This window comes from Pseudomonas sp. SDI (assembly GCF_003105155.1).
Taxonomy (GTDB): domain Bacteria; phylum Pseudomonadota; class Gammaproteobacteria; order Pseudomonadales; family Pseudomonadaceae; genus Aquipseudomonas.
This window is the reverse complement of sequence record NZ_QETK01000033.1, coordinates 1-50,548: the sequence shown is the minus strand read 5'-3', so window position 1 is coordinate 50,548 and position 50,548 is coordinate 1. Positions and strand designations below refer to the sequence as shown.

Here is a 50,548-nt window from a genome sequence, read left to right as displayed (position 1 = left end):
ACAGGGTTAGTAGAGCCCCTTGTGGGAGCGGGCTCGTCCCGCGATGCTTTTCAGGCAGGCAAAAAAAGGGGCGCCGACCAAGCGCCCCGAAAAGCCGTGTAGCACACAACGAATTCGAATCAGTCGAGCAGCGCCAGCGCCTCCGCGCTGCATTGCTGGATGCGCGCCCAGTCGCGGTTTTTCACCCAGGCACTTTCGAACATCCAGGTCCCGCCCACGCACATTACGTTCGGCTGCGCCATATAGCTGTTCAGGTTGCCCGGGTTGACCCCGCCGGTCGGGCAGAAGCGCACTTCACCGAACGGTCCGCCAAAGGCCTTGATGGCCGCCACGCCACCGCTGATCTCCGCCGGGAACAACTTGAAGCGGCGATAGCCCAGGGCATAGCCCATCATGATTTCCGAGGCACTACTGATCCCCGGCAGCAACGGCAAGGCGCTTTCCACACCGGCCTCAAGAATGTCCTGGGTGCAGCCCGGGGTGACGATGAACTGCGCCCCGGCCGCCTCCACCGCCTTGAGCATACCGCGGTCGAGCACGGTGCCAGCACCGATGGTCAGTTCCGGACGCTGCTCGCGCAGCACACGAATCGCCGTCAGGCCGTGCGCCGAGCGCAAGGTGATTTCCAGCGTCTTCAGGCCACCGGCCGCCAGCGCATCGGCCAGCGGCAGAATGTCTTCCTCGCAGGCAATGGTGATCACCGGCAGGATCCGCGCTTCGCTGCAGATCTGGTCGATGCGGGCAATCTTCTCGGCCATGGACAAGCCCGGCTGTGTAGGTTCAAGCGTGGTCATGACGGCGGGTCCTTGGTTCATGGGCACCAGTAGATATCCAGGGAAGCGTGAAGAAAGGCACGGATCGGCATGGCCTGCGGGTCATCCCCGGCCAGCGCGGCGCGCAGCGTAGCGAGTTTGCCCGGGCCCTGCACGGACAACGCGGTGAACGCAGCCTGGCCCAGCACACTGCGGGTCAGGCTCAGGCGCTGGTGTGGCACCGTCGGCGCCAGCATCGGCAGGCAGCGCCGGGCACCGTCGGCTTGCAGGCCTTCGGCAAGGTTCGGGCTGCCAGGGAACAGCGACGCGGTATGCCCATCGTCCCCCATGCCCAGCACCAGTACATCGATCGGGCCCAGCTCGGCCACGGCCTGATCGGCAGCCAGCGCCGCCGTCTCCAGGTTGGCCGCCGGGCGATACAGGCCAACGAAGCGCGCCTTGGCCGCTGCGCCGACCAGCAAGTAACGCTTGAGCAGGCCAGCGTTGCTGTCGCTGTGCTCCACCGGCACCCAGCGCTCGTCGGCCAGGCTCACGGTGACCTTCGACCAGTCCAGCGGCTGCTTGGCCAGGCTCTGGAAAAACGCCACCGGGCTACGCCCGCCGGACACCACCAGGGTGGCCGCGCCGCGCGCAGCAAGCGCATTGCGCAGGCGCTCGGCAACGTCGCCGGCCAGCGCGTCGGCAAGCTTCGCCGCGGTGCTGAAGTCGTGTGCAGTGACCGTTGCCGGCAATTGCAGTTCAGATATCGCCATACCATGCCCTCCCGTCGCGGGTAATCAGTGCAATCGAGCTCATCGGCCCCCAGCTGCCCGCCGCATACGGCTTGGGCGCCTCGCCGGACTGTTTCCAGCCAGCGATCAGCTGGTCGCACCATTTCCACGCATATTCGATTTCGTCCTTGCGCACAAACAGGTTCTGGTTGCCACGCATCACTTCCAGCAACAACCGCTCGTAGGCGTCGGGGATCCGCGCGCTGCGCCAGGTGTCGGAAAAGTTAAGTTGCAGAGGGCCGCTGCGTAGTTGCATGCCCTTGTCCAGCCCTTGCTCCTTGGTCATCACCCGCAGCGAAATACCCTCGTCGGGCTGCAGGCGAATGATCAGCTTGTTGCCGATCTGCAAACGCTGTTCCGCCGCAAAGATGTAGTGCTGCGGTTCCTTGAAATGAATGACGATCTGCGACAGCTTTTGCGGCATGCGCTTGCCGGTACGCAGGTAGAACGGCACGCCGGCCCAGCGCCAGTTGCGAATGTCGGCGCGCAAGGCGACGAAGGTTTCGGTGTCGCTCTGGGTGTTGGAGTTTTCCTCCTCCAGGTAACCCGGCACCGGGCGTCCTTCGCTGTAGCCGGCGATGTACTGGCCACGCACCACCTGGCTGCTCAGGCCCTCGCCACTGATCGGCGCCAGGGCCTTGAGCACCTTGACCTTCTCGTCGCGAATGCTGTCGGCGGAAAGGTCGCTGGGCGGGTCCATGGCAATCAGGCAGAGCAACTGCAGCAGGTGGTTCTGGATCATGTCGCGCAACTGCCCGGCCTTGTCGAAGTAGCCCCAGCGGCCTTCGATGCCGACCTTCTCGGCCACGGTGATTTCCACGTGGGAGATCGAGTTCTGGTTCCACTGGGTTTCGAACAGGCTGTTGGCAAAGCGCAGGGCAATGAGGTTTTGCACGGTCTCCTTGCCCAGGTAATGGTCGATGCGATAAACGCGGTTCTCCGGGAAGTACTGCGCCACGGCATCGTTGACCCGGCGCGACGACTCCAGGTCGTGGCCGATCGGCTTTTCCAGTACCACGCGGGTGCGGGCACTGAGCCCGGCCTTGTCGAGGTTCTCGCAGATGGCGCCGTACACGGCTGCCGGGGTGGCGAAGTAGGCAATCAGTTGGCTGGCCGGGTCGACGTGCGCGGCGAGGGCCTGGTAATCCTCGGCATTGAGAAAATCGACGTGCAGGTAGCGCAGGCGATTCAGGAAACGCTGCAGGGCGTCGGCCTCGATCTCGCTGGCGCCCACGAACTCGCGCAGGTGCGCTTCGATCGCGGCCAGGTGTTCCTCGGCCGTGCCCGCCTCGCGGGCCAGCGCCAGCAGCCGGGTCTGCTCGTGCAGCAGACCGGCGCGGTCGAGCTGATAGAGCGCCGGAAACAGCTTGCGCAACGCCAGGTCGCCGAGGGCGCCGAATAGGGCAAAAGTGCAAGGTTCTACGGAGATCGGAGCCATGATGTTGGTTCTTTTATCAAGTTGACGTAGAAATACCGTTTTCAATCGCAGTTTTCAAGGAATAATGTAGTAAAAACCACAACATTTACCCACTGACATAGATACAAGTGGTGTGCCAACCATGCCATCAGTACGATAGGCCACCGTGACAAAAAGCCGCTTGTCGACGACAACCGGCTGCATCCCCGACCCAAGGAACCCCCATGGACCGCGTGCGAAACCTCCTGGAGCAGATCCAGGGCCGCCTCGACGAGCTGAACAAGGCTGAGCGCAAAGTCGCCGAAGTCATCCTGCTCAACCCACAGCAGGCTACCCGCTTCAGCATTGCTGCCCTGGCCCAGGCGGCCAAGGTCAGCGAACCGACCGTCAACCGCTTCTGCCGCTCGTTCGGTGTCAGCGGCTACCCGGAACTCAAACTGCAACTGGCGCAGAGCCTGGCCAGTGGCGCGGCCTATGTCAGCCGTGCGGTGGAAGCCGACGACGATCCGGCGTCCTACACCCAGAAAATCTTCGGCAGCGCCATCGCCTCGCTGGACAGCGCCTGCCAGCAGCTCGACCCGCAGTTGGTCAGCCGGGCCGTCGACATGCTGATCCAGGCCCGGCAGATCCACTTCTTCGGCCTCGGCGCCTCGGCCCCGGTAGCGCTCGATGCGCAGCACAAGTTCTTTCGCTTCAACCTGGCGGTGTCGGCCCATGCCGACGTGCTGATGCAGCGCATGCTGGCCTCGGTGGCACACACCGGCGAGCTGTTCGTGATCATCTCCTACACCGGGCGCACCCGCGAGCTGGTCGAGGTGGCACGCCTGGCCCGCGAAAACGGTGCCTCGGTACTCGGCCTGACCGCCGCCGACTCGCCGCTGGCCAAGGCCAGCAGCCTGAGCCTGAACATCCCGCTGCCGGAAGACACCGACATCTACATGCCGATGACCTCGCGGATCATCCAGCTGACCGTGCTCGACGTGCTCGCCACCGGCATGACCCTGCGCCGGGGCGTCGACTTCCAGCCACACCTGCGCAAGATCAAGGAAAGCCTCAACGCCAGCCGCTACCCACTCGACGACGAGCTCAATTGAGCTGGTGCGCCTGCAAGCGCAGGTGAGCCTGTTCGCCGGGCGCCAGGCTCAGGCTGTCGTTGCTGCCACTGGCCGCTTCGACACAGACGAAACCCTGGGTTTCGCTGCCGCTCACGCCCATTAGCGGCCGGTTGCCCGGATGCCAGACCACCGTGTCTTCGCTGTCGCCGGTATCGATGCACAACTGGCGCTCCCAGGCCGGGTCGTGCAGCTGAAGCGTGGCAGCATTGCGGAACACCCGCTGGCAGCCACCATGAACTTTCAGGGCGCCTTTCTGCTGGCACACCTGACGGCTCAAATGGTCGTACCCCCTCGCATTCTCTAGCCCAGATAGCGCTATCTCGGAAACGTCAGAAATACGCCAGTAGGCCAACAGAGCATGGCTCAACTGGCAGGGCAGGCTGTCCTGATGCTCGGTGCGCAGCTCCAGCTCCATACCTTCGCCCAGCCTGGCAAGCAGATCGACCTGCCAATCGCATAGTTGCAGACGCCATTTCAGGGTAACGCCGTGCGCGTCTTCCTGGCTGTCGAGCAGTTTCCAGTCGAGCAGGCGCGCCCAGCCATGGGCCGGCCACATGTCTTCGCTGGGATGGCGGCCGTACCACGGCCAGCACACCGGAACGCCGCCACGGATGGCGCCGACTTGCGGCCACTGCGCCGCGCACCACAGCCAGGGCTTGGCGCCACGCGGCTGGAAGTGCAGCAGTTGCGCGCCCTGGCGGCTGAATACCGCCTGGCACTGCGGGTGATCGATGATCAGCACATCGCGCTGCTGGTAACGCTCCCACTCGAAGGTCGGCCGCGGCCGCTGCGAGGTGAAGAAGCGCTGAAGCGGGTGCTCGGGCATGGGTTTGGACTCTGTCTGATTGTTATGGCCCTGTCGCGGGCAAGGCCAGCCCCCACCCTGTGGGAGCCGGCCTTGCCGGCGATCGACCGCTTAGGCGGTCGCAACTTTGGCGTAAATTTACAACAAAACCCCTCAGAACTTCGACTGAATCTTCAACCCGGCGACGATCGCGTTATCCACTTCGTCCACCCCACCCGGGCGCTTGATGTATTGCAGGTTGGGCCGCACGGTCAGCCAGTTAGTTAGATGGACGCCGTAGTACAGCTCGGCGTTGTATTCGCTACGTTGCAGCGGCACGAAGCCCATGTCGTCGTAATCCGAAATTCCACTGCCGGCGTTGAGCTGCTGCGCACGCTTCTTCACGTCGTCGTTGACGTGAATTCGCGCCACGCCGAAGCCGATGTCGTCCTTGGGCCGCGAATCGAACGCGCCCTTATAGACCATCCCCACCTGCTGGTAGTTGTCGACCACGTTGGTGGCCTTGTCGTGCACGGTGAAGTTGGCGAACAGGCTCAGGCCACGGTTGGCATCGCCGTTGTGCGCGGTGACCTGCTGCTGCGCCACCACCCACCAGCCGTGCTTGCTGGAATGCGACTTGAAGTCGCCGCCGGCCACGCCCTGCGGCTGGCCATCGATGTTTTCGTAAATGTCGTCGGCCTTGGCTGTGCTGTAGTAGTAACCCAGGCGGTATTCGCCGGGCAGGTCGTTGACCTTGGGCGACCAGACCAACTCCACCGGCAGGATCATGCCCTTGGTGCCACTGCCGCTGAGCTTGAAGCCATTGCCGGTTTCCAGGTTCGACGGGTTCTGTTCGTAGACGCCGACCTGGGCGAAGAATTCCGGGGTGATGTTGTACTTGACCCGCATCGCCCACTGGCTGACTGGCCAGTTGTACCAGATGCCGCCGACCCAGTTACCGACCTGCGAGCCGCAGAACGCCAGGTTCTGGAAGTCGCAGGGGAAGCTGTTGAAGTCCTCGCCCTCGCCGAAACGGCCGACCTTCACATCCAGCGCGCCGTCGAAGTACTTCTGCTTGACCCACAGCTGGGTCAGCCGCCAGGTCTGGCCACGCCCCCAGACTTCCTGCACCGAGCTGAACTGCCCGGCGCGCGGGTCGCTGATGCGGTCGTTGGACAGGTTCCTGCCGCTACGCTCGGTGATCGCCAGCTTGAACTCGGCGTCGTGCAGGCCGAGGATCTTTTCCAGGTCCAGTTGCACCCCCAGGGCAAACTGGTCGCTGTAGCGCGCGGTCTTGTCGTCGTTGTAACCGCCCTTGAGATTGCCGGCCACTTCGCCGACGTATTCCAGCGAGAAGTCGTAGCCCTGCTCCAGCAACTCGGTGCGGGTTCCGCCCCAGTCGCCGCTCATCCATTTCGACGCCGGGTCGAAGGCGCCCGCAGCCTGCGCCCCACAACTGACCCCGAGGGCTGCCAGCAGGGTCAGCGTACCCAGCGGCCTGATGTGCTTGTAATGGTCCATACCGTGTTTCCTCGTTTTATTGTTCTTTATTGGTTTTCACGATCTACAGCGCATTCAGCGCCCCTTGAATTGCGCCACGTTGTCGCGGCCCGGCGCGGCAGCCAGCGGCGCCGCGACGCCGAGGCGCTCGCCCGTGGCCGCGTCGAACAGCAGCACGCGGGCCGGGTCGAACTGCAGGGTCAGGCTGTCGCCGACCTGCGCCGGCACATCCGGCGCCAACCGGCAGCAGACCTTGGTCTGGTTGAGGGTGACGAACACCAGCAGGTCCGGCCCGGTGGGCTCGGTGATCTGCACTTCGGCGCGGATGCTCGGCAAGCCGTTGGCATCGGCCGGGGCCAGGCTGATCTGCTCGGGGCGAATGCCGAGGATCACCTCGCGGTCCTCCAGCCCGGCCTCGCTTGCCCCGAGCGGCAATTCGCAGCGCGCCTGGCCACTGTCGAGCAGCGCCAGCAGGCGGCCGTCCTGGCGTTGCAGGCGCAGCGGGATGAAATTCATCGGCGGCGAACCGATGAAACTGGCCACAAACAGGTTGGCCGGGTCGTTATAGATCTGCTGCGGCGTGCCGAACTGCTGGATCAACCCGTCCTTCATCACCGCGACCTTGTCGCCGAGGGTCATCGCCTCGATCTGGTCGTGGGTGACATAGACCGTGGTGGTTTTCAGGCGCTGGTGCATCAGCTTGATTTCGGTACGCATCTCGACCCGCAGCTTGGCGTCGAGGTTCGACAGCGGTTCGTCGAACAGGTAGATCTTCGGTCGCCGCGCCAATGCCCGGCCCATCGCCACACGCTGTTGCTGGCCACCAGACAGCTGGCCGGGCTTGCGTCCGAGCAGGTGCTCGATCTGCAGCAGCCTGGCCACTCGGGCGACTTCTTCGTCGATGGCCGCCGGCGCCATCTTGCGGATCTTCAGACCGAAGGCGATGTTCTCGCGCACGCTCATCGTCGGGTACAGCGCGTAAGACTGGAACACCATGGCGATGTCGCGATCCTTCGGGCTCATGCCGCTGATGTCGGCGTCGTCGATCAGGATCGCCCCGCCGCTGATCTGCTCAAGGCCGGCGATGCAGTTCATCAGGGTCGACTTGCCGCAGCCAGACGGCCCGACCAGGATCAGGAACTCGCCAGAGTCGATCTTCAGTTCAATGTTCTTCAAGGTGTCCGGCAAGCCGCTGCCGTAGGTCTTGTTGACGTTGCGCAATTCAAGCGTTGCCATGTTTCACCCCTTGACCGCGCCGGCAGTGAGCCCACGCAGGAAATACTTGCCAGCCAGCACATAGACCAACAGGGTCGGTAACCCGGCGATCATCGCCGCCGCCATGTCGACGTTGTATTCCTTGACCCCGGTGCTGGTATTGACCAGGTTGTTCAGGGCCACGGTGATCGGTTGGGCGTCGCCGCTGGCGAACACCACACCGAAAAGAAAGTCGTTCCAGATCTGGGTGAACTGCCAGATCAGGCAGACCATGATGATCGGCACCGACATCGGCAGCAGGATCCTCCCGAAGATAGTGAAGAACCCCGCGCCATCCAGCCGCGCCGCCCGCACCAGGGCTTCCGGTACGCTGCAGTAGTAGTTGCGGAAGAACAACGTGGTGAACGCCAGGCCGTAGACGATGTGCATCAGCACCAGTCCGGTGGTGGTGCTGGCCAGGCCGAGTTTGCCGAGGGTAAAGGAGGCCGGCAGCAACACGGTCTGGAACGGCAGGAAGCAGCCGAACAGCAGCAGCCCGAAAAACAGCTGCGAACCACGGAAGCGCCACATCGACAGTACGTAGCCGTTGAGGGCCCCGAGCAGGGTCGAGATCAGCACCGCCGGCACAGTGATTTTCACCGAGTTCCAGAAGTAGCCGCCGACGCTGTCCCAGGCCTTGATCCAACCAATACCGGTCATCACCTCGGGCCAGCTCAGCAGGTTGCCAGTGCGAATGTCTTCCGGGCTCTTGAAGCTGGTGAGCAGCATCACCACCAGTGGAATCAGGTACACCGCGCAGGCACCGATCAGCGTGGCATAGATCGCCAGGCGACTTACGCTCAGGCGGCGACGGACGGGCAGGTCAGTCATGGCGTTTGCTCCGCAGTTCCGAATACAGATACGGCACCAGGATCGACAGGATCGCGCCGAGCATCAGAATCGCGCTGGCCGAGCCCATGCCCATCTGCCCGCGGCTGAAGGTAAAGGAATACATGAACATCGCCGGCAGGTCGGAGGAATAGCCCGGCCCGCCGGCAGTCATCGCCGCCACCAGGTCGAAGCTCTTGATCGCGATATGCGCCAGGATCATCAGCGCGCTGAAGAACACCGGGCGCAGGCTCGGCAGGACGATGCGCAGGTAGATGCTCGGCAGGCTGGCGCCGTCCACCTGGGCGGCGCGGATGATCGACTGGTCGACCCCGCGCAGGCCGGCAAGAAACAGTGCCATGACGAACCCCGAGGCTTGCCAGACGGCCGCGATCACCAGGCAGTAGACGACCCGGTCCGGGTCCACCAGCCAGTCGAGGCGAAAGCCTTCCCAGCCCCAGTCGCGCAGCATCTTGTCCAGACCCAGGCCTGGGTTGAGCAGCCACTTCCAGGCGGTGCCGGTGACGATCATCGACAGCGCCATCGGGTACAGGTAGACCGTGCGAATGAAGCCTTCGCGGCGGATGCGCTGATCGAGCAGCACCGCCAGCAGTACGCCGACCACCAGGCTGATGCCAATGAACAGGCCGCCGAATACCAGCAGGTTTTTGCTCGCGACCCACCAGCGGTCGTTTTCCATCAGCCGCGCGTATTGCGCCAGGCCCACCCATTTGTAGCTGGGCATGAAGCTGGAGTTGGTGAACGACAGCAGGAAGGTCCAGAGGATGTAGCCATAGAAGCCGACCAGGACGATCAGCATGCTCGGCGCCAACACCAGTTTGGGTAGCCAGCGTTGCAGGGCGTCGAGCGGTGAGGCCTTGTTGAGGGTGGCAACAGTGCTCATGTCGATATCTCGATGTGAAGGGCGGCGCGCTACGCCGCATCGCCTGTAGGCGCTGGCTTGCCTGCGATCGCCCGGTCCGCGCTCGGGCAACACGGCAGCAATCCCTGCAAATGCGCGGAGCCAGGAAAACCGAATGTTCAGGGCTTGCGAGCGCTGCGCAAGCGGTCGCAGGCAAGCCAGCGCCCACAGGACAGGAAGTACCGTCGAATTACTTCGCCGACTTGATCGCCGAATTCAGCTGGGTGACCGCCTTGGCCGGGTCGGCCTTGGGGTCGTTGAGGAAGTTGCTGACCACGTCGAAGATCGCCCCCTGCACCGCCAGCGAGGTGGCCATGTTGTGCGCCATGCTCGGTTGCAGGCCATCGCCCTTCTCGGCGTCCTTGAAGTCCACTGCCGACTGCTGGGTGCAGGCATCGAACTGTTTCAGGTCCAGATCCTGGCGCACCGGCAGCGAGCCCTTGTTCTGGTTGAAGACGATCTGGAACGTGGGCTCCAGCGCCACCTTGGCCAGGTCGTTCTGCGCCTTGATGTCGTTTTCGTCCTTGAGCTTGAACATCGCCAGCGAATCGATGTTGTAGGCAAAGCTGCCTTGGGTCCCGGGGAACGGCACGCACTGGTAATCCTTACCGGCGACCTTGCCCGCCGCCGTCCACTCGCTCTTGGCCCAGTCGCCCATGATCTGCATGCCGGCCTTGCCGTTGATCACGTCGCCGGCCGCCAGGTTCCAGTCACGCCCGGCACGGTTCGGGTCCATGTAGGTGGCCAGCTTCTGCAGTTTGGCGAACACGGTTTTCATCGGCTCGCCGGTCAGCGCCTGCTCATCCAGCGCGACGAACGCGGCGTGATAGCCCTTGGGCCCGAGCACGCTCAGGGCGACGTCCTCGAATACCGTGGCGTCCTGCCACGGCTGGCCGCCATGGGCCAGCGGCTGGAACCCGGCCGCCTTGAGTTTGTCGGCGGCCGCGAACAACTCGTCGAGGGTGGTCGGCACCTGGGCGCCGGCCTTCTTGAACACTTCGGGGTTGATCCACAACCAGTTGACCCGGTGAATGTTCACCGGCACCGCGACATAGTGGTCGTCGTATTTCATGATTTTGGCGATCTTCGGCGGCAACAGCGCGTCCCAGTTGTTGGCCTTGGACACGTCGTCCAGCTCGGTGAGCAGGCCCAGGGCTGCCCAGTCCTGAATGTCCGGGCCTTTCACCTGCGCGGCAGCCGGCGGGTTGCCGGCGACGGCACGGCTTTTCAGGACGGTCATGGCTGCGGCCCCGCCGCCGCCGGCGATGGCGTTGTCCTTCCAGATGAAGCCGTCGGCCTCGACCTGTTTTTTCAGGGTTTCGACCGCCGCTTTTTCACCGCCGGAGGTCCACCAGTGCGTCACTTCGACGGTACCGGGGCCAGCAGCCAGGGCGCTCAGGGGCAACAGGGAGGCAAGGGAAACAACAGCGGCGAGGCGATTGATCGCGTTCATGAACAAACCTTTCTTGTTGTTATGCAGGTGCAAGTCTGGTGCTTGCGCTGCATAGGAGTCTAACCAGTCGCTCGCCCGCGCAAGTAACGAAGGGATGCGCGAATGTCACCGAGCCGTGACATTCGCCAAACGTTCAAGGCGCGCTGCGCGGCAGGCTGAGGGTGACGCGCAAACCGCCGTCACGCAGGTTACGCAGGCTCAGTTCGCCGCCGTGACTGTGGGCGATATTGCGCGCGATGCCCAAGCCGAGCCCGTAGCCCTGCTGCTGGCCAGCCAGGCGGAAGTGCGGCTCGAACACCTGCTCAAGCTGGCGCTCGGGCACGCCTGGGCCTTCGTCGTCGACCTGCAGCACGAAGCCCTCGGCGCTGTCGATAATGCGCAGGTGCGCGCGCTCGCCGTACTTCAGGGCGTTGTCGATCAGGTTGCCCATGCAGCGCCGCAGCGCCAGCGGCTTGCCCGGATACGTTGCCAGCGCCCGCCCCTGCACGGTCACCCGGCCGCTGGCCAGGTACGGCTCGATCAGGCAATCGAGCGCGTGGTTGAGGTCGACCGGCTCGATGTTCTCGTGAATGTCGGTGTCTTTCACGCATTGCAGGGCGCCTTTGACCAGCATTTCCAGCTCGTCGAGGTCGCGACCGAACTTGGCCTGCAACGGCTCGTCTTCGAGCAGTTCGACGCGCAGGCGCAGGCGCGTGATCGGCGTGCGCAGGTCGTGGGAAATCGCGCTGAACAGTTGGCTGCGCTCGGTCAGGTAGCGGCTGATGCGCTCGCGCATGGCATTGAACGCCCGGCCGACCTCGACCACTTCGCTGCCACCGCCTTCAGGCACCGGTTCGACGTCGGCCCCCAGCGACATTTCCCGCGCGACCCGAGCCAGGCGCTTGAGCGGACGGCTCTGCCAGTGCACCAGCAAGCCGATGAACAACAGCAGGAAGAAACTGGTCAGGCCGATAAACCAGACCTGCTGACGTGGCAGCCCTTCGCCCTCAAGGCTGGTGTAGGGCTCGGGCAGCAGCGAGGCGATGTACAGCCATTCGCCTTCGCCGAGACGAATCTGCGTCACCAGCACCGGCGGGTTGACTGGCTCCAGGGTCAGCGCGTAATGCGCCCAGGAGCGCGGCAGTTCATCGAGCTTCAGGCCGCTGTTGAAAATGCGCAGGTCCTGCGGGCTGACGAACTCGACGGAGATGTCCATCTGCGCGCCGAGGCGCTGATGCAGTACGTCGCCCACTGCCTCGATCACCGCCTGCTTGCGCGGGGTGACCGGCAGCACCGTCATCTCCAGTGGCCTGTCATTGAGCGACACCACGAAGCGCGTGCCGCCCATGCTGCGCAGTTGGTCGAGGACCATCGGCCGGTAGGCCAGCGGCAGCGAGCGGAAGTAGCTGACGCTGGCGCTCATCGAATGGGCCAAGCTGCGCGCACTGGCCACCAGCCCTTCCAACTGGCTGGCGCGCAGTTGCGAAACCCAGATGAAACTCGACAACGCCTGCGCCAGCAGCACCACCAGCAGGGTCAGCAGCAACATCCGCCCGAGCAGCGAACGTGGCAGCGGCAAGCGCCAGCGGCGCTCAGTTGGCGGGCGCAACGTTGGCCGCCAACAGGTAGCCGCTGCCGCGCACGGTGCGAATCAGCCGGGGTGGTTTTTCCGTGTCGCGCAGGCGCTGGCGCAGGCGGCTGACCGCCATGTCGACAATGCGGTCCAGCGGCATCGGCTCGCGGCCGCGGGTAGCGTTGCCGATGGTATCGCGGTCGAGGATCTGCTGCGGATGGTCGAGGAACAGTTTGAGCAGCGCGAAGTCGGCGCCGGAAAGCATCACTTCCTCGCCGTCACGGTGGAACAGCCGATGGCTGACCGTGTCCAGACGCCACTCGTCGAACACCAGCACATCGCCACCCGGACGCTCCTGGCCGAACCCGGCACGGCGCAGCAGGGCCTTGATCCGCGCCTGCAATTCACGCGGGCTGAACGGCTTGCCCAGGTAGTCGTCGGCGCCCAGCTCAAGGCCGATGACCCGGTCGGTTTCGTCGGAGCTGGCAGTCAGCATGATGATCGGCACCTGGGCCTGGCGCGGATGCTGGCGGACCCAGCGGCACAAGCTGAAGCCGTCTTCGTCGGGCAGCATCACATCAAGGATCACCAGGTCGCAGCCGTTGGCATCGAGGGCCTGGCGAAAGCCCTGGCCATCGGCCACGGCGTGCACCTCGAAGCCGCAGCGGCTGAGGTAGGTTTGCAGCAGCTCGCGAATTTCCTGGTCGTCGTCGACCAACAGTATCGACTTGCTCACAGCTGATTCCTTGTCTGGAACTGCTTCTACAGAATCTGTTGCAAGGCCACCCCGGCACCGAGCAGACCAGAAAATTCGGCGGTCACCAGCCACACCGGAATACCCTGGAAATAACCGCTCATGCAACCCTTGTCGGCAAAGCTACTGGCAAAGCCGCTGCGCAGGAACAGCTCGGCAAAGCGTGGAATCACTCCGCCGACAATGTACACGCCGCCGCGCCCGCCGAGGGTCAGTACATTGTTGCCCGCGACCCGGCCGAGGAAGCAACAGAACTGCTCGATCACCGCGAGTGCCACGGCATCGCCGGCCAGCGCGGCATCGGTGATTTCGGCCGGGGCCTTGAACACTGGCGCATGGCCATCGAGGACGCAGATGGCCTGGTACAGGCGCACCAGCCCGCCACCGCTGAGCACGGTTTCGGCGCTGACGTGGCCAATGTCCTGTTCGATCAGCAGGCGCAAGGCCGCTTCACGCTCGCTGCCCACCGGCAGGTCGACATGCCCGCCCTCGCCCGGCAGCGCCAGCCAGCGCTGCCCGTCCAGTTGCAACAGGCTGCCGACCCCCAGGCCGGTGCCCGGCCCGATGACCAGCGCCGGGCGCGACCAGTCCGCCTCGCCGGCACACACCACACGGTACTCGCCGGGTTGCAGGCGGGTCATGCCCAACGCCATGGCCGAGAAATCGTTGATCAGCAACAACTGCTCGACCTGCAAGGTGCTACAGAATGCCTGGCGGCTCAGCCGCCAGTGGTTGTTGGTGAAGCGGAACGCGTCGCCGTCCACCGGCCCGGCCACTGCCAGGCACACCGCTGCCAGTTCGCCGCGGGCGATGCCCTGCTCGGCGAGGTAGGCAGCGATGGCCTGTTCGGGGCTGCTGTAGTCGGCCGTGGCCAGCACCCGCACAGCCTGCAGCTGGTTGTCGCGCCAGAGTGCAAAACGGGCATTGGTGCCACCGATGTCGCCGACCAGCGCTGCTTTCATTTCAGCGTCTCCAGGGCCGAGGTGAAGGCGCTGGCGCCTTTCTCCGCCGAGCTCAGGGCCATCCGCAGGAAGCCGAACAGTTCGCGGCCCGTACCCAGGTCGTTGCCCAGGGGCGCGGCCGGCAGCTCGCGGGCCGCCAGCTCGGCCGGTTCGACCAGCACCAACAGGGTGCCCTTGGCACCGTCGACGCGCACGATATCACCATCGCGCACACGCGCCAGCGGCCCGCCGTCGAAGGCTTCCGGGCAAACGTGAATGGCCGCGGGAATTTTCCCCGAGGCGCCGGACATGCGCCCGTCGGTGACCAGCGCCACCTTGAAGCCGCGATCCTGCAATACGCCAAGGAACGGGGTCATTTTGTGCAGCTCGGGCATGCCATTGCAGCGCGGCCCCTGGAAGCGCACCACGGCCACAAAGTCACGCTCCAGCTCGCCGGCCTTGAAGACATCGGCCAATTCCTGCTGATCGTGGAACACCCGCGCCGGCGCCTCGACTACCTGGTGCTCGGGGGCCACGGCGGAGACTTTCATCACGCCACGGCCAAGGTTGCCTTCCATCACCCGCAAGCCGCCTTCCGCCGAGAACGGGTTGGCCACCGGGCGCAGGATGGTTTCGTCGAGACTGGCTGTCGGGCCTTCGCGCCACACCAGTCGACCGTCGTCGAGGAACGGTTCCTGGGTATAGCGACGCAGGCCGTGGCCGGCGACGGTGTTGACGTCTTCATGGAGCAGGCCGGCGTCGAGCAGTTGGCGAATCAGGAAGGCCATGCCACCGGCCGCCTGGAAGTGGTTGATGTCGGCCTTGCCGTTTGGATAGACATGGGACAGGGTCGGCACCACCTCGGACAGGTCGGCCATGTCCTGCCAGGTGAGCTGGATGCCGGCGGCCTGGGCGATGGCCGGCATGTGCAGGGTATGGTTGGTCGAGCCACCCGTGGCGTGCAGGGCGACAATCGAGTTGACCAGCGACTTCTCGTCGACGATCTCGCCAATCGGCATGAACGCGCCGCTGGCCTTGGTCATCCGCGTGACCTGTTGCGCGGCTTCCACGGTAAGGGCGTCGCGCAGCGGTGTGTACGGGTTGACGAACGACGCGCCGGGCAGGTGCAGGCCCATCACCTCCATCAGCAACTGGTTGGTGTTGGCGGTGCCATAGAAGGTGCAGGTGCCAGGGCTGTGGTAGGACTTCATCTCCGACTCCAGCAGCGCTTCGCGGCTGGCCTTGCCTTCGGCGTAACGCTGGCGAACGTCGGCCTTCTCCTTGTTGGAGATGCCCGACGGCATTGGCCCTCCGGGCACGAAGATCGTCGGCAGGTGGCCGAAACGCAGCGCGCCCATCACCAAGCCAGGCACGATCTTGTCGCAGATGCCGAGCATCAGCGCCGCGTCGAACATGTTGTGCGACAGGGCGATGGCCGTGGACATGGCGATCACTTCGCGACTGGCGATGGCCAGCTCCATGCCCGGCTCGCCCTGGGTGACACCGTCGCACATGGCCGGTACACCGCCGGCGAACTGGCCGACCGAACCGATTTCGCGCAATGCCTGCTTGATCTGTTCCGGGTAGTGCTCGTAAGGCTGGTGCGCCGAGAGCATGTCGTTGTAGGCCGAGACGATGGCGACGTTGGCCGCGTTCATCATGCGCAGGCGCTGCTTGTCTTCGGCGCCACAACCGGCCACGCCGTGGGCAAAGTTGGCACATTGCAGTTTCGCGCGCATCGGACCGTCGCTGGCGGCCGCTCGAATCAACTGCAGATAGCGCTCGCGGGTAGGACGGCTACGGGCGATCAGCCGTTCGGTGACCTCAAGAATGCGCGGATGCATGTACTGGACTCCAGGCTAACGGTGGTTGCTGACCTCTGCGGCGGTTTCCCTTCCAAACGATTGCGGCCTAGGCTCAAGGCAAGGGGCAATGGCGATGGGAGAAACGGCTTGGCCGGTCGCTCGTTGTAGATTGAATAAAATACTGCCAGCAAAAAGGCTTGTTTTCTATTTTTTTACGAATAATCTTGTAATTCCAACAACAAAATCAGATTCAGTGAAGTCGGAGGCTCGATTTTCGGGCTTCACCCGGTCTGCCAGAGGTAGCTCCATGACACTTCGAATTGCCATCAATGGTTTTGGTCGCATCGGCCGCAACATCCTTCGCGCACTCTATACCCAGGGCTACCGTCAGGACCTGCAAGTCGTCGCGATCAATGACCTGGGCGACAGCGCGATCAATGCCCACCTGCTCAAGTACGACAGTGTGCATGGGATCTTCGATGGCAGTGTCGAGTTCGATCAGGAAAGCCTGACGGTCAACGGCGACCGGATTGCTGTAAGCGCGATCCGCAACCCGGCCGAGCTGCCGTGGAAAGCCGAAGCCGTCGACGTGGTGTTCGAATGTACCGGGCTGTTCACCGAGCGCGCCAAGGCCGCCGCCCATCTTACTGCTGGCGCCCGCAAAGTCATCATCTCCGCGCCGGCCAAGGGCGCCGACGCGACCGTGGTGTATGGGGTCAACCATGACCTCCTGCGCCAGTCGCACCAGATCATCTCGAATGCCTCCTGCACCACCAACTGCCTGGCCCCGGTGGCCCAGGTGCTGCACCGCGAGCTGGGCATCGAACAGGGGCTGATGACCACCATTCATGCCTACACCAACGACCAGAGCCTCACCGACGTGTACCACAGCGACCCTTACCGGGCGCGCTCGGCCACCCAGTCGATGATCCCGAGCAAGACCGGCGCCGCCGAAGCGGTCGGCCTGGTGCTGCCGGAGCTGGCGGGCAAGCTGACCGGCATGGCCGTACGGGTACCGGTGATCAATGTGTCGCTGGTCGACCTGACGCTGAACCTCAAACGCGAAGCCAGTGCCGATGACGTGAATGCGCTGCTGCGCGAGGCCAGCCAGCACTCGAAGATTCTCGGCTACAACACCTTGCCGCTGGTGTCGTGCGACTTCAATCACAACCCGCTTTCGTCGATCTTCGATGCCAATCACACCAAGGTCAGCGGCAAGATGCTCAAAGTGATGGCCTGGTACGACAACGAATGGGGCTTCTCCAACCGCATGCTGGATAACTGCCTGGCGCTGTGCAATGCGCCGTAAGTAAGGGCCTCGTCGCCGCCAAGGCCGGCTCCCGCAGAAGCTTTGTGGGTGCCGGCCTTGTTGGTGATGTATCAGTCAATTCCCATCGGTTTCTTCCACAGACCCTACACAATCCCTGCCACTCTGCACTTGACCAACGGCATTGATGATAAGCATTATCATTAGCAAATTCCGTTCGGGTAGCGCTGTGAGTCAGTCCCACTTCAACACCGTATTCCTCGCCCAGCGGGTCAGCCTGCTGCGAACCCTGCAGCGCATGGTCGATAACCCGAGCACCGCCGAGGACCTGTTGCAGGAAATCTACCTGCGGGTCACCCGCGCCCTGGGCGAACGGCCGATCGAGCACCTGGAGCCGTTCGTCTTCCAGACCGCCCGCAACCTGGCCCTGGACCACCTGCGGGCGCGTCGCGTGCAAGCGCGCACAGTGCTCGACGATGTGCCCGAGCAGGTGGTGTACAACGTCGTCGCCCCCACCAGCAGCGCCGAAGATGCCGCCCACGCCGAACAGTTGCTCAAGCGCCTGAGCACCTCGCTGTTGCAATTGACGCCGCGCCAGCAACGGATTTTCATCCTCAGCCGCCTGCACGGCGCCAGCTATCTGGAAATCGCCGAGCAGTTGAATGTCTCGGCCAGCACGGTTCAGAAGGAACTGAAACTGATCATGGCGATCTGTGTCGGGGTAGCCGATCGCCAGAACCGCGATTGAGCGCTGCTTGCCACATGCCCTGTTACGCCTGATCATAAGTTGAATTACAAGACCGCCCAGGATCCACCGTGACCGACAGTGCCCCTCATCGCCCTGCGCCGCCAGATTCGGCTGCCCGCGACAGTGCCATGGACCAGGCGCTGGATTGGCTGATCCGCCTGCAGTGCGCAACGCCGGAAGACACCCGTGCCTTCGAGGCCTGGCTGGAGGCCAACCCGGCCAATGCCCAGGCGTATGTCGAAGCCGAAGCCTTGTGGCATGGCGATACCGTGCGCCAGGCCGCCGGGCAGATCGCTCAGGTTCAGCGCCCTTCCCGCCTCACCCGCCTGCGCCCGCACTGGAAACCGCTGGCCACCGCCGCCGTGTTGCTGGTCGGGGTCTTCACGCTCGGCAACCTGCCAGTGCGCTTGCAGGCCGACCACCTGACCGTGGTGGGTGAGCGCCAGCGCCTGCAACTGGAGGATGGCTCCAAGGTACTGCTGAACACTAATTCGGCCTTCTCCAGCGACATCAATGCCGGTCAACGAATGGCCCGGCTGTATCAGGGCGAAGCCTATTTCGAAGTGCCCGCCGGGGCCGGCCAGCCACTGGAGCTGCGGGCCGGGCCGCTGCGCGCCAGCGTGCGCGACAGCGACTTCGCCGTGCGTTACCTGGACGGTGAAGCCCAGGTGCGCGTGCAACGCGGCGCTATCGACCTGCAAGGCCGCAGCGACCAGCGCATTCGCCTGTCCAGCGGCGACAGCATCCGCGTCGGCCCGAATGGCTTCGGCGAGCGCGAGCGCGTCGATGCACCAAAAGACCTGGCTTGGGTGCAAGGTCGCCTGGTGTTCGAAAACTGCCCGTTGAGCCAGGTACTGGCGGAACTGCGCCGTTACTATCCCGGCTTCATCATCAACACCAACGACACGCTCGACCACGTCGCTGTCACCGGCAACTACCGCCTCGATCAGCCGCTGGAGGCGCTGCGTTCGCTGGCGCATATCACCTCGGCACGCCTGCAGGAATTCCCTGCGGTGGTGATCCTCAACTGATCTGAAATTATTTTTACGCGATCCCTGCACGTCGTACGTCTCGTTATAGCCAATGCAACTGATTCTTATTTTTGAATTAGTGTTGTCCTATAACACTGCGCGACAGGGAGCGCTTTCGATGTCTACTGGTTTCACTCGTCGAGATTCCATCACTTCACGTAAACCTGGCCTGCCACGCTGCACGCGCTCCCTGTTGACCCTGGCCATGCTCGCCAGCGGCGCCTGCAGCCTGCCGGCACTGGCCGCAGAGCCGGCCCAGGCGCCTGCGCAGCGCATGGGCGACTACCGCTTCACGATTGCCCAGCAGCCGCTGGTGGCGGCGTTGAACGCCTTTACCGCGGTCACCGGCTGGCAGGTCGGGCTGTCGGCCGAACTCGCCGAGGGCGTGATCTCGCCGGGCGTCCAGGGTTCGCTGCCACCGGAGCAGGCGCTGCAACGGCTGCTGCTGGGCACCGGCCTGAACTACCGCAAGCTCAGCGCCAACAACGTGGCCATCGAGCGCAGTCAATCCAGGGCCATCGCCCTGCAGCAGGTGACCGTGAGTGCTACACGTAGCGCCCAGGACGTGAGCCAGGTGCCAAGCACCGTCTCGGTCCAGACCCGCGAACAACTCGACCGCCAGAACGTCAACGACATCAAGGACCTGGTGCGTTACGAGCCCGGCGTATCGGTCAGCGGCACTGGCCAGCGCAGCGGCCTCAACGGCTACAACATCCGCGGCATCGACGGCGAGCGGGTGCTCACCCAGATCGATGGCGTGGCCATCCCCGACAGCTACTTCTTCGGTCCATACGCCCAGACCCAGCGCAACTACGTCGACCCTGAAATCGTCAAGCGCGTGGAGATCCTCCGCGGCCCGGCCTCGGTGCTGTACGGCAGCAACGCCATCGGCGGCGCGGTGAGCTACTTCACCCTTGACCCGGAAGACATCATCAAGCCCGGCCAGGACCTCGGCGCCCGCTTGAAAACCGGTTACAGCTCGGCAGACCAGAGCTGGTTGAAATCCGGCACCTTCGCCGCCCGTCATGGTGACGTCGATGGCCTGCTGCACCTGAGCCAACGCGACGGCCACGAGACCGAGTCCTACGGCAGCCACGGCGGCACCGGGCTGAACCGCACCTCGGCCAACCCGGAAGACGTGAAGACCAGCAACGTGCTGGCCAAGCTCGGCTGGAACTACGCCGACGGCGCACGCTTGGCGCTGACCTACGAACACTACAAAGACGACCGCGATCTCAACCAGAAGAGCGCCGTCGGCGGCCCATACATCCCGACCCCGATGAACATGTACCGCGAGCGTACCGGCAGCGACGAGGTCACCCGCGAACGCTTCGGGATCACCCACGAGTTCGCCCTGGGCAGCCTGTTCGCCGACAACATGAAGTGGAGCCTGAACTACCAGATCGGCAAAACCGACCAGCGCACCGAAGAGATCTACCAACCGATCTACACCCTGTACCGTGATCGCAAGACCACCTACAAGGATCGCCAGTGGGTCTTCGACGCCCAGCTGGACAAAGCCTTCAGCGTCGGCGACACCGACCACCTGCTGACCTACGGCAGCACCCTCAAGCAGAACAAGGTCACCGGCTCGCGCAGCGGCACTGCCACCTGCCAGACCAGCGGTTTCGGTTGTGTTGCCGGACGACCGCTGCCAAGCGCTGCGCTGGCCCGGGTCAGCGACTTCCCCGACCCGACCGTCGACACCTACGCGCTGTTCGCCCAGGACGAGATCCGCTGGAACCAGTGGACCTTCCTGCCAGGTGTGCGCTACGAGTACACCACGCTCAAGCCGCACGCCACCGACGCGTTCATTCGCGGCATCGGCGCGACCAAAGACCCGATCAACCTCAAGGACAAGAAATGGCACCAGGTCTCGCCCAAGTTCGGCGTGACCTATGCCTTCAACGACAACTACACCTGGTACGGCCAGTACGCCGAAGGCTTCCGTACGCCGACCGCCAAGGCGCTGTACGGTCGCTTCGAGAACCCGGGCCAGGGCTACTCGGTGCAGGGCAACCCGAACCTCGAGCCGGAGAAGAGCAAAAGCTACGAAAGCGGTCTGCGTGGCAACTTCGACGCGGGCAACTTCGATGTCGCGGCGTTCTATAACACGTACACCGACTTCATCAACGAAGACGCGGTGCAAGGCTCGGACATCAACAAGGACTTCGAAGCCAAGAACATCAAGCATGCCACCATCAAGGGTGCCGAGTTCAAGGGTCGCCTGAACCTTGACACCTTCGGCGCCCCGGCCGGTCTCTACAGCCAGGGCTCGATCGCCTACGCCCACGCCAAAAACGAAGACAACGGCCAGCCGATCAACAGTGTTGCCCCGCTGACCGGCGTGCTCGGCCTGGGTTACGAGCAGGATCAATACGGTGCCTTGCTGAGCTGGACCCTGGTCAAGCGCAAGAACCGGGTCGACAACACCACCTTCTTCGCCCCGGACGGCACCAGCAAGCAGTTCCGCACCCCGGGTTACGGCGTGCTCGACCTGACCGGCTTCTACAAGGTGAGCGACGACATCAGCGTCAACGCCGGCCTGTACAACCTGACCGACAAGAAATACTGGCAGTGGGACGACGTACGGGGCTACGACGGCCTGGGCGAAGCCGCCGCCACCGCACCGGCCAACCTCGACCGCCTGACCATGCCGGGCCGTAATTTCGCGATCAACCTGGTCTGGGACATCTGATAACGGCTATCGCGGGCCACGCTATTTCCCGCCCAGGTGAGGATTTTTTACTGTCCCGCGTCTCCTTATTCGTCTAGTCACTAGGCACGCCCACTTCGCAAGGAATCACCATGACCGCCGCACCGAACCCCGAACGCGCCGCACTGCGCTCGCAGCGCCTCAACCAGCTGACCCACGCCCCGCACACCGAGCTGGATGCGCTGGTCAAGTCCCATGCCCCCTTCGAAAGCCGCGAGAGCTTCGCCCGTTTCGTGGTCGCCCAGTACCTGTTCCAGAACGAACTGAAGGCGCTGTACACCGATCCGCAACTGATCGCCATCGTCCCGGACCTGGCCGAGCGCTGCCGCGCCGAACAGGCCAAGCTCGACCTGGCCGACCTGCACACCGACGTACCGGCCGATTTCCCCGGGGCCGTGCAGAGCCCGAGCGTGGCTGAGGCCATGGGCTGGATCTTCGTCTCCGAAGGCTCCAAACTGGGCGCCGCGTTCCTGATCAAGCGCGCCGTGGCACTTGGCCTGAACGACACCTTCGGTGCGCGTCACCTGGGCGAACCGGCCGGCGGCCGCGCCGAAGGCTGGAAGACGTTCACCCGCATCCTCGACAGCCTGGAACTGAACGCCGAAGAAGAAGCCGCTGCCGAAAAAGGCGCCGTGGCCGCATTCAAACGCTTCACCGAATTGCTGAAACACGCTTACGCGACCGCGCCGAACGCCGAACTGGCCTGAGGCGGCACCCCGGCCACCGCTTGCGGTGGCCGGCATTACCTGTGCAATCAATGAGCCCATGACCCGCCCAGCCGCTTCGAAACTCTCCCGTCTGTTGTTCGGCCTGCTGGCCTACGTGAGCCTGGCCATCGGCCTGATCGCTATCGTCGTGCCCGGCCTGCCCACCACCGAATTCATCCTGCTTGCGGCCTGGGCCGCGACCCGCAGCTCGCCGCGTCTGAGCGCCTGGCTGGAAAACCATCGCCTGTTCGGCCCGATCCTCAACAACTGGCGTAACGGCAAGCTGATCCAGCGGCGCGCCAAAGTCAGTGCAACCATCAGCATGCTGCTGTGCGCCGGGCTGATGCTGGTGTTCCTCGAACATCGCTGGCCGGTATTTCTCGCCATCGGCGGCATGACCCTCGGCAACCTGTGGATCTGGTCGCGCCCGGAACCTGCGCCGCAGAGCGCTGCCGACCGTTCATCGGCAGGCATTCACGGTTAACGGAATAAGGCCGATGCCCTTATATCGCTAAATGGACGCAGCGAGTCGAGCCGCCTCGGCTCGGTCAGCTATTGGCCACGTCCCTTCTGCGAGTACGTCCATGTTCGACACGCTCTCGATCCGCCTGAAAATCGTCCTGCTCTCCGGCCTCTGCCTGCTTGGCGTGGTCACCCTGGTGGTAGGTATCAACCTGTACCAGTCGGGCCAGACCGACCAGCAGGTCGGCAACACCAGTTCCGCCATGCTCACGCGCAACGTCGAGGCCCTGCTGCAGGCCCGCGCCGGGGAAAAAGCCGAGCTACTGCGCCGTACCTTCAACCACAGCGAAACCCTGATCACCGCCCTGGTCGACCAGGTGCAGGACCTGCAAACCCTCGCCAGCAGTCGCTCGCTGGCCTCGGCCGAGCTGCGTGAAGCGGTCAACCAGGCGCTGGCCACCACCTTCAAGCGCAACCCCGAGGTGCTGGGCGTGTGGATGGCCTTCGAAGCCAATGGGCTGGACGGCCACGACAGCGAATTCGCCAACGACACGCCACGCACGAGCAACGAAAGCGGGCGCTTCGCCAGCTACTGGAGCCGCGCCCAGGGCCAGGCGCTGAACACCGTGATCAGCGATGTCGACCTCGGCAAGACCGAGATCAACCTCAGTGGTACGCCGTACAACATCTGGTTCACCTGCTCGCGCAACAGCGCCCGGCCCTGCCTGCTGGAGCCCTACGCCGACACCGTCGGCGGCAAGCAGATGCTGATGACCAGCATCACCGTGCCGCTGCTGCGCAACGGCAAGGTGATTGCCGTGGCCGGTGTCGACCTGTCGCTCGACTCGCTGCAGGCCGCCGCCTTCAACGCCCAGCAAGCGCTGTTCGACGGTGCCGGGCACCTGATGATCGTCGCCCCCAGCGGCCTGCTTGCCGCCAACAGCGACGATGCCGGCAAGGTCGGTAAGAGCCTTGGCCAGGACGCCCAGCAAACCCTGCAGAAACTTGGCGCCGGCCAGGCACAGATCATCGAACTGGGCGACACCGTGCGAGCCCTCTACCCGGTACAGCCGATCAACGACAGCAAACCCTGGGGCGTGCTGATCGACCTGCCGCGCCAGGTGCTGCTGGCCGACGCCATCAACCTGCAAGCGATGCTCGAAGAGGCACGCACCAGCGGCACCCTCAAGGTACTGCTGATGGCCACCCTCGCCGGCCTCGGTGGCCTGCTGCTGATGTGGCTCACCGCTACCGGCGTGACCCGCCCGCTCAACAGCGTGGCGAGCATGCTCGAAGACATCGCCAGCGGCGATGGCGACCTCACCCAGCGCCTACGCTACGCCCGCCGCGACGAGCTGGGCCGGCTCACCAGCGGCTTCAACCGCTTCCTCGACAAGCTGCAGCCGACCGTGGCGCAGATCAAGCAGAGCATCGCCCAGGCACGGGCAACCGCCGACCAATCGTCGGAAATCGCCCGCCGCACCAGCGACGGCATGCAGGTGCAGTTCCGCGAAATCGACCAGGTGGCCACTGCCTCCAACGAAATGAGCGCCACCGCCCACGACGTCGCCAACAGTGCCGCCAGCGCTGCCGATGCCGCGCGCGGTGCCGACCGTTCGGCAAAAGACGGCATGGCCATCATCGAGCGCAGCACCCGCGACATCACCCTGCTGGCCGAAGAAGTCAGCAAGGCGGTGGGCGAGGTGGAAACCCTGGCCGCCAACAGCGAGCAGATCGGCTCGGTGCTGGAAGTGATCCGCAGCATCGCCGAACAGACCAACCTGCTCGCCCTGAACGCCGCCATCGAGGCCGCACGGGCTGGCGAAAGCGGGCGCGGGTTCGCCGTGGTGGCCGACGAAGTGCGCAACCTGGCCAAACGTACCCAGGACTCGGTGGAAGAGATCCGCGTGGTGATCGAGCGCATTCAGAGCAACACCCGTGGGGTGGTGGCGACCATGCATTCGAGCCATGACAAGGCCCAGGAAAACGCCGGGCAGATTCACCAGGCGGTCAATGCACTGGACCGCATCAGCGAGGCGGTAACGGTGATCAGCGACATGAACCTGCAGATAGCCAGCGCCGCCGAACAGCAGAGCGCGGTGGCCGAAGAGGTCAACCGCAACGTCTCGGCGATCCGCAGCGTGACCGAAACCCTCACCGGCCAGGCGGCCGAATCGGCGCAAGTCAGCAGCCGGCTCAACGCCCTGTCGACCCAGCAGATGACCCTGGTCGACCAGTTCCGGGTTTGACCGCAGCGCGCGGATGGTCTGCAATGGCCCTTCACAGGAGGGCCTACCATGCAGGATCTGCTTCGCTCGATCGTCCGTGAACTGACACTCGCCCCCTCTATTGTCGGTGCCGTGCGCTTCAGCACCGCCGGCGCCTTGCCTTCGACCTTCGCCGTCAGCGACCTGGCCAGCGCCAGCATCGCGGCGGCCGGGCTCGCCGTCGCCGAGTTGCTGCAACAGCAAACCCAGCAGTGCCCATTGGTGCGGGTAGACCGCCGGCTGGCCTCGTTCTGGTTCGCCAGCAGCCTGCGTCCGCAAGGCTGGTCACTGCCACCGCTGTGGGACCCGATTGCCGGCGACTACCCGACCCGCGACGGCTGGATTCGCCTGCACACCAACGCCGCGCACCATCGTGCGGCGGCCGAACGGGTGCTGGGCGCGGTGCAGGATCGCCGCGAAATGGCTCAGCGGGTCGCGCAATGGCAGGCCCAGGCGCTGGAGCAGGCGCTGGTCGCGGCCGGTGGCTGTGCGGCGCAGATGCGCAGTTGGCCGGAATGGTCGGCGCATCCGCAGGGGCAGGCGGTGAATGCCGAGCCGCTGATCTGGCACCAGCGCGCCCGGCGTACTTTGCGCCAGCCCTGGCGTGGCACTGCGGAACGGCCGTTGGCCGGGATCAAGGTGCTGGACCTCACGCGGGTCCTCGCCGGGCCGACCGCCACACGCCTGCTCGCCGGATTGGGTGCCGACGTACTGCGCCTCGACCCGCCGGGCTGGGACGAACCGGCGGTGCTCGCGGAAATGACCCTGGGCAAGCGGTGCGCGCGGCTGGACCTGCGCGCGCCGGCCGAGCGCCAGGTGTTCGAAGGTTTGCTGGGCGACGCCGATATCCTCGTCCACGGCTACCGTGCCGATGCCCTGGAACGCCTCGGCTTTGGCCGTGACTGGCGCCGCAAGCAGAACCCTGGGTTGATCGATGTGAGCCTCAATGCCTATGGCTGGAGCGGCCCGTGGGCGCAGCGGCGCGGCTTCGACAGCCTGGTGCAGATGAGTTGCGGTATTGCCCGCGAAGGCATGCGCTGGCAGCAGGGGGAAACGCCGCTGCCCTTACCGGTGCAGGCACTGGACCATGCCACCGGCTACCTGATGGCTGCGGCGGCGATTCGCGGTTTGAGCGAGCGCCTGGTCAGCGGCTGTGGTGGCGAGGCGCGGCTATCGCTGGCACGGACGGCGAAGTTGCTGGTGGAAAATGGCGCACTGACCGCCGACCTGCCCTTGGCGCCGGAGACGCTGGACGACCTGGGGCCGCAGGTAGAACAGACGCCGTGGGGGCCGGGACGACGGCTCAAGGCGCCGTTACTGGTGGAGGGCACGCCGCTGCTGTGGGAGCGCGGCGCCTGCGAGCTGGGTTCGGCACCGCCGGTGTGGTGACCTTTACGACCGCATCGCGGGCTCGTCCCGCGATGCGGCCCTTACAGGCTCAACACCCCGCTATACAAGCCATACGCCGCCAGCCCCGCCCCTCCCAGCACCGCAGCGAAAATCAGCTTCTCCCAGGCCGTGAACAGCGGTAACCCCTGCTCATGCTTGGCCCGGGCAAACAGGATCACCCCCGGCGCATACAGCAGCGCCGACAGCAGCAAGTATTTCAACCCGCCGGCATACAGCAGCCAGATCGCGTACAGCAGCGCTACCAGGCCGATCAGCAGGTCCTTGCGCCGCGCCGCCGCGTGGCCGGCGTAGGTCTCGCCGCGCAGCGCCAGCAGTACCGCATACGCTGCCGACCACAGGTAGGGCACCAGAATCATCGACGACGCCAGGTAGATCAGGCTGGTATAGGTGCCGGCCGACACCAGCGTGATCAGCAGGAACAGCTGGATCATCACATTGGTCAGCCACAGCGCATTCGACGGCACATGGTTGGCGTTTTCGTAGGTCAGGAACCGCGGCATGGTCTTGTCACGCGCCGTCGCGAAGAGGATCTCCGCGCACAGCAGCGCCCACGACAGCAGTGCACCCAGCAGCGACACCGCCAGCCCGAGGCTGATCAGCAAGGCGCCCCAGGGCCCGACGATATGCTCCAGCACCGAGGCCAGCGACGGGTTCTGCAGCCCGGCCAGTTCCGGTTGGGTCATGACCCCCAGCGACAGCACGTTGACCAGCACCAGCAGCGCCAGCACGCCAAGGAAGCCAATCACCGTGGCCTTGCCGACGTCGGCGCGCTTCTGCGCCCGGCCGGAGTACACGCTGGCACCCTCGATGCCGATGAACACGAACACCGTCACCAGCATCATGTTGCGCACCTGGTCGAGCACACCGCCGAATTTCGGGTTGCTCATGCCCCAGATGTCACGGGTGAAGATGTCGGCGCGAAACGCGACCGCGGCAATCACGATGAACATCACCAGCGGCACGATCTTGGCCACGGTGGTCACCTGGTTGATGAAAGCCGCCTCCTTGATCCCGCGCAACACCAGGAAGTGCACCGCCCACAGCAGCAACGAGGCACAGACGATGGCAATCGGCGTATTACCCTCGCCAAACACCGGGAAGTAGAACCCCAGGGTGCTGAACAGCAGCACGAAATAACCGACGTTGCCCAGCCAGGCACTGATCCAGTAACCCCAGGCCGACGAAAAGCCCATGTACTCGCCAAACCCGGCCTTGGCATAGGCATACACCCCCGAGTCGAGTTCCGGCTTGCGGTTGGCCAGGGTCTGGAACACGAAGGCCAGCGCCAGCATGCCGATGGCGGTGATGCCCCAGCCGATCAGCACCGCGCCGACGTCGGCACGCGCGGCCATGTTCTGCGGCAGGGAGAAGATCCCGCCCCCGATCATCGAGCCGACCACCAGGGCGATCAATGCGCCCAGGCGCAATTTCTGTCCAGGTTCGGACATGCAGAATTCCTCTATTGACCCTGATTTGTAATCTAGGCGTTACACACTCGGCTCAATGTAACCGGCGTTCGGCTGTTTATATTTTATTGCTACCAAGACTATAACGCTCATAACTAGTGCGTCTATGCCAGGTGAACTATTCAGTGAGTTTTGTGCAGTCGTTCAGGTTCTTCCACTTAATAAGAGATTTTCTCGCTAAAAGGTTGCGCTTCTACCAAAACGAACTAGCGTCAATCCTCGCGACCTGTCAGAGCGAATGCTCTAAATCGGGCTGGAACTAGCGTTGCACAAGGGCTGCACGACGGCCAGTTTTTTATCAAAGGGCTCTTTCATCCCCGCAGAAGGAAACAATGGAATGTGCCAATGAACTGACCTGCATCAGCTCATGATTTCGGTGCTGGATTTACTCTGGCGTCTCTCTTCTCCTGGAATGGAGTTATCCAATGTCAGACTCTCCCGGAAAACTACGACTCGGTGCGCTAGTGGCACTTGTGGTCGGTTCCATGATTGGTGGCGGCATTTTTTCGCTTCCCCAGAACATGGCCGCCAGTGCCGATGTAGGCGCTGTTCTGATCGGCTGGGGCATCACCGCCATCGGCATGCTGACTCTGGCTTTCGTGTTCCAGACCCTGGCCAATCGCAAACCTGACCTGGACGGCGGCGTGTACGCCTACGCCAAGGCCGGCTTCGGCGACTACATGGGCTTCTCGTCGGCCTGGGGCTACTGGATCAGTGCCTGGCTGGGCAACGTCGGCTATTTCGTGCTGCTGTTCAGTACCCTGGGCTACTTCTTCCCGATCTTCGGCGAAGGCAACACCCCGGCGGCCGTGATCGGCGCTTCGGTGCTGCTCTGGGCCGTGCACTTCCTGGTGCTGCGCGGGATCAAGGAGGCGGCCTTCATCAACCTGGTCACCACCGTGGCCAAGGTCGTGCCGCTGGCGCTGTTCATCCTGATCGCCCTGTTCGCCTTCAAGCTGGACATCTTCACCGCCGACATCTGGGGCCGCATGAACCCGGACCTGGGCAGCGTGATGAACCAGGTGCGCAACATGATGCTGGTCACCGTCTGGGTGTTCATCGGTATCGAAGGCGCGAGCATCTTCTCGGCCCGTGCGGAAAAACGCTCCGACGTCGGTAAAGCCACGGTCATCGGCTTCATCACCGTGCTGCTGTTCCTGGTGCTGGTCAACGTGCTGTCGCTGGGCATCATGACGCAGCCGGAACTGGCCAAGCTGCAGAACCCGTCGATGGCCGCCGTGCTGGAACACGTGGTCGGGCACTGGGGTGCGGTGCTGATCAGCGTCGGCTTGATCATCTCACTGCTCGGTGCGCTGCTGTCCTGGGTGCTGCTGTGCGCGGAGATCATGTTCGCCGCCGCCAAAGACCACACCATGCCGGAGTTCCTGCGCCGCGAAAACGCCAACCATGTGCCGGCCAACGCCCTCTGGCTGACCAACGCCATGGTGCAGATCTTCCTGATCATCACCCTGTTCTCGGCCAGTACCTACCTGTCGCTGATCTACCTCGCCACCTCGATGATCCTGGTGCCTTACCTGTGGTCTGCGGCCTACGCCGTACTGCTGGCGGTACGCAGCGAAACCTACGAGCAGGCCCTGGCCGAACGCAAGAAAGACCTGATCATCGGCGGCATCGCCCTGCTCTACGCCATCTGGCTGCTGTACGCCGGCGGCGTCAAATACCTGCTGCTCTCGGCCCTGCTCTATGCCCCTGGCGTGATCCTCTTCGCCAAGGCCAAGCGCGAGGTCGGCCAACCGATTTTTACCAACGTGGAGAAGTTGATCTTCGCCGCCGTGGTTATTGGCGCCCTGGTGGCTGCCTACGGCCTCTACGACGGCTTCCTGACTCTGTAACCCCAGTATTCGCACTTTGGAGGTAATGAACCATGTCCACAGAAAAAGCTAAGTACGGCGTACATTCCGAAGCCGGCAAACTACGCAAAGTGATGGTTTGCTCCCCTGGCCTGGCGCACCAGCGCCTGACGCCGAGCAACTGCGACGAACTGCTGTTCGACGACGTGATCTGGGTAAACCAGGCCAAACGCGACCACTTCGACTTCGTCACCAAAATGCGTGAGCGCGGCATCGAAGTGCTGGAAATGCACAATCTGCTGACCGAAACCATCCAGAATCCAGAAGCCCTGAAATGGATTCTGGACCGCAAGATCACCCCGGACACCGTCGGTGTTGGCCTGACCAACGAAGTGCGCAGCTGGCTGGAAGGCCTGGAGCCACGCAAGCTCGCCGAGTTCCTGATCGGCGGCGTGGCCGGTGAAGACCTGCCAGAAAGCGAAGGCGCCGGCGTGATCAAGATGTACCGCGACTACCTGGGCCACTCCAGCTTCCTGCTCGACCCGCTGCCGAACACCCAGTTCACCCGCGACACCACCTGCTGGATCTACGGTGGCGTGACGCTGAACCCGATGTACTGGCCAGCGCGACGCCAGGAAACCCTGCTGACCACCGCGATCTACAAGTTCCACCCCGAGTTCACCGGTGCCGACTTTGAAGTCTGGTACGGCGATCCGGACATCGACCACGGCAAAGCCACCCTGGAAGGCGGCGACGTCATGCCAATCGGCAATGGCGTGGTGCTGATCGGCATGGGCGAGCGCACCTCGCGCCAGGCCATCGGCCAACTGGCACAGTCGCTGTTCGCCAAAGGCGCGGTTGAGAAAGTCGTGGTTGCCGGCCTGCCTAAATCCCGCGCCGCCATGCACCTGGACACCGTGTTCAGCTTCTGCGACCGCGACCTGGTCACGGTCTTCCCGGAAGTGGTCAAGGAAATCGTGCCATTCGTCATCCGTCCGGACAGCAGCAAGCCCTATGGCATGGACGTGCGCCGTGAGAACAAATCGTTCCTCGACGTGGTGGCCGAATCGCTCAACCTGAAGCAGCTGCGCGTCGTCGAAACCGGCGGCAACAGCTTCGCCGCCGAACGCGAGCAATGGGACGACGGTAACAACGTGGTGGCCTTGGAGCCGGGCGTGGTTATCGGCTACGACCGCAACACCTACACCAACACCCTGCTGCGCAAGGCCGGTGTCGAAGTCATCACCATCAGCGCCGGCGAGCTGGGCCGCGGCCGTGGCGGCGGTCACTGCATGACCTGCCCAATCGTTCGCGACCCAATCGACTACTAAAACGACCATCGCCCCGGCCACGCTTATCCAGCGCCGGCCGGGCTTTCACCGAATCCAAGGAGAATCATCATGGCGTTCAACATCCACAACCGTAACCTGCTGAGCCTGGAACACCACACCACTCGCGAGTTGCGCTACCTGCTGGACCTGTCCCGCGACCTGAAACGTGCCAAGTACACCGGCACCGAGCAACAGCACCTCAAAGGCAACAACATTGCGCTGATCTTCGAGAAAACCTCGACCCGCACCCGTTGCGCCTTCGAAGTGGCCGCCTATGACCAGGGCGCGAACGTCACCTACATCGACCCGAACTCGTCGCAGATCGGTCACAAGGAAAGCATGAAGGACACCGCCCGTGTGCTCGGGCGCATGTACGACGCCATCGAGTACCGTGGCTTCAAGCAGGAAATCGTCGAGGAACTGGCCAAGTTTGCCGGCGTGCCGGTGTTCAACGGCCTGACCGACGAATACCACCCAACGCAGATGATTGCCGACGTGCTGACCATGCGTGAAAACAGCGACAAGCCGCTGCACGACATCAGTTACGCCTACCTGGGCGACGCGCGCAACAACATGGGTAACTCGCTGCTGCTGATCGGCGCCAAGCTTGGCATGGACGTGCGTATCTGCGCGCCGAAAGCCCTGTGGCCACATGACGACCTGGTCGAGCGCTGCAAAAAGTACGCAGAAGAAAGCGGTGCCCGCATCACCCTGACCGAAGACCCGAAAGCCGCAGTCAAGGGCGTCGACTTCATCCACACCGACGTCTGGGTATCGATGGGCGAACCGGTTGAAGCCTGGGCCGAGCGTATCCAGCAACTGCTGCCGTACCAGGTCAACGCCGAGCTGATGAAAGCCACCGGCAACCCACGGACCAAGTTCATGCACTGCCTGCCGGCGTTCCACAACTCCGACACCAAGGTCGGCAAACAGATCGCCGAGCAGTATCCGCACCTGAAAAACGGTATCGAAGTGACCGACGACGTCTTCGAGTCGCCAGCCTGCATCGCCTTCGAGCAAGCGGAAAACCGCATGCACACCATCAAGGCAATCCTGGTGTCGACGCTGGCTGACCTGTAACAACGGCTGCCGCCCTCCCCTGTGGGAGCGGCGGCCCGTTCAGCCTCCCGCTCTCTTCTGGAAGGAATTCATCATGCGTATCGTTGTTGCATTGGGCGGCAACGCCTTGCTACGTCGTGGCGAGCCCATGACAGCAGACAATCAGCGCGCCAACATCCGCGTCGCCACCGAACAGATCGCCAAGATCCACCCGGGTAACGAACTGGTCATCGCCCACGGCAATGGCCCGCAAGTCGGCCTGCTGTCGCTGCAAGCTCAGTCGTACAAGCCGGACGAAGCCTACCCGCTGGACGTGCTCGGCGCCGAAACCGAAGGCATGATCGGCTACATGATCGAACAGGAGCTGGGCAACCTGCTCGACTTCGAAGTGCCGTTCGCCACCCTGCTGACCCAGGTCGAAGTCGACGCCAACGACCCGGCCTTCAAGGACCCGACCAAGTTCATCGGCCCGGTCTACAGCAAGGAAGAAGCCGAACGCCTGGCCAAGGAAAAAGGCTGGGTAGTCAAAGCCGATGGCGACAAGTACCGCCGTGTAGTGGCCAGCCCCAAACCCAAGCGCATCTTCGAGATCCGCCCGATCAAATGGCTGCTGGAAAAGAACAGCATCGTGATTTGCGCCGGTGGCGGCGGGATCCCCACCCTGTACGACGCCAATCGCAAGCTCAAGGGCATCGAGGCGGTGATCGACAAGGACCTCTGCTCGGCGCTGCTTGCCGAACAGCTGGACGCCGACCTGCTGGTGATTGCCACCGACGTCAACGCGGCCTTCATCGACTACGGCAAGCCTACCCAGAAGGCGATTGCCGAAGCGCACCCGGACGAGCTCGAACGCCTGGGCTTTGCTGCCGGCTCCATGGGCCCGAAAGTCCAGGCCGCCTGCGACTTTGCCCGCAACACCGGTAAAGTCGCGGTGATCGGCTCGCTGGCTGACATCGAAGAGATCGTCAAGGGTACCGCCGGTACCCGGGTGTCGACCGGCAAGCCGGGAATCAGCTACCGTTGAATGCAGTTGGCGGGCCCCGGGCCCGTCGTTTTCACCTTCCCGGAGGATTCCGTCATGGCCCAGTTCCAACCCGGTCACGTGCATATCGAGCGCACGGCACTGAACACCGCTGACCACAGCTACGACCTGAATATCGAATACGCAGTCGCCCAGGACCCGTCGAAAGGGCGTGGTATCGAATTCCACATGCACGGGAGCATCGAAGGCAAGACCGTCGAGGAAAAGTTCTTCCTGAGCAAGGAAGAGGTGCTGCCCAGTTTCCTCAGCATTGCCACGCGCAAGGCGCAGAGCTACCTGCCGTCGCCGAAGAAGTTCGAGAGCCTGGGCTCGGGGCACAAGCTCTACGACAAGATGTTCGAGGACATTCGCGAGAAGCTCGATGTGAAGTATGGCGATCCGGTCAAGCCTGAACATTTCGAGTAAGGCCTGAGCGCCGCTTCGCCGGCCTTGCCGGCGATTCGACCGCCAGGCGGGCGCAAGGCATACTGGCCGCCTCGGCCACCCCGGAACAAGTTCCCTCCACATGCGTATTCACGTCAGCTTCATCGACCGCGTCGGCATCACCCAGGAAGTATTGGCCCTGCTCGGCGCCCGTAACCTGAACCTGGACGCGGTGGAGATGGTGCCGCCCAACGTCTACATCGATGCCCCGACCCTGAGCCCCGAGGTACTCGAAGAACTCCACGACGCCCTGCTCAACGTGCACGGCGTGCAAACCGTGCGGGTCGTCGACATTCTCCCCGGCCAGCGCCGCCACCTGCAGCTCGACGCCCTGCTCGCCGCCATGAGCGACCCGGTACTGGCGCTCGACAGCGCCGGCCACGTGCTGTTGGCCAACCCGGCGCTGATCGCCCTGTACGGCGCCGAACCGGGCGGGCGCTCGGTGGCCGAACTGTTCGGCGATGCCGGGCTGCTGGAGAGCCTGATCGAAAACGGCTTCCACCTGCCGATGCGCGAAGTGCTACTCAACGGCCAGACCCTGCTGCTCGACGCCACCCCGATCACCAATGCCGGTGCCCTGCTGACCCTGTATCAGCCGAACCGCATCGGCGAGCGCCTGTCGGCCCTGCACCACGACCACGCCGAAGGCTTCGACGCGCTGCTCGGCGACTCGCCGCCGATCCGCACGCTCAAGGCCCGCGCCTTGCGGGTGGCGGCGCTGGACGCGCCATTACTGATTCATGGCGAAACCGGCACCGGCAAAGAGCTGGTGGCGCGCGCCTGTCATGCCATCAGCAGCCGCCACAGTGCACCGTTCCTGGCCTTGAACTGCGCCGCGTTGCCGGAAAACCTCGCCGAAAGCGAACTGTTCGGCTACGCCCCCGGCGCCTTCACCGGCGCCCAGCGCGGCGGCAAGCCGGGGCTGATGGAGCTGGCCAACCAGGGCACGGTGTTCCTCGACGAAATCGGCGAGATGTCGCCCTACCTGCAAGCCAAGCTGCTGCGTTTTCTCAACGACGGCAGCTTCCGCCGCGTTGGCGGCGACCGCGAAGTGAAGGTCAATGTGCGCATCCTCAGCGCCACCCACCGCGACCTTGAACGCATGGTCGCCGAGGGCAGCTTCCGCGAAGACCTGTTCTACCGGCTGAACGTGCTCAACCTGCAAGTGCCACCACTGCGCGAGCGCGGCCAGGACATCCTGATGCTGGCCCGCTACTTCATGCAGCAGGCCTGCACGCAGATCCAGCGCCCGCTCTGCCGGCTGGCGCCCGGCACCTACCCAGCGCTGCTCGGCAACCGCTGGCCGGGCAACGTGCGCCAACTGCAGAACGTGATCTTCCGCGCCGCCGCCATCTGCGAAAGCAGCCTGGTGGATATCGGCGACCTGGATATCGCCGGCACCTCGGTGGCCCGCGAGCACGACGGCGAAGTCGCCAGCCTCGAACAGGCGGTGGAGGATTTCGAGAAAACCCTGCTGGAAAAGCTCTACGCCAGCTACCCCTCGACCCGCCAGTTGGCCAGCCGGCTACAAACCTCGCACACCGCCATCGCCCACCGCCTGCGCAAGTACGGCATCCCTGGCAAGGTCTGAGAACGACACCCAGTGGACTGAAAACGCTACGGCGGAACGAATTCGATACAGCACAGTTTTGAGGCTGTGCTGCAAGGTTTTGATCCCCCACGGCTTTTTTTCGGCCGCTTGGGTGTAGCGATTTCATTACAGCGCAATAGCCAATCGGTCAGCAAAAAATCATAAGACATTGTTTTATATGATTTTTTACTAAATGGCCGCGAATTTGCTAAGGAAATCCTCAGTCCCTGGCGCGGCCCCGTAACCGCGCCCTACCGCATCCGGCCGTCTGCGGCGGCCACTGAGGAGTTCCCATGAGCGAGTTGCGTTATACCGAAGACCACGAATGGCTGCGTACCGAAGCTGATGGCAGCGTTACCGTCGGCATCACCGCCTTCGCCCAGAACGCCCTGGGTGACGTGGTCTATGTGCAACTGCCAGAACTGCAAAGCTACGAGCAAGGCACCGAAGCCTCCACCGTGGAATCGGTGAAAGCCGCCAGCGGCGTGTACATGCCGCTGACCGGTGAGGTGGTGGCCGTCAACGAGCAACTGAACGACAGCCCGGAGCTGGTCAACGAAGATCCGCTGGGCGAAGGCTGGTTCTTCCGCTTTATCCCGGCCAACGCCGGCGCCGTCGCGCAACTGCTCGACCAGGACGCCTACGACCGCCTGATCAAAGCCAACGCCGACGTCTGAGGAATCCGTTCATGACCATCAACCTCGGCACTGCCAACGAATTCATCGCCCGCCACATCGGCCCGCGCGAGGCCGACGAGCAGGCCATGCTCGCCACCCTCGGCTTCGACTCCCTCGACGCCATGAGCGCGGCGGTGATCCCCGACAGCATCAAGGGCACCAGCGTACTGGGCCTGGGCGAAGGGCAAAGCGAAGCCGATGCACTCGCCTCGCTCAAAGCCATCGCTGGCAACAACCAGCTGTTCAAGAGCTACATCGGCCAGGGCTACTACAACTGCCACACCCCGGCGCCGATCCTGCGCAACCTGCTGGAAAACCCGGCTTGGTACACCGCCTATACCCCCTATCAGCCAGAAATCTCCCAGGGCCGCCTGGAAGCGCTGCTGAACTTCCAGACCCTGATCAGCGACCTCAGCGGCCTGCCCATCGCCAACGCCTCGCTGCTCGACGAAGCCACCGCCGCCGCCGAAGCGATGACCTTCTGCAAGCGCCTGAGCAAGAATAAAGGCAGCCATGCGTTCTTTGCGTCGGTGCATTGCCACCCGCAAACCCTCGACGTGCTGCGTACCCGTGCCGAACCACTGGGCATCGAGGTCGTGGTCGGCGATGAGCGCGAGCTGAGCGACGTCGGCGCGTTCTTCGGCGCCCTGCTGCAATACCCGGCCAGCAATGGCCAGGTGTTCGACTACCGCGAACTGGTCGCGCGCTTCCACGCCGCCAACGCCCTGGTCGCGGTCGCCGCCGACCTGCTGGCCCTGACCCTGCTGACCCCACCGGGTGAATTCGGCGCCGACGTGGCCATCGGTAGCGCCCAGCGCTTTGGCGTGCCACTGGGCTTCGGTGGCCCGCACGCGGCCTACTTCGCTACCCGTGACGCGTTCAAGCGTGACATGCCGGGCCGCCTGGTCGGCGTGTCGATCGACCGCTTCGGCAAGACCGCGCTGCGTCTGGCCATGCAGACCCGCGAGCAACACATCCGCCGCGAGAAGGCCACCAGCAACATTTGCACCGCGCAGGTACTGCTGGCCAACATCGCCAGCATGTACGCCGTGTACCACGGCCCGCAGGGCCTGAAGCAAATCGCCGAACGCACCCACCACCTCACCGCGATTCTGGCCAGCGGCCTGAAAGCCCTGGGCGTGACGGTTGAAGGCGAGGCGTTCTTCGATACCTTGACCCTGAACACTGGCGCCAACACCGCCGCCGTGCACGCCAAGGCCCGCAGCCAACAACTGAACCTGCGCCAGATCGACGCGCAGCGCCTGGGCCTGTCGCTCGACGAAACCAGCCGTCCGGCCGACGTCGAGGCGCTGTGGGCACTGTTTGCCAACGGCCACGCCAGCCCGAACTTCGCCGCCCTTGCTGCATCCGTCGAGTCGCGCCTGCCAGCTACCCTGCTGCGCCAGTCGGCAATTCTCGAACACCCGGTGTTCAACCGCTACCACAGCGAAACCGAGCTGATGCGCTACCTGCGCAAACTGGCCGACAAGGACCTGGCACTCGACCGCACCATGATCCCGCTGGGCTCGTGCACCATGAAGCTTAACGCTGCCAGCGAAATGATCCCGGTGACCTGGGCCGAGTTCGGCAACCTGCACCCATTCGCCCCCGCCGAACAGAGCCAGGGCTACCAGCAACTGACCGACGAACTGGAGGCCATGCTCTGCGCCGCCACCGGCTACGACGCCGTGTCGCTGCAGCCGAACGCCGGCTCCCAGGGTGAGTACGCCGGCCTGCTGGCGATCCGTGCCTATCACCAGAGCCGTGGCGATGCACGCCGCGACATCTGCCTGATCCCGTCCTCGGCGCACGGCACCAACCCGGCGACCGCGCACATGGCCGGCATGCGCGTGGTAGTGACCGCCTGTGACGCCCGTGGCAACGTCGACATCGACGACCTGCGCGCCAAGGCCATCGAGCACCGCGAGCAACTGGCCGCCCTGATGATCACCTACCCGTCGACCCACGGCGTGTTCGAAGAAGCCATCGGCGAGATCTGCGCGATCATCCACGACAACGGCGGCCAGGTGTACATCGACGGCGCCAACATGAACGCCATGGTCGGCCTGTGCGCTCCGGGCAAGTTCGGCGGCGACGTGTCCCACCTGAACCTGCACAAGACCTTCTGCATTCCACACGGCGGTGGCGGTCCGGGCGTCGGCCCGATCGGCGTCAAGTCACACCTGGCGCCGTTCCTGCCGGGGCATGCGCACCTGGAGCAGAAACAGGGCGCGGTGTGCGCCGCGCCATTCGGTAGCGCGAGCATCCTGCCGATCACCTGGATGTACATCCGCATGATGGGCGGCGCCGGCCTCACGCGTGCTTCGCAGATGGCGATCCTCAATGCCAACTACATCGCCCGCCGCCTGGAAGAGCACTATCCTGTGTTGTACACCGGCAGCAATGGCCTGGTTGCCCATGAGTGCATCCTCGACCTGCGCCCGATCAAGGACAGCAGCGGTATCAGCGTCGACGACGTGGCCAAGCGCCTGATCGACTTCGGCTTCCACGCCCCGACCATGTCCTTCCCGGTGGCCGGCACCTTGATGATCGAGCCGACCGAAAGCGAGTCCAAGGAAGAGCTCGACCGCTTCATCAACGCCATGATCTGCATTCGCGAAGAGATTCGCGCGGTCGAGAACGGCAGCCTGGACAAGGACGACAACCCGCTGAAGAACGCCCCGCACACGGCGGCGGAACTGGCCGGCGAGTGGCCACATGGCTACAGCCGCGAACAGGCGGTGTACCCGCTGGCATCGCTGGTGGAAAGCAAGTACTGGCCGCCGGTCGGGCGTGTCGACAACGTGTTTGGCGACCGCAACCTGGTGTGCGCTTGCCCGTCGATCGAGAGCTACCAGGACGCTTGAGCCCGGCGTTATGGGCCTATCGCGGGACGAGCCCGCTCCCACAGAATCACCGATACCGCTGTGGGAGCGGCGGTGCGGCGACCCGACTCGTCCCGCGATGCCGACAACCCAACTCACGAGGGTACGACCATGTCACTGAGCGTCTTCGACCTGTTCAAGATCGGCATCGGCCCCTCCAGTTCCCATACCGTCGGCCCGATGCGGGCCGCGGCGCGGTTCGCCGAGGGTTTGCGCCGCGACGCGCTACTGGCCAGCACGGCCAGCGTCAGGGTCGAGCTGTATGGCTCGCTCGGCGCCACCGGCAAGGGTCACGGCAGCGACAAGGCGGTGCTGCTCGGTCTGGAAGGCGAGCACCCGGACAGCGTCGACACCGACAGCATCCCGGCCCGCCTTGCCAGCATCCGCAGCAGCGGCAGTCTCTCCCTGCTCGGCGAACACCCCATCGCCTTCAACGAAAAGCTGCACCTGGCGATGATTCGCAAACCGTTGGCCTTTCACCCCAACGGTATGATCTTCCGCGCCTTCGATAGCGCCGGCCTGCAAATCCGCAGCCGCGAGTACTACTCGGTCGGCGGTGGTTTTGTGGTCGACGAAGATGCCGCCGGTGCCGACCGCATCGTCGAGGACAGCACCGTGCTGCCCTACCCGTTCAAGACCGCCAAGCAACTGCTGGCCCATTGCAGCACGCACCACCTGTCGATCAGCCAGGTGATGCTCGCCAACGAAACGGCCTGGCGCCCGGAAAGCGAAACCCGCAGCGGCTTGCTGAAGATCTGGCAAGTCATGCAGGACTGCGTCGCCGCCGGCTGTCGCAACGAAGGCATTCTGCCCGGTGGCCTGAAGGTCAAGCGGCGGGCCGCCGCCCTGCACCGCCAGCTCTGCCAGCACCCGGAGGCCAGCCTGCGCGACGCCCTCTCGGTGCTCGACTGGGTCAACCTCTACGCGCTGGCCGTGAACGAAGAAAACGCCTTCGGCGGGCGCGTGGTCACCGCACCGACCAACGGTGCGGCGGGTATCGTGCCAGCAGTGCTGCACTACTACATGCGCTTCATCGGCGGTGCCAACGAAGACGGCGTGGTGCGCTTTCTGCTCACCGCCGCCGCGATCGGCATCCTCTACAAGGAAAACGCCTCGATTTCCGGCGCCGAAGTCGGCTGTCAGGGCGAGGTCGGCGTGGCCTGCTCGATGGCCGCCGGAGCCCTGTGCGAAGTGCTCGGCGGCAGCGTACAGCAGGTCGAAAACGCCGCCGAAATCGGTATGGAACACAACCTCGGCCTGACCTGCGACCCGATCGGCGGGTTGGTCCAGGTGCCCTGCATCGAGCGCAACGCCATGGGCTCGGTCAAGGCCATCAATGCCGTGCGCATGGCCCTGCGCGGCGATGGCCAGCACTTCGTCTCGCTCGACAAAGTGATCCGCACCATGCGCCAGACTGGCGCCGACATGAAAAGCAAATACAAGGAGACCGCCCGTGGCGGTCTGGCCGTCAACATCATCGAATGCTGACCCTCCCTCAGCCCCTAGGAGTCATCAATGTCCACCGAAACACTGCAGCAAACCCCACTGCATGCCCTGCACCTGGAACTCGGCGCGCGCATGGTGCCGTTCGCCGGCTATGACATGCCGGTCCAGTACCCGCTGGGGGTGATGAAAGAACACCTGCATACCCGTGAACAGGCCGGCCTGTTCGACGTGTCGCACATGGGCCAGATCCGCCTGAGTGGCGCCAACGCAGCCAAGGCCCTGGAAACCCTGGTGCCGGTCGATATCGTCGACCTGCCGGTGGGCATGCAACGCTACGCCATGTTCACCAACGCGCAGGGCGGCATCCTCGATGACCTGATGGTCGCCAACCTGGGCAACGACGAATTGTTCCTGGTGGTCAACGCGGCCTGCAAGGACCAGGACCTGGCCCATCTGCGCCAGCAGATCGGCGACCAGTGCGAGATCCAGCCGTTGTTCGCCGAGCGCGCCCTACTCGCCCTGCAAGGCCCGGCCGCCGTTAGCGTACTGGCCCGCCTGGCACCCGAGGTGGCGAAGATGACCTTCATGCAGTTCGCCCCTGTGCGACTGCTGGGGCATGACTGCTTCGTCAGCCGCTCGGGTTACACCGGCGAAGACGGCTTCGAAATTTCCGTTCCGGCCGACGCCGCCGAAGCACTGGCCCGCCGCCTGTTGGCCGAGCCGGAGGTCGCCGCCATCGGCCTCGGCGCGCGCGACTCGCTGCGCCTGGAAGCCGGCCTGTGCCTGTATGGGCATGACATGAACAGCGCGACCACCCCGATCGAAGCCAGCCTGCTCTGGGCAATCTCCAAAGTCCGCCGCGCCGACGGTGCACGCGCCGGTGGCTTCCCAGGCGCGCAGCGAGTGTTCGAACAACAACAAAGTGGTGTTGCGCGCAAACGTGTGGGCCTGTTGCCACAAGAACGCACGCCGGTCCGGGAAGACGCCGAGATTGTGGATAACGACGGCATAGTTATCGGAAAAGTCTGCAGTGGCGGCTTTGGTCCGACACTCGCCGGCCCGGTTGCAATGGGTTATCTCGATACGGCGCACACTGCACTGGATACACCAGTTTGGGCGATTGTTCGAGGTAAACGGGTGGCCATGAAAGTGAGCAAGATGCCGTTTGTGCCGCAGCGTTACTACCGCGGTTGATACCGCGTGCAGTGAAGCCGGAAACAAAGTGTCATGACGCGTTCGGGATATTCGTTTTCGAACGCGTTTTATAACAATCGAACATGCCAGAAATCGGCGCCGTAACGGCCCTGAAAAATTTCTGCAAAAGGTCGCTAAAAGGCACAGAACCAGCGGTCTGCGGGGCTTGTTTTTTTCGCGAGAGTTAGCGTAGAGTCACTGCACTGTGTTTGCATGGGTCGCTATGGTTCGTGACCTGGGCAGTAGCGCTGAGATTGCTACAACCCGTTCGACGTCTCTTACTTTCCTGCAACCCAGCCCAGTACTCTTTCATTTGGAAGAAACTGTTACTAATTCTAAGTTTCAAAGGAAATAAGACAATGTCCCAACGTCAGAGCGGTACCGTCAAGTGGTTTAACGACGAGAAAGGTTTTGGCTTCATCACTCCTGAAAGCGGTCCGGATCTGTTCGTACACTTCCGCGCTATTCAAGGCAACGGCTTCAAGAGCCTGAAAGAAGGCCAGAAAGTGACTTTCGTCGCTGTGCAGGGCCAAAAAGGCATGCAAGCTGACGAAGTTCAAGCCGAAGGCTGATCTTCATCAACAAAAGAGCCTCTGCTGGTAACAGCAGAGGCTTTTTTGTGCCTGCGATTCCGTAGAATGGGCGTTTTTGCGCAAGGAGCCGTTCCGTATGCCCAAGCAATTATTGCAGCCGCAGGGTGAGTTTCCGGTGGCCGGCCTGGGTCGTCGCCTGGCCGCGATGTTTTATGACTTCCTGCTGTGTGTGGCGCTGCTGATGGTGACCACGCTGGTGTACAAGATGGTGCAACTGGCGATTCTCGGCGAGGCGCGGATGAAAACGTTGACCGAGGCCGGGGCGCTGGATGGCGATCCGCTGTTGTCGACGATTCTGCTGTTTATGCTGTTCGGGTTCTTTGCCAAGTTCTGGACCCATGGCGGGCAGACGCTGGGTATGCAGGTGTGGGGCGTGCGGGTACAGAACACCGATGGCTCGGCGATCAGCCTGTGGCAGGCGCTGTTGAGGTTTGTGGTGTCGATAGGCTCATGGTTGTGCTTGGGGTTGGGGTTCCTCTGGGTGCTGGTGGATAAGCGTAAGCGCAGCTGGCATGACATTTACTCGGAGACGCAGCTGGTGCGGATTCCCAAACCTAAGAAGTAATGGCCGCACGTTCCAAACGCCCACAAAAAAGCCGACCCTACGGTCGGCTCTTTGCACGTCAGCGCAACCTACCCCGCCCGACGCAACAACCAAACCCCGGCCAATGCACAGATCGCCGCTGGCAGCACCACCGCCAACAGTGGTGGGAAGCCGAACACCTGGCTTGATGGCCCAAGCAGATCCTGTGCAATGCGGAACACAAACCCAACCAGCACACCGGTAAACACTCGTTGCCCCAGCGTCACCGAACGCAACGGCCCGAAGATGAACGACACCGCCATCAACACCAGCGCCGCCGTCACCATCGGCTGCAGCACCTTGGTCCAGAACGCCAGCCAGTAGCGGGCATTGTTCAGCCCCTGGTCGGACAGGTAGTGGATGTAATCCCACAGCCCGGTGATCGACAGCGACTCCGGTGCCAACACCACGGTGTTGAGCAGCTCCGGGGTCAACGCCACATCCCAGCGCTCTTGCGGGTTGTTGATGACCTCGGTGTGATCGCCACGGAAATGCGTGGTGGTCACATCGGTCAGCTCCCAATGCCCTTCCACATACTGCGCACGTCGAGCAAAACTCGAGGTCTGCATGTGCCGCTCGTTGTCGAAGCGATAGCGCGTCACACCCAGTAGCAAACCATTCGGTTGCACAGTGTTGATGTGCACGAACTCTTCACCCTGGCGGTGCCACAGGCCACGCTTGGAGCTTTGCGCGTCGCCACTGCCCTGCGCCAGCGAACGGTCGGCCTGGGCCTTGTTCTCGGTGACCGGGGCGAGGTACTCGCCGATCAGCACGCCGGCCAGCATCAGCACCAGCATCGGCTTCATCACCGCCCAGACGATACGCCCGATCGACACACCGGCCGCCCGCATGATGGTCAGCTCGCTGTTGCTCGCCAGGCTGCCCAGGCCGATCAGACAGCCGATCAGTGCCGCCATCGGCAGCATGTCATAGAGCCGCCGCGGCGCGGTCAGCAGGACGAAGTTACCCGCATCCCACAGGGTGTAGCTGTCGCTGATGTCGCTCATCTCGTCGATGAAGGCGAACAAGGAAGCCAGGCCAAGAATGATCCCCAGCACGGCAAGAATGGCCATGAACACGCTCTGGCCGATGTAGCGGTCGAGCTTAGCCATGGGCCACCTCCAGACGCCGGCTGGCCAGCTTCAGGCGCAGCGGCTCCCAGTACATCAGGCCCAGGCCGATCACCAGGAACAGGCCATGCACCGACCACAGGCCAAGGGCGATCGGCATCTTGCCTTTCTCCAGGGCGCCACGGGCGGCAATCAGAATCGTCAGGTAAGCCATATACAGAAGGATCGCCGGCAGCAGCTTGAGGAAACGGCCCTGGCGCGGATTGACCCGCGACAGCGGCACCGCCATCAGGGTCACGATGAAGACCAGCAGCGGCAACGACAGGCGCCATTGCAGCTCGGCGCGCTCGCGCAGCCCGTCGTGAGCGAACAGCTCGGACGTCGGGATCGCTTCGCGCTCGGTGACTTCGGCGCTGACTTCCGGCTTGGGCAACAACACCCCATAGGTGTCGTACTTGATCGCCCGGTAGTCGGCCTGGCCTGGGTTACCGTCGTAGCGATAGCCATTTTCCAGAATCAGGTAGCGGTTGCCGTCGGCCTGCACCTCCTGCCGCCCCTTTTCGGCCACCAGCACGGAAATGCCACGGTCCTTGGACTTGTCGGTAGACAGGCGCTTCTCGCTGATGAACACCCCGCCCAGCTTCGAACGGTCATCCGACAACTGCTCGGTGTAGGTCACCCGCGAACCGTCGCGCAGGTTCTGGAAGCGACCCGGCACCAAGGTGTCGAACTCGGTCAGGGCATCCTGCTGGTTGATGATCTGCGCCACCCGTGCCACGCCCTGTGGAGCCAGGCTCAGGCTCAACCACGCCACCAGCAGGGCGACCAGCAGGGCCGGCGCCATGGTCATGGCAAGCAGGCGCTGCTGGCTCATGCCGGTGGCCGAGAGCACCGTCATCTCGCTTTCGAGATAAAGCCGCCCATAGGCCAGCAGGATGCCGAGGAACAGCCCCAGCGGCAGGATCAGTTGCAGGAAGCCCGGCAGACGGAAACCCATGATCATGAACAGCACGCCCGGATCGAGCATGCCCTGGGCCGCCTGGGCCAGGTATTTGATGAAGCGCCCGCTCATGATGATCACCAGCAGCACAGCGCTGACGGCGCTCAAGGTCAGCAGGACCTCGCGGGACAAATAACGGAAGACGATCAAACCAGACACTCCTGGGTTGTCAGGCTCAGACAGCCGAACAAGGAAAACGTTGCAACCATGATAGTTGCCGGCTCGCACAGCGGACCCGGACAAAAGTCGGCGCATTATCCTGTGATTGACCGTGCCTGTCACTTGGCGTGGCGCAATGCTTCATCACGGGGTTGTCAGCGCAGCCAAAGCAGGCTCAAACTGGCGGCTTTATCTTTCGCGCGCCGACGCGCAAACATCCGCCTGAAACGCCTGCAACGACAGCGCGTGAAGACAGTTCATTCGGGGACCCTGACATGGAATTGGTTGTAAAAAGCGTAGCCGCAGCATCCTTGAAAACCGCCACTCTGGTCGTGCCTGTCGGCGAAGGGCGCAAACTGGGTAACACCGCCAAGGCCATCGACGAGGCCACGGCCGGTGCCCTGAGCGCCGTGCTCAAGCGCGGCGACCTGGCCGGCAAGGTTGGCCAGACCCTGCTACTGCAAGGCCTGCCAGGCCTGAAGGCCGAGCGCGTGCTGTTGGTGGGCGTCGGCAAGGAAGACAGCCTCGGCGACCGCAACTGGCGCAAAGTGATCAACAGCGTGCTGACCGTGCTCAAGGGCCTGGCCGGGAGCGACGCGAGCCTGGCGCTGGACGACATCGCCGTCAGCGGCCGTGACGCCCACTACGGCAAAACCCGCCTGCTGGCCGAAACCCTGCTCGACGGCGAATACGTCTTCGACCTCTACAAGAGCCAGAAAGTCGAGCCACGGGCGCTGAAAAAGATCACCCTGCTGGTCGAGAAAACCGGCCAGGCCGAGGTCGAGCGGGCGGTCAAACACGCCACTGCTATCGCCGCCGGCATGCGTTTCACCCGTGACCTGGGCAACCAGCCGCCGAACATCTGCCACCCAAGCTACCTGGCCGAACAGGCCAAGGGCCTGGGCAAGGCCTACAAGGCCCTGAAAGTCGAAGTGCTCGACGAGAAGAAGATCAAGGACCTGGGCATGGGCGCGTTCTACGCCGTCGGCCAGGGCAGCGACCAGCCGCCACGGCTGATCGTCATGCAATACCAGGGCGGCAAGAAGAGCGAGAAGCCGTTCGTGCTGGTTGGCAAGGGCATCACCTTCGATACCGGCGGCATCAGCCTCAAGCCGGGCGCCGGCATGGATGAAATGAAGTACGACATGGGCGGCGCCGCCAGTGTCTTCGGCACCCTGCGGGCAGTACTCGATCTGCAACTGCCGATCAACCTGGTGTGCCTGCTGGCCTGTGCCGAGAACATGCCGAGCGGCGGCGCAACCCGTCCGGGCGATATCGTCACCACCATGAGCGGGCAAACGGTAGAGATCCTCAATACCGACGCCGAAGGCCGCTTGGTGTTGTGCGACACCCTGACCTACGCCGAGCGCTTCAAGCCGCAGGCAGTGATCGACATCGCCACCCTGACCGGCGCCTGCATCGTTGCCCTGGGCAGCCACACTTCCGGCCTGATGGGTAACAACGACGACCTGATCGACCAACTGCTCGACGCCGGCAAGCGTGCCGACGACCGCGCCTGGCAACTGCCGCTGTTCGATGAGTACCAGGAGCAGTTGGATAGCCCGTTCGCCGACATCGCCAACATCGGTGGGCCGAAAGCCGGCTCGATCACCGCTGGTTGCTTCCTCTCGCGCTTTGCCAAGGCCTACCACTGGGCCCACCTGGACATCGCCGGCACGGCCTGGAACAGCGGCGGCAAGGACAAGGGCGCCACTGGCCGCCCGGTGCCGCTGCTGACCCAGTACCTGCTCGATCGCGCCAACGCCTGAGACGAGCGCTGCCGGCTGCACCTGCGGGTGTAGCCGGCCGGCACGACCATCATGAGCAAAGTCGACTTCTATATTCTGCCCAGCCCCGCGCCCGCCGCGCGGCTGGATTTTGCCTGCAAACTCTGCGAAAAGGCCTGGCGCCTGGGGCATCGGGTGTACCTGAACTGCAGCGATGCGGCGCAGCGCGACGAACTCGATGCGCGGCTCTGGGCCTTCAAGGGCGAGGCCTTCGTGCCGCACAGCCCTGCCGAGGACGATGCCGAGGCTGCGGTGGCACTGGGTATCGGCGAGGATGCCGGCAACCATTCGGACCTGCTGGTCAACCTGGACCTCAAGGTGCCAGCCTTTGCCGGGCGTTTTGCCCGAATTGCCGAAATCGTGGTCGAAGAGCCCGCGATTCGTCAGGCGGCCCGGGAGAGTTTCCGTTTCTACCGCGAACAGGGCTATGCTCTGCAAGATCACCGCTTACAGCGACTCTGACGACGATGGACAAACCTGCAAACCCTAAATCCGCGCACCTGCTGGACGACCTTGAGTCGATCCGCCAACTGCTCGGTGACGATACCCTGGAACCACCAATGCTTACCGATACGGTGCTGACGGAGCCGGTCGACGAACAGATTCCGCTGCTGCTGGAGCCGGTCGACGTTGCGCCGCCGGCAGCCCCGAAAGCAGCGCCCGAACGCGACCCGCAAACCCGCCGTCAGGACACCCTGCTGCACCTGGACAGCGAGTTGCGCGCCGCTGCGCAGTTGATCATGCAGGATGTGATCAACGACTTTACCCCGCATATCGAAACCGAGATCAAGCGCCGCCTGGATGCGCGGCTTGAGCGGTTGTTGAACCCGTAAACCTGCTGCGGCCTCATCGCGGGACAAGCCCGCTCCCACAAAGGCAATTCAGTACCGGTGGAAGCGGGCTTGTCCCGCGATGAGACCAAAACGCCGAAAACCTGCCTTTCTACCTCCCCACCATCACCTCACGCTACGCCCCGCGCCTTATCCCCGTTATACTGCTCGGCTTTCCCGAATTAATGCCATAGGGTCCCGCCGCGCATGGATAAGACCTACCAGCCGCACGCTATTGAAACTTCCTGGTACAACACCTGGGAGTCCGAGAATTATTTCGCCCCGCAAGGTGCGGGCGAGTCGTACACCATCATGATCCCGCCGCCGAACGTCACCGGCAGCCTGCACATGGGGCACGGCTTCAACAACGCGATCATGGACGCCCTGATCCGTTTCCGTCGCATGCAAGGCCGCAACACCCTGTGGCAGCCAGGTACCGACCACGCCGGTATCGCCACACAAATGTTGGTCGAGCGCCAGCTCGAAGCCAAAGGCCAGAGCCGCCACGACCTCGGCCGCGAGAAGTTCCTGGATAAAGTCTGGGAATGGAAAGAGCAATCCGGTGGCAACATCAGCCGGCAGATCCGCCGCCTGGGCTCCTCGGTAGACTGGAGCCGCGAACGCTTCACCATGGACGACGGCCTGTCCGACGCGGTCAAGGAAGCCTTCGTGCGCCTGCATGAAGACGGCCTGATCTACCGCGGCAAACGCCTGGTCAACTGGGACACCAAGCTGCACACGGCGATCTCCGACCTCGAAGTGGAAAACCACGACGAGAAGGGCCACCTGTGGAACCTGCGCTACCCGCTGGCCGACGGCGCCAAGACCGCCGAAGGCAAGGACTACCTGGTCGTTGCCACCACCCGGCCGGAAACCATGCTCGGCGACGCCGCCGTCGCGGTCAACCCGAACGACGAACGCTACCAGGCGCTGATCGGCAAATTTGTCGAGCTGCCGCTGGTTGGCCGGCGCATCCCGATCATCGCCGACGACTACTGCGACCCGGCATTCGGCACTGGCTGCGTGAAAATCACCCCAGCCCACGACTTCAACGACTACGAAGTCGGCAAGCGCCACAACCTGCCACTGCTGAACATCTTCGACAAGAACGCCTTCGTGCTGCCAGCGGCCCAGGTGTTCAACCTCGACGGCAGCGTCAACGACAGCATCGACGCCCGCCTGCCAGCACAATACGCCGGCCTGGATCGCTTCGTTGCGCGTAAGCAGATCGTGGCCGACTTCGATGCCGCCGGCCTGCTGGTCAGCGTCGACGACCATGCCCTGAAAGTGCCGAAAGGCGACCGCTCCGGCACCGTCATCGAGCCATGGCTGACCGACCAGTGGTACGTGTCGACCAAACCGCTGGCCGAGCCGGCCATTGCCGCTGTCGAAGACGGTCGCATCCAGTTCGTGCCCAAGCAGTACGAAAACATGTATTTCTCCTGGATGCGCGATATCCAGGACTGGTGCATCAGCCGCCAGCTGTGGTGGGGCCACCGGATCCCGGCCTGGTACGACGAGTCCGGCAAGGTCTACGTCGGCCGTAGCGAGGAAGAAGTCCGCGCCAAGCACAACCTGGGGGCCGACGTGGTCCTGAACCAGGACAACGATGTGCTCGACACCTGGTTCAGTTCGGGCCTGTGGACCTTCTCCACCCTGGGCTGGCCGCAGCAGACCGAATTCCTCAAGACCTTCCACTCCACCGACGTGCTGGTGACCGGTTTCGACATCATCTTCTTCTGGGTTGCCCGGATGATCATGTTGACCATGCACCTGGTGAAGAACGAGGACGGTACCCCGCAGGTGCCATTCAAGACGGTCTACGTGCATGGCCTGGTCCGCGACGGCCAGGGCCAGAAGATGTCCAAGTCCAAGGGCAACGTGCTCGACCCGCTGGACATCGTCGACGGCATCACCCTGGACGAACTGCTGGAAAAACGCACCAGCGGCATGATGCAACCGAAGCTGGCCGAGAAGATCGCCAAGCAGACCCGCGCCGAGTTCCCGGAAGGCATCGCCAGCTACGGCACCGACGCCCTGCGCTTCACCTTCTGCTCGCTGGCCTCCACTGGTCGCGACATCAAGTTCGACATGGGCCGCGTCGAAGGCTACCGGAACTTCTGCAACAAGATCTGGAACGCCGCGCGCTACGTGCTCGACAAGGGTGAAGACTGCGGCCAGAACGGCGAAGACTACGAGCTGTCGCTGGCCGACCGCTGGATCATCTCGCAGTTGCAACGCACCGAAACCGAGGTGACCCGTCAGCTCGAGCAGTTCCGCTTCGACCTGGCGGCGCAGGCGCTGTACGAATTCATCTGGAACCAGTACTGCGACTGGTACCTGGAACTGTCCAAGCCTGTGCTGTGGGACGAGAACGCCCCGGTCGAACGCGCCCGCGGCACCCGTCGCACCCTGGTGCGCGTGCTGGAAGTGGCCCTGCGCCTGGCGCACCCGTTCATGCCGTTCATCACCGAAGAGATCTGGCAGCGCCTGGCGCCGCTGGCCGGTGCCGAAGGCAAGACCATCATGCTGCAGCCGTGGCCCGTGGCCAACGACAGCCGCATCGATGCGGCGGCCGAAGGCGACATCGAGTGGCTGAAAGAGCTGATGCTCGGCGTGCGCAACATCCGCGGCGAGATGAACATCGGCCCGGGCAAGCCGCTGCAACTGTTCCTGAAGAACGCCAGTGCCGAAGACCAGCGTCGCCTGCAGGAAAACGAAGCGCTGCTGAAAAAGCTGGCGAAGATCGAATCCTTCACCGTGCTCGGCGAACAGGACGAGGCGCCACTCAGCGCCACCGCCCTGGTTGGCGACCTGCAGGTGCTGGTGCCGATGGCCGGGTTGATCGACAAGGACGCCGAGCTTGCGCGCCTGAACAAGGAAATCCAGCGTCTGCAGGGCGAAGTCCAGCGCGTTGGCGGCAAGCTGTCGAATCCGGCGTTCGTTGACAAGGCACCGCCTGCGGTGATCGACAAGGAGCGCGCGAAGCTGGCCGAAGCCGAACAGGCCCTGGCCAACTTCACCGAGCAGCATGCGCGGATCGCCAGCTTGTAACACACGCTGACTTCAGCGACGCCATCGCGGGACGAGCCCGCTCCCACAGGGTTAACCTTCCCCCCTGTGGG

At 63.7% G+C, this 50,548-nt stretch carries 41 protein-coding genes and 1 pseudogene; 26 read left to right on the top strand and 16 right to left on the bottom strand.

All coding sequences use genetic code 11. The annotated features are described in order from the left end of the window. Positions 1-119: 119 nt before the first annotated feature. From DCO48_RS19380 to zwf, 3 genes are read right to left on the bottom strand one after another with little or no spacing between them, the layout of a single operon-like run. The gene (locus DCO48_RS19380; RefSeq protein ID WP_116552218.1) at positions 120-794 is read right to left on the bottom strand and encodes a bifunctional 4-hydroxy-2-oxoglutarate aldolase/2-dehydro-3-deoxy-phosphogluconate aldolase; all 675 of its coding nucleotides are present in this window, start codon (positions 792-794) and stop codon (positions 120-122) included. Between the two features lie 17 nt (positions 795-811). Continuing rightward, positions 812-1,525: a 6-phosphogluconolactonase gene (gene pgl / locus DCO48_RS19375; protein WP_116552217.1), complete on the bottom strand. Its 714-nt coding sequence runs from the start codon at positions 1,523-1,525 to the stop codon at positions 812-814. Then, the gene (gene zwf, locus DCO48_RS19370; RefSeq protein WP_116552216.1) at positions 1,512-2,981 is read right to left on the bottom strand and encodes a glucose-6-phosphate dehydrogenase; all 1,470 of its coding nucleotides are present in this window, start codon (positions 2,979-2,981) and stop codon (positions 1,512-1,514) included. The genes pgl and zwf overlap by 14 nt, the downstream gene beginning before the upstream one ends. Before the next feature lie 212 nt (positions 2,982-3,193). On the opposite strand from zwf, the gene hexR reads away from it, so the two are divergent. Continuing rightward, a complete protein-coding gene (gene hexR / locus DCO48_RS19365) occupies positions 3,194-4,054 on the top strand; it encodes a DNA-binding transcriptional regulator HexR (RefSeq protein WP_177410625.1) in 861 nt (286 codons plus the stop codon). Here the strand turns inward: hexR and DCO48_RS19360 are convergent. From DCO48_RS19360 to edd, 10 genes are all read right to left on the bottom strand, one after another. Continuing rightward, entirely contained in the window at positions 4,047-4,901 is an 855-nt protein-coding gene (locus DCO48_RS19360; protein WP_116552214.1) for a D-hexose-6-phosphate mutarotase, read from the bottom strand. The genes hexR and DCO48_RS19360 overlap by 8 nt on opposite strands. Before the next feature lie 132 nt (positions 4,902-5,033). Next, positions 5,034-6,380, bottom strand: coding sequence for a carbohydrate porin (locus tag DCO48_RS19355; RefSeq protein ID WP_116552213.1), 1,347 nt, complete (start codon positions 6,378-6,380; stop codon positions 5,034-5,036). A gap of 54 nt (positions 6,381-6,434) precedes the next feature. Further along, complete coding sequence (locus DCO48_RS19350) at positions 6,435-7,595, bottom strand: ABC transporter ATP-binding protein (protein WP_116552212.1); 1,161 nt, start codon at positions 7,593-7,595, stop codon at positions 6,435-6,437. A 3-nt stretch (positions 7,596-7,598) separates the two neighbouring features. After that, complete coding sequence (locus tag DCO48_RS19345; RefSeq protein ID WP_116552211.1) at positions 7,599-8,444, bottom strand: carbohydrate ABC transporter permease; 846 nt, start codon at positions 8,442-8,444, stop codon at positions 7,599-7,601. Beyond that, positions 8,437-9,345, bottom strand: a complete 909-nt coding sequence (locus tag DCO48_RS19340; RefSeq protein WP_116552210.1) for a carbohydrate ABC transporter permease — start codon at positions 9,343-9,345, stop codon at positions 8,437-8,439. The genes DCO48_RS19345 and DCO48_RS19340 overlap by 8 nt, the downstream gene beginning before the upstream one ends. Before the next feature lie 208 nt (positions 9,346-9,553). Continuing rightward, positions 9,554-10,816 carry an ABC transporter substrate-binding protein gene (locus DCO48_RS19335; RefSeq protein WP_116552221.1) on the bottom strand — a complete coding sequence of 421 codons (1,263 nt, stop codon included), beginning with the start codon at positions 10,814-10,816 and terminating at the stop codon, positions 9,554-9,556. A 133-nt stretch (positions 10,817-10,949) separates the two neighbouring features. Continuing rightward, positions 10,950-12,368 carry an ATP-binding protein gene (locus tag DCO48_RS19330; protein ID WP_165840803.1) on the bottom strand — a complete coding sequence of 473 codons (1,419 nt, stop codon included), beginning with the start codon at positions 12,366-12,368 and terminating at the stop codon, positions 10,950-10,952. Between the two features lie 19 nt (positions 12,369-12,387). Beyond that, positions 12,388-13,104: a response regulator gene (locus tag DCO48_RS19325; RefSeq protein ID WP_116552209.1), complete on the bottom strand. Its 717-nt coding sequence runs from the start codon at positions 13,102-13,104 to the stop codon at positions 12,388-12,390. A gap of 26 nt (positions 13,105-13,130) precedes the next feature. Next, positions 13,131-14,084, bottom strand: a complete 954-nt coding sequence (locus DCO48_RS19320; RefSeq protein WP_116552208.1) for a glucokinase — start codon at positions 14,082-14,084, stop codon at positions 13,131-13,133. Continuing rightward, on the bottom strand, positions 14,081-15,907 hold the full coding sequence (edd, locus tag DCO48_RS19315) for a phosphogluconate dehydratase (RefSeq protein ID WP_116552207.1): 1,827 nt from the start codon (positions 15,905-15,907) through the stop codon (positions 14,081-14,083). The genes DCO48_RS19320 and edd overlap by 4 nt, the downstream gene beginning before the upstream one ends. A 268-nt stretch (positions 15,908-16,175) precedes the next feature. Here edd and gap point away from each other — a divergent pair, with 268 nt between their 5' ends. The 9 genes and pseudogenes from gap (at position 16,176) to DCO48_RS19275 (ending at position 26,455) form a co-directional block, all read left to right on the top strand. Further along, complete coding sequence (gap, locus tag DCO48_RS19310; RefSeq protein WP_116552206.1) at positions 16,176-17,177, top strand: type I glyceraldehyde-3-phosphate dehydrogenase; 1,002 nt, start codon at positions 16,176-16,178, stop codon at positions 17,175-17,177. 187 nt (positions 17,178-17,364) lie between these two features. Further along, a complete protein-coding gene (locus DCO48_RS19305) occupies positions 17,365-17,883 on the top strand; it encodes an RNA polymerase sigma factor (RefSeq protein ID WP_116552219.1) in 519 nt (172 codons plus the stop codon). A 68-nt stretch (positions 17,884-17,951) separates the two neighbouring features. Then, on the top strand, positions 17,952-18,914 hold the full coding sequence (locus DCO48_RS19300) for a FecR domain-containing protein (RefSeq protein ID WP_116552205.1): 963 nt from the start codon (positions 17,952-17,954) through the stop codon (positions 18,912-18,914). 118 nt (positions 18,915-19,032) lie between these two features. Beyond that, on the top strand, positions 19,033-21,612 hold the full coding sequence (locus DCO48_RS19295; protein WP_116552204.1) for a TonB-dependent receptor: 2,580 nt from the start codon (positions 19,033-19,035) through the stop codon (positions 21,610-21,612). A gap of 110 nt (positions 21,613-21,722) precedes the next feature. After that, positions 21,723-22,337: a biliverdin-producing heme oxygenase gene (locus DCO48_RS19290; protein ID WP_116552203.1), complete on the top strand. Its 615-nt coding sequence runs from the start codon at positions 21,723-21,725 to the stop codon at positions 22,335-22,337. 58 nt (positions 22,338-22,395) lie between these two features. After that, positions 22,396-22,821, top strand: coding sequence for a YbaN family protein (locus tag DCO48_RS19285; protein ID WP_116552202.1), 426 nt, complete (start codon positions 22,396-22,398; stop codon positions 22,819-22,821). Between the two features lie 31 nt (positions 22,822-22,852). Beyond that, a pseudogene (locus DCO48_RS23325) lies at positions 22,853-24,190 on the top strand (HAMP domain-containing protein); the annotation flags it as partial. A 102-nt stretch (positions 24,191-24,292) separates the two neighbouring features. Continuing rightward, positions 24,293-25,048 carry a methyl-accepting chemotaxis protein gene (locus tag DCO48_RS23320; RefSeq protein ID WP_371919528.1) on the top strand — a complete coding sequence of 252 codons (756 nt, stop codon included), beginning with the start codon at positions 24,293-24,295 and terminating at the stop codon, positions 25,046-25,048. A gap of 48 nt (positions 25,049-25,096) precedes the next feature. Beyond that, complete coding sequence (locus DCO48_RS19275; protein ID WP_116552200.1) at positions 25,097-26,455, top strand: CoA transferase; 1,359 nt, start codon at positions 25,097-25,099, stop codon at positions 26,453-26,455. 41 nt (positions 26,456-26,496) lie between these two features. On the opposite strand, the gene arcD (DCO48_RS19270) is transcribed toward DCO48_RS19275, so the two are convergent. After that, positions 26,497-27,924: an arginine-ornithine antiporter gene (gene arcD, locus DCO48_RS19270; protein WP_116552199.1), complete on the bottom strand. Its 1,428-nt coding sequence runs from the start codon at positions 27,922-27,924 to the stop codon at positions 26,497-26,499. Between the two features lie 443 nt (positions 27,925-28,367). Here arcD (DCO48_RS19270) and arcD (DCO48_RS19265) point away from each other — a divergent pair, with 443 nt between their 5' ends. From arcD (DCO48_RS19265) to DCO48_RS19210, 12 genes are all read left to right on the top strand, one after another. Then, positions 28,368-29,795 (top strand): arginine-ornithine antiporter, encoded by a 1,428-nt coding sequence (gene arcD, locus DCO48_RS19265; RefSeq protein WP_116552198.1) that lies wholly within the window; start codon positions 28,368-28,370, stop codon positions 29,793-29,795. Between the two features lie 32 nt (positions 29,796-29,827). Continuing rightward, positions 29,828-31,084, top strand: coding sequence for an arginine deiminase (arcA, locus tag DCO48_RS19260; RefSeq protein WP_116552197.1), 1,257 nt, complete (start codon positions 29,828-29,830; stop codon positions 31,082-31,084). A 69-nt stretch (positions 31,085-31,153) separates the two neighbouring features. Beyond that, positions 31,154-32,164, top strand: coding sequence for an ornithine carbamoyltransferase (locus DCO48_RS19255; RefSeq protein WP_116552196.1), 1,011 nt, complete (start codon positions 31,154-31,156; stop codon positions 32,162-32,164). 73 nt (positions 32,165-32,237) lie between these two features. Further along, on the top strand, positions 32,238-33,167 hold the full coding sequence (gene arcC, locus DCO48_RS19250; protein WP_116552195.1) for a carbamate kinase: 930 nt from the start codon (positions 32,238-32,240) through the stop codon (positions 33,165-33,167). 54 nt (positions 33,168-33,221) lie between these two features. Beyond that, the gene (locus DCO48_RS19245) at positions 33,222-33,590 is read left to right on the top strand and encodes a DUF5064 family protein (RefSeq protein WP_116552194.1); all 369 of its coding nucleotides are present in this window, start codon (positions 33,222-33,224) and stop codon (positions 33,588-33,590) included. Between the two features lie 100 nt (positions 33,591-33,690). Then, positions 33,691-35,199, top strand: a complete 1,509-nt coding sequence (locus tag DCO48_RS19240; RefSeq protein ID WP_116552193.1) for a sigma-54-dependent transcriptional regulator — start codon at positions 33,691-33,693, stop codon at positions 35,197-35,199. A 293-nt stretch (positions 35,200-35,492) separates the two neighbouring features. Further along, complete coding sequence (gcvH, locus tag DCO48_RS19235) at positions 35,493-35,876, top strand: glycine cleavage system protein GcvH (protein ID WP_116552192.1); 384 nt, start codon at positions 35,493-35,495, stop codon at positions 35,874-35,876. Positions 35,877-35,887: 11 nt separating this feature from the next. Then, the gene (gene gcvP / locus DCO48_RS19230) at positions 35,888-38,743 is read left to right on the top strand and encodes an aminomethyl-transferring glycine dehydrogenase (RefSeq protein ID WP_116552191.1); all 2,856 of its coding nucleotides are present in this window, start codon (positions 35,888-35,890) and stop codon (positions 38,741-38,743) included. 129 nt (positions 38,744-38,872) lie between these two features. Beyond that, positions 38,873-40,249 (top strand): L-serine ammonia-lyase, encoded by a 1,377-nt coding sequence (locus DCO48_RS19225; protein WP_116552190.1) that lies wholly within the window; start codon positions 38,873-38,875, stop codon positions 40,247-40,249. A 27-nt stretch (positions 40,250-40,276) separates the two neighbouring features. Continuing rightward, entirely contained in the window at positions 40,277-41,401 is a 1,125-nt protein-coding gene (gene gcvT / locus DCO48_RS19220; protein WP_116552189.1) for a glycine cleavage system aminomethyltransferase GcvT, read from the top strand. 359 nt (positions 41,402-41,760) lie between these two features. Next, complete coding sequence (locus DCO48_RS19215; RefSeq protein ID WP_007934683.1) at positions 41,761-41,973, top strand: cold-shock protein; 213 nt, start codon at positions 41,761-41,763, stop codon at positions 41,971-41,973. 97 nt (positions 41,974-42,070) lie between these two features. Beyond that, complete coding sequence (locus DCO48_RS19210; RefSeq protein ID WP_116552188.1) at positions 42,071-42,559, top strand: RDD family protein; 489 nt, start codon at positions 42,071-42,073, stop codon at positions 42,557-42,559. A 68-nt stretch (positions 42,560-42,627) separates the two neighbouring features. Here the strand turns inward: DCO48_RS19210 and lptG are convergent, their stop codons facing one another. Beyond that, positions 42,628-43,689, bottom strand: coding sequence for an LPS export ABC transporter permease LptG (gene lptG / locus DCO48_RS19205; protein ID WP_116552187.1), 1,062 nt, complete (start codon positions 43,687-43,689; stop codon positions 42,628-42,630). Further along, positions 43,682-44,797 carry an LPS export ABC transporter permease LptF gene (gene lptF, locus DCO48_RS19200; protein ID WP_116552186.1) on the bottom strand — a complete coding sequence of 372 codons (1,116 nt, stop codon included), beginning with the start codon at positions 44,795-44,797 and terminating at the stop codon, positions 43,682-43,684. The genes lptG and lptF overlap by 8 nt, the downstream gene beginning before the upstream one ends. 284 nt (positions 44,798-45,081) lie before the next feature. Between lptF and DCO48_RS19195 the strand changes: the two genes are divergently transcribed. From DCO48_RS19195 to DCO48_RS19180, 4 genes are all read left to right on the top strand, one after another. Next, on the top strand, positions 45,082-46,575 hold the full coding sequence (locus DCO48_RS19195; RefSeq protein ID WP_116552185.1) for a leucyl aminopeptidase: 1,494 nt from the start codon (positions 45,082-45,084) through the stop codon (positions 46,573-46,575). A 51-nt stretch (positions 46,576-46,626) separates the two neighbouring features. Then, the gene (locus DCO48_RS19190) at positions 46,627-47,055 is read left to right on the top strand and encodes a DNA polymerase III subunit chi (protein WP_116552184.1); all 429 of its coding nucleotides are present in this window, start codon (positions 46,627-46,629) and stop codon (positions 47,053-47,055) included. Between the two features lie 5 nt (positions 47,056-47,060). Further along, the gene (locus tag DCO48_RS19185; protein ID WP_116552183.1) at positions 47,061-47,426 is read left to right on the top strand and encodes a DNA polymerase III subunit chi; all 366 of its coding nucleotides are present in this window, start codon (positions 47,061-47,063) and stop codon (positions 47,424-47,426) included. Between the two features lie 204 nt (positions 47,427-47,630). Then, positions 47,631-50,477: a valine--tRNA ligase gene (locus tag DCO48_RS19180; protein WP_116552182.1), complete on the top strand. Its 2,847-nt coding sequence runs from the start codon at positions 47,631-47,633 to the stop codon at positions 50,475-50,477. Positions 50,478-50,548 lie beyond the last annotated feature (71 nt).

What these genes read in the sequence shown, in the direction of transcription:
- DCO48_RS19320 (WP_116552208.1), bottom strand. Translation starts at nt 14,084, where the DNA reads ATGAAAGCAGCGCTGGTCGGCGACATCGGTGGCACCAATGCCCGTTTT.
- DCO48_RS19245 (WP_116552194.1), top strand. Translation starts at nt 33,222, where the DNA reads ATGGCCCAGTTCCAACCCGGTCACGTGCATATCGAGCGCACGGCACTG.
- gcvP (WP_116552191.1), top strand. Translation starts at nt 35,888, where the DNA reads ATGACCATCAACCTCGGCACTGCCAACGAATTCATCGCCCGCCACATC.
- DCO48_RS19350 (WP_116552212.1), bottom strand. Translation starts at nt 7,595, where the DNA reads ATGGCAACGCTTGAATTGCGCAACGTCAACAAGACCTACGGCAGCGGC.
- DCO48_RS19190 (WP_116552184.1), top strand. Translation starts at nt 46,627, where the DNA reads ATGAGCAAAGTCGACTTCTATATTCTGCCCAGCCCCGCGCCCGCCGCG.
- DCO48_RS19180 (WP_116552182.1), top strand. Translation starts at nt 47,631, where the DNA reads ATGGATAAGACCTACCAGCCGCACGCTATTGAAACTTCCTGGTACAAC.
- DCO48_RS19285 (WP_116552202.1), top strand. Translation starts at nt 22,396, where the DNA reads ATGACCCGCCCAGCCGCTTCGAAACTCTCCCGTCTGTTGTTCGGCCTG.
- DCO48_RS19345 (WP_116552211.1), bottom strand. Translation starts at nt 8,444, where the DNA reads ATGACTGACCTGCCCGTCCGTCGCCGCCTGAGCGTAAGTCGCCTGGCG.
- DCO48_RS19380 (WP_116552218.1), bottom strand. Translation starts at nt 794, where the DNA reads ATGACCACGCTTGAACCTACACAGCCGGGCTTGTCCATGGCCGAGAAG.
- DCO48_RS19295 (WP_116552204.1), top strand. Translation starts at nt 19,033, where the DNA reads ATGTCTACTGGTTTCACTCGTCGAGATTCCATCACTTCACGTAAACCT.
- gap (WP_116552206.1), top strand. Translation starts at nt 16,176, where the DNA reads ATGACACTTCGAATTGCCATCAATGGTTTTGGTCGCATCGGCCGCAAC.
- lptG (WP_116552187.1), bottom strand. Translation starts at nt 43,689, where the DNA reads ATGGCTAAGCTCGACCGCTACATCGGCCAGAGCGTGTTCATGGCCATT.
- arcD (WP_116552199.1), bottom strand. Translation starts at nt 27,924, where the DNA reads ATGTCCGAACCTGGACAGAAATTGCGCCTGGGCGCATTGATCGCCCTG.
- gcvT (WP_116552189.1), top strand. Translation starts at nt 40,277, where the DNA reads ATGTCCACCGAAACACTGCAGCAAACCCCACTGCATGCCCTGCACCTG.
- DCO48_RS19290 (WP_116552203.1), top strand. Translation starts at nt 21,723, where the DNA reads ATGACCGCCGCACCGAACCCCGAACGCGCCGCACTGCGCTCGCAGCGC.
- zwf (WP_116552216.1), bottom strand. Translation starts at nt 2,981, where the DNA reads ATGGCTCCGATCTCCGTAGAACCTTGCACTTTTGCCCTATTCGGCGCC.
- DCO48_RS19360 (WP_116552214.1), bottom strand. Translation starts at nt 4,901, where the DNA reads ATGCCCGAGCACCCGCTTCAGCGCTTCTTCACCTCGCAGCGGCCGCGG.
- gcvH (WP_116552192.1), top strand. Translation starts at nt 35,493, where the DNA reads ATGAGCGAGTTGCGTTATACCGAAGACCACGAATGGCTGCGTACCGAA.
- DCO48_RS19210 (WP_116552188.1), top strand. Translation starts at nt 42,071, where the DNA reads ATGCCCAAGCAATTATTGCAGCCGCAGGGTGAGTTTCCGGTGGCCGGC.
- DCO48_RS23320 (WP_371919528.1), top strand. Translation starts at nt 24,293, where the DNA reads ATGCAGGTGCAGTTCCGCGAAATCGACCAGGTGGCCACTGCCTCCAAC.
- arcD (WP_116552198.1), top strand. Translation starts at nt 28,368, where the DNA reads ATGTCAGACTCTCCCGGAAAACTACGACTCGGTGCGCTAGTGGCACTT.
- DCO48_RS19215 (WP_007934683.1), top strand. Translation starts at nt 41,761, where the DNA reads ATGTCCCAACGTCAGAGCGGTACCGTCAAGTGGTTTAACGACGAGAAA.
- DCO48_RS19240 (WP_116552193.1), top strand. Translation starts at nt 33,691, where the DNA reads ATGCGTATTCACGTCAGCTTCATCGACCGCGTCGGCATCACCCAGGAA.
- edd (WP_116552207.1), bottom strand. Translation starts at nt 15,907, where the DNA reads ATGCATCCGCGCATTCTTGAGGTCACCGAACGGCTGATCGCCCGTAGC.
- DCO48_RS19185 (WP_116552183.1), top strand. Translation starts at nt 47,061, where the DNA reads ATGGACAAACCTGCAAACCCTAAATCCGCGCACCTGCTGGACGACCTT.
- DCO48_RS19340 (WP_116552210.1), bottom strand. Translation starts at nt 9,345, where the DNA reads ATGAGCACTGTTGCCACCCTCAACAAGGCCTCACCGCTCGACGCCCTG.
- arcC (WP_116552195.1), top strand. Translation starts at nt 32,238, where the DNA reads ATGCGTATCGTTGTTGCATTGGGCGGCAACGCCTTGCTACGTCGTGGC.
- DCO48_RS19355 (WP_116552213.1), bottom strand. Translation starts at nt 6,380, where the DNA reads ATGGACCATTACAAGCACATCAGGCCGCTGGGTACGCTGACCCTGCTG.
- arcA (WP_116552197.1), top strand. Translation starts at nt 29,828, where the DNA reads ATGTCCACAGAAAAAGCTAAGTACGGCGTACATTCCGAAGCCGGCAAA.
- DCO48_RS19255 (WP_116552196.1), top strand. Translation starts at nt 31,154, where the DNA reads ATGGCGTTCAACATCCACAACCGTAACCTGCTGAGCCTGGAACACCAC.
- DCO48_RS19335 (WP_116552221.1), bottom strand. Translation starts at nt 10,816, where the DNA reads ATGAACGCGATCAATCGCCTCGCCGCTGTTGTTTCCCTTGCCTCCCTG.
- DCO48_RS19225 (WP_116552190.1), top strand. Translation starts at nt 38,873, where the DNA reads ATGTCACTGAGCGTCTTCGACCTGTTCAAGATCGGCATCGGCCCCTCC.
- pgl (WP_116552217.1), bottom strand. Translation starts at nt 1,525, where the DNA reads ATGGCGATATCTGAACTGCAATTGCCGGCAACGGTCACTGCACACGAC.
- DCO48_RS19195 (WP_116552185.1), top strand. Translation starts at nt 45,082, where the DNA reads ATGGAATTGGTTGTAAAAAGCGTAGCCGCAGCATCCTTGAAAACCGCC.
- DCO48_RS19275 (WP_116552200.1), top strand. Translation starts at nt 25,097, where the DNA reads ATGCAGGATCTGCTTCGCTCGATCGTCCGTGAACTGACACTCGCCCCC.